The 56,295-nt window shown below is 69.4% G+C and carries 56 protein-coding genes (1 of these 56 only partly in view); 29 read left to right on the top strand and 27 right to left on the bottom strand.

All coding sequences use genetic code 11. The features are described from left to right. On the top strand, positions 1-1,622 hold a 1,622-nt coding region (locus QSK26_RS38225), incomplete at its 5' end, for a TnsB C-terminal domain-containing protein (RefSeq protein WP_285780246.1). After that, positions 1,613-2,635 (top strand): ATP-binding protein, encoded by a 1,023-nt coding sequence (locus tag QSK26_RS38230; protein WP_285780247.1) that lies wholly within the window; start codon positions 1,613-1,615, stop codon positions 2,633-2,635. The genes QSK26_RS38225 and QSK26_RS38230, both read left to right, overlap by 10 nt. A 348-nt stretch (positions 2,636-2,983) precedes the next feature. On the opposite strand, the gene QSK26_RS38235 is transcribed toward QSK26_RS38230, so the two are convergent. The 3 genes from QSK26_RS38235 to QSK26_RS38245 all read right to left on the bottom strand — a co-directional run bounded on the left by QSK26_RS38235 (position 2,984) and on the right by QSK26_RS38245 (position 5,262). Further along, positions 2,984-3,229: a hypothetical protein gene (locus QSK26_RS38235; protein ID WP_285780248.1), complete on the bottom strand. Its 246-nt coding sequence runs from the start codon at positions 3,227-3,229 to the stop codon at positions 2,984-2,986. Between the two features lie 534 nt (positions 3,230-3,763). Further along, complete coding sequence (locus tag QSK26_RS38240) at positions 3,764-4,660, bottom strand: CU044_5270 family protein (RefSeq protein WP_285780249.1); 897 nt, start codon at positions 4,658-4,660, stop codon at positions 3,764-3,766. A gap of 2 nt (positions 4,661-4,662) precedes the next feature. Further along, positions 4,663-5,262 (bottom strand): RNA polymerase sigma factor, encoded by a 600-nt coding sequence (locus tag QSK26_RS38245; RefSeq protein ID WP_285780250.1) that lies wholly within the window; start codon positions 5,260-5,262, stop codon positions 4,663-4,665. Positions 5,263-5,433: 171 nt separating this feature from the next. Between QSK26_RS38245 and QSK26_RS38250 the strand changes: the two genes are divergently transcribed. Continuing rightward, positions 5,434-6,546, top strand: a complete 1,113-nt coding sequence (locus QSK26_RS38250; protein ID WP_285780251.1) for a winged helix DNA-binding domain-containing protein — start codon at positions 5,434-5,436, stop codon at positions 6,544-6,546. A gap of 173 nt (positions 6,547-6,719) precedes the next feature. Here QSK26_RS38250 and QSK26_RS38255 read toward each other — a convergent pair whose 3' ends face one another. After that, positions 6,720-8,093 (bottom strand): glycoside hydrolase family protein, encoded by a 1,374-nt coding sequence (locus QSK26_RS38255; RefSeq protein ID WP_285780252.1) that lies wholly within the window; start codon positions 8,091-8,093, stop codon positions 6,720-6,722. Here QSK26_RS38255 and QSK26_RS38260 point away from each other — a divergent pair. Next, positions 8,087-9,244 carry an aminopeptidase P family protein gene (locus QSK26_RS38260; protein WP_285780253.1) on the top strand — a complete coding sequence of 386 codons (1,158 nt, stop codon included), beginning with the start codon at positions 8,087-8,089 and terminating at the stop codon, positions 9,242-9,244. The two genes, QSK26_RS38255 and QSK26_RS38260, sit on opposite strands and share 7 nt — an antisense overlap. Positions 9,245-9,311: 67 nt before the next feature. Here the strand turns inward: QSK26_RS38260 and QSK26_RS38265 are convergent, their stop codons facing one another. Continuing rightward, positions 9,312-10,379 carry an LLM class flavin-dependent oxidoreductase gene (locus QSK26_RS38265; protein ID WP_285780254.1) on the bottom strand — a complete coding sequence of 356 codons (1,068 nt, stop codon included), beginning with the start codon at positions 10,377-10,379 and terminating at the stop codon, positions 9,312-9,314. 676 nt (positions 10,380-11,055) lie between these two features. On the opposite strand from QSK26_RS38265, the gene QSK26_RS38270 reads away from it, so the two are divergent. From QSK26_RS38270 to QSK26_RS38285, 4 genes are all read left to right on the top strand, one after another. Then, on the top strand, positions 11,056-11,199 hold the full coding sequence (locus tag QSK26_RS38270) for a hypothetical protein (RefSeq protein ID WP_285780255.1): 144 nt from the start codon (positions 11,056-11,058) through the stop codon (positions 11,197-11,199). A gap of 137 nt (positions 11,200-11,336) precedes the next feature. Further along, positions 11,337-12,290, top strand: coding sequence for a helix-turn-helix transcriptional regulator (locus tag QSK26_RS38275; RefSeq protein WP_285780256.1), 954 nt, complete (start codon positions 11,337-11,339; stop codon positions 12,288-12,290). A 66-nt stretch (positions 12,291-12,356) separates the two neighbouring features. Then, entirely contained in the window at positions 12,357-12,845 is a 489-nt protein-coding gene (locus QSK26_RS38280; protein WP_285780257.1) for a VOC family protein, read from the top strand. 987 nt (positions 12,846-13,832) lie between these two features. Beyond that, positions 13,833-14,537, top strand: a complete 705-nt coding sequence (locus tag QSK26_RS38285; RefSeq protein ID WP_285780258.1) for a ricin-type beta-trefoil lectin domain protein — start codon at positions 13,833-13,835, stop codon at positions 14,535-14,537. 433 nt (positions 14,538-14,970) lie between these two features. On the opposite strand, the gene QSK26_RS38290 is transcribed toward QSK26_RS38285, so the two are convergent. Further along, a complete protein-coding gene (locus QSK26_RS38290; RefSeq protein WP_352244475.1) occupies positions 14,971-16,002 on the bottom strand; it encodes an NADP-dependent oxidoreductase in 1,032 nt (343 codons plus the stop codon). 90 nt (positions 16,003-16,092) lie between these two features. Here QSK26_RS38290 and QSK26_RS38295 point away from each other — a divergent pair, with 90 nt between their 5' ends. After that, entirely contained in the window at positions 16,093-16,482 is a 390-nt protein-coding gene (locus tag QSK26_RS38295; RefSeq protein WP_285780259.1) for a MarR family winged helix-turn-helix transcriptional regulator, read from the top strand. Positions 16,483-16,557: 75 nt separating this feature from the next. On the opposite strand, the gene QSK26_RS38300 is transcribed toward QSK26_RS38295, so the two are convergent. The 3 genes from QSK26_RS38300 to QSK26_RS38310 form a co-directional block, all read right to left on the bottom strand. Further along, a complete protein-coding gene (locus QSK26_RS38300; protein WP_285780260.1) occupies positions 16,558-17,121 on the bottom strand; it encodes a dihydrofolate reductase family protein in 564 nt (187 codons plus the stop codon). 565 nt (positions 17,122-17,686) lie between these two features. After that, positions 17,687-18,280: a DUF2087 domain-containing protein gene (locus QSK26_RS38305; RefSeq protein ID WP_285780261.1), complete on the bottom strand. Its 594-nt coding sequence runs from the start codon at positions 18,278-18,280 to the stop codon at positions 17,687-17,689. 2 nt (positions 18,281-18,282) lie between these two features. Next, positions 18,283-18,921, bottom strand: coding sequence for a TetR/AcrR family transcriptional regulator (locus tag QSK26_RS38310; RefSeq protein WP_285780262.1), 639 nt, complete (start codon positions 18,919-18,921; stop codon positions 18,283-18,285). Positions 18,922-18,994: 73 nt separating this feature from the next. Here QSK26_RS38310 and QSK26_RS38315 point away from each other — a divergent pair, with 73 nt between their 5' ends. Beyond that, positions 18,995-19,522 (top strand): DinB family protein, encoded by a 528-nt coding sequence (locus QSK26_RS38315; protein WP_285780263.1) that lies wholly within the window; start codon positions 18,995-18,997, stop codon positions 19,520-19,522. A 134-nt stretch (positions 19,523-19,656) separates the two neighbouring features. Here the strand turns inward: QSK26_RS38315 and QSK26_RS38320 are convergent, their stop codons facing one another. Beyond that, positions 19,657-20,949 carry a hypothetical protein gene (locus QSK26_RS38320; RefSeq protein WP_285780264.1) on the bottom strand — a complete coding sequence of 431 codons (1,293 nt, stop codon included), beginning with the start codon at positions 20,947-20,949 and terminating at the stop codon, positions 19,657-19,659. 163 nt (positions 20,950-21,112) lie between these two features. Here QSK26_RS38320 and QSK26_RS38325 point away from each other — a divergent pair, with 163 nt between their 5' ends. Then, positions 21,113-21,331, top strand: coding sequence for a hypothetical protein (locus QSK26_RS38325; protein WP_285780265.1), 219 nt, complete (start codon positions 21,113-21,115; stop codon positions 21,329-21,331). 204 nt (positions 21,332-21,535) lie between these two features. Continuing rightward, the gene (locus tag QSK26_RS38330; RefSeq protein WP_285780266.1) at positions 21,536-21,745 is read left to right on the top strand and encodes a hypothetical protein; all 210 of its coding nucleotides are present in this window, start codon (positions 21,536-21,538) and stop codon (positions 21,743-21,745) included. Here the strand turns inward: QSK26_RS38330 and QSK26_RS38335 are convergent. Next, on the bottom strand, positions 21,722-22,258 hold the full coding sequence (locus tag QSK26_RS38335) for a Tn3 family transposase (protein WP_285780267.1): 537 nt from the start codon (positions 22,256-22,258) through the stop codon (positions 21,722-21,724). The two genes, QSK26_RS38330 and QSK26_RS38335, sit on opposite strands and share 24 nt — an antisense overlap. A gap of 199 nt (positions 22,259-22,457) precedes the next feature. Then, the gene (locus QSK26_RS38340; RefSeq protein WP_285780268.1) at positions 22,458-23,678 is read right to left on the bottom strand and encodes an alpha/beta hydrolase family protein; all 1,221 of its coding nucleotides are present in this window, start codon (positions 23,676-23,678) and stop codon (positions 22,458-22,460) included. Positions 23,679-23,842: 164 nt separating this feature from the next. Between QSK26_RS38340 and QSK26_RS38345 the strand changes: the two genes are divergently transcribed. Together QSK26_RS38345 and QSK26_RS38350 are read left to right on the top strand one after the other, a co-directional pair. Next, the gene (locus tag QSK26_RS38345; RefSeq protein ID WP_285780269.1) at positions 23,843-25,114 is read left to right on the top strand and encodes a sensor histidine kinase; all 1,272 of its coding nucleotides are present in this window, start codon (positions 23,843-23,845) and stop codon (positions 25,112-25,114) included. Beyond that, a complete protein-coding gene (locus tag QSK26_RS38350; RefSeq protein ID WP_285780270.1) occupies positions 25,111-25,806 on the top strand; it encodes a response regulator in 696 nt (231 codons plus the stop codon). The genes QSK26_RS38345 and QSK26_RS38350 overlap by 4 nt, the downstream gene beginning before the upstream one ends. A gap of 464 nt (positions 25,807-26,270) precedes the next feature. On the opposite strand, the gene QSK26_RS38355 is transcribed toward QSK26_RS38350, so the two are convergent. From QSK26_RS38355 to QSK26_RS38390, 8 genes are all read right to left on the bottom strand, one after another. Further along, a complete protein-coding gene (locus QSK26_RS38355; RefSeq protein ID WP_285780271.1) occupies positions 26,271-26,486 on the bottom strand; it encodes a dihydrofolate reductase family protein in 216 nt (71 codons plus the stop codon). Between the two features lie 326 nt (positions 26,487-26,812). Further along, positions 26,813-27,079 carry a Tn3 family transposase gene (locus QSK26_RS38360; RefSeq protein WP_285780272.1) on the bottom strand — a complete coding sequence of 89 codons (267 nt, stop codon included), beginning with the start codon at positions 27,077-27,079 and terminating at the stop codon, positions 26,813-26,815. A 21-nt stretch (positions 27,080-27,100) separates the two neighbouring features. Continuing rightward, on the bottom strand, positions 27,101-27,904 hold the full coding sequence (locus QSK26_RS38365; RefSeq protein ID WP_285780273.1) for an amino acid ABC transporter permease: 804 nt from the start codon (positions 27,902-27,904) through the stop codon (positions 27,101-27,103). Further along, a complete protein-coding gene (locus QSK26_RS38370) occupies positions 27,901-28,569 on the bottom strand; it encodes an amino acid ABC transporter permease (protein ID WP_285780274.1) in 669 nt (222 codons plus the stop codon). Before QSK26_RS38370 ends, QSK26_RS38365 begins: the two co-directional genes overlap by 4 nt. Positions 28,570-28,573: 4 nt before the next feature. Continuing rightward, the gene (locus QSK26_RS38375; protein WP_285780275.1) at positions 28,574-29,410 is read right to left on the bottom strand and encodes a glutamate ABC transporter substrate-binding protein; all 837 of its coding nucleotides are present in this window, start codon (positions 29,408-29,410) and stop codon (positions 28,574-28,576) included. Between the two features lie 13 nt (positions 29,411-29,423). Continuing rightward, positions 29,424-30,167: an amino acid ABC transporter ATP-binding protein gene (locus tag QSK26_RS38380; protein ID WP_285780276.1), complete on the bottom strand. Its 744-nt coding sequence runs from the start codon at positions 30,165-30,167 to the stop codon at positions 29,424-29,426. A 108-nt stretch (positions 30,168-30,275) separates the two neighbouring features. Then, positions 30,276-31,106, bottom strand: coding sequence for a glutamate ABC transporter substrate-binding protein (locus tag QSK26_RS38385; protein WP_285780277.1), 831 nt, complete (start codon positions 31,104-31,106; stop codon positions 30,276-30,278). Further along, the gene (locus tag QSK26_RS38390) at positions 31,103-31,789 is read right to left on the bottom strand and encodes a response regulator (protein WP_285780278.1); all 687 of its coding nucleotides are present in this window, start codon (positions 31,787-31,789) and stop codon (positions 31,103-31,105) included. Before QSK26_RS38390 ends, QSK26_RS38385 begins: the two co-directional genes overlap by 4 nt. A gap of 148 nt (positions 31,790-31,937) precedes the next feature. On the opposite strand from QSK26_RS38390, the gene QSK26_RS38395 reads away from it, so the two are divergent. The 4 genes from QSK26_RS38395 (at position 31,938) to QSK26_RS38410 (ending at position 36,805) form a co-directional block, all read left to right on the top strand. Then, a complete protein-coding gene (locus QSK26_RS38395) occupies positions 31,938-34,787 on the top strand; it encodes a hybrid sensor histidine kinase/response regulator (protein WP_285780279.1) in 2,850 nt (949 codons plus the stop codon). 102 nt (positions 34,788-34,889) lie between these two features. Then, positions 34,890-35,606: a hypothetical protein gene (locus QSK26_RS38400; RefSeq protein WP_285780280.1), complete on the top strand. Its 717-nt coding sequence runs from the start codon at positions 34,890-34,892 to the stop codon at positions 35,604-35,606. Continuing rightward, positions 35,606-36,484, top strand: a complete 879-nt coding sequence (locus tag QSK26_RS38405; protein WP_285780281.1) for a WXG100-like domain-containing protein — start codon at positions 35,606-35,608, stop codon at positions 36,482-36,484. Before QSK26_RS38400 ends, QSK26_RS38405 begins: the two co-directional genes overlap by 1 nt. Positions 36,485-36,496: 12 nt before the next feature. Then, entirely contained in the window at positions 36,497-36,805 is a 309-nt protein-coding gene (locus QSK26_RS38410; RefSeq protein ID WP_285780282.1) for a YbaB/EbfC family nucleoid-associated protein, read from the top strand. A 545-nt stretch (positions 36,806-37,350) separates the two neighbouring features. Here the strand turns inward: QSK26_RS38410 and QSK26_RS38420 are convergent. Next, positions 37,351-37,722 (bottom strand): peptidase inhibitor family I36 protein, encoded by a 372-nt coding sequence (locus tag QSK26_RS38420; protein WP_285780284.1) that lies wholly within the window; start codon positions 37,720-37,722, stop codon positions 37,351-37,353. A gap of 592 nt (positions 37,723-38,314) precedes the next feature. On the opposite strand from QSK26_RS38420, the gene QSK26_RS38425 reads away from it, so the two are divergent. The 7 genes from QSK26_RS38425 to QSK26_RS38455 all read left to right on the top strand — a co-directional run bounded on the left by QSK26_RS38425 (position 38,315) and on the right by QSK26_RS38455 (position 48,804). Beyond that, positions 38,315-38,458 carry a hypothetical protein gene (locus tag QSK26_RS38425; protein WP_285780285.1) on the top strand — a complete coding sequence of 48 codons (144 nt, stop codon included), beginning with the start codon at positions 38,315-38,317 and terminating at the stop codon, positions 38,456-38,458. 108 nt (positions 38,459-38,566) lie between these two features. After that, entirely contained in the window at positions 38,567-39,715 is a 1,149-nt protein-coding gene (locus QSK26_RS38430; protein ID WP_285780286.1) for a lantibiotic dehydratase, read from the top strand. A 483-nt stretch (positions 39,716-40,198) separates the two neighbouring features. Next, a complete protein-coding gene (locus tag QSK26_RS38435; protein WP_352244477.1) occupies positions 40,199-40,624 on the top strand; it encodes a hypothetical protein in 426 nt (141 codons plus the stop codon). Beyond that, positions 40,621-41,217: a TauD/TfdA family dioxygenase gene (locus QSK26_RS38440; protein ID WP_285780287.1), complete on the top strand. Its 597-nt coding sequence runs from the start codon at positions 40,621-40,623 to the stop codon at positions 41,215-41,217. The genes QSK26_RS38435 and QSK26_RS38440 overlap by 4 nt, the downstream gene beginning before the upstream one ends. A 697-nt stretch (positions 41,218-41,914) precedes the next feature. Beyond that, complete coding sequence (locus QSK26_RS38445) at positions 41,915-42,919, top strand: multicopper oxidase domain-containing protein (RefSeq protein WP_285780288.1); 1,005 nt, start codon at positions 41,915-41,917, stop codon at positions 42,917-42,919. A 225-nt stretch (positions 42,920-43,144) separates the two neighbouring features. Next, positions 43,145-47,086: a ThuA domain-containing protein gene (locus QSK26_RS38450; protein WP_285780289.1), complete on the top strand. Its 3,942-nt coding sequence runs from the start codon at positions 43,145-43,147 to the stop codon at positions 47,084-47,086. An 83-nt stretch (positions 47,087-47,169) separates the two neighbouring features. After that, on the top strand, positions 47,170-48,804 hold the full coding sequence (locus tag QSK26_RS38455) for an OmpL47-type beta-barrel domain-containing protein (protein WP_285780290.1): 1,635 nt from the start codon (positions 47,170-47,172) through the stop codon (positions 48,802-48,804). A gap of 171 nt (positions 48,805-48,975) precedes the next feature. On the opposite strand, the gene QSK26_RS38460 is transcribed toward QSK26_RS38455, so the two are convergent. The 3 genes from QSK26_RS38460 to QSK26_RS38470 form a co-directional block, all read right to left on the bottom strand. Then, positions 48,976-49,293 carry a winged helix-turn-helix domain-containing protein gene (locus QSK26_RS38460; RefSeq protein ID WP_285780291.1) on the bottom strand — a complete coding sequence of 106 codons (318 nt, stop codon included), beginning with the start codon at positions 49,291-49,293 and terminating at the stop codon, positions 48,976-48,978. Beyond that, the gene (locus QSK26_RS38465; protein ID WP_285780292.1) at positions 49,293-49,667 is read right to left on the bottom strand and encodes a hypothetical protein; all 375 of its coding nucleotides are present in this window, start codon (positions 49,665-49,667) and stop codon (positions 49,293-49,295) included. The genes QSK26_RS38460 and QSK26_RS38465 overlap by 1 nt, the downstream gene beginning before the upstream one ends. A 235-nt stretch (positions 49,668-49,902) precedes the next feature. Beyond that, positions 49,903-50,256, bottom strand: coding sequence for a MerR family transcriptional regulator (locus QSK26_RS38470; protein WP_285780293.1), 354 nt, complete (start codon positions 50,254-50,256; stop codon positions 49,903-49,905). Between the two features lie 66 nt (positions 50,257-50,322). On the opposite strand from QSK26_RS38470, the gene QSK26_RS38475 reads away from it, so the two are divergent. Beyond that, a complete protein-coding gene (locus QSK26_RS38475; protein ID WP_285780294.1) occupies positions 50,323-51,183 on the top strand; it encodes an NmrA family NAD(P)-binding protein in 861 nt (286 codons plus the stop codon). Positions 51,184-51,265: 82 nt separating this feature from the next. Here QSK26_RS38475 and QSK26_RS38480 read toward each other — a convergent pair whose 3' ends face one another. Then, positions 51,266-52,012, bottom strand: a complete 747-nt coding sequence (locus QSK26_RS38480; protein ID WP_285780295.1) for a TetR/AcrR family transcriptional regulator — start codon at positions 52,010-52,012, stop codon at positions 51,266-51,268. 104 nt (positions 52,013-52,116) lie between these two features. On the opposite strand from QSK26_RS38480, the gene QSK26_RS38485 reads away from it, so the two are divergent. Next, positions 52,117-53,115: a zinc-dependent alcohol dehydrogenase family protein gene (locus QSK26_RS38485; RefSeq protein WP_285780296.1), complete on the top strand. Its 999-nt coding sequence runs from the start codon at positions 52,117-52,119 to the stop codon at positions 53,113-53,115. Between the two features lie 71 nt (positions 53,116-53,186). Here QSK26_RS38485 and QSK26_RS38490 read toward each other — a convergent pair whose 3' ends face one another. Together QSK26_RS38490 and QSK26_RS38495 are read right to left on the bottom strand one after the other, a co-directional pair. Next, positions 53,187-54,347, bottom strand: a complete 1,161-nt coding sequence (locus QSK26_RS38490) for a sensor histidine kinase (RefSeq protein WP_285780297.1) — start codon at positions 54,345-54,347, stop codon at positions 53,187-53,189. Beyond that, positions 54,344-54,997, bottom strand: coding sequence for a response regulator transcription factor (locus tag QSK26_RS38495; RefSeq protein WP_285780298.1), 654 nt, complete (start codon positions 54,995-54,997; stop codon positions 54,344-54,346). The genes QSK26_RS38490 and QSK26_RS38495 overlap by 4 nt, the downstream gene beginning before the upstream one ends. 116 nt (positions 54,998-55,113) lie before the next feature. Here QSK26_RS38495 and QSK26_RS38500 point away from each other — a divergent pair, with 116 nt between their 5' ends. After that, positions 55,114-56,262, top strand: a complete 1,149-nt coding sequence (locus QSK26_RS38500) for a serine hydrolase domain-containing protein (RefSeq protein WP_285780299.1) — start codon at positions 55,114-55,116, stop codon at positions 56,260-56,262. Between the two features lie 17 nt (positions 56,263-56,279). Next, a protein-coding gene (locus QSK26_RS38505; RefSeq protein ID WP_285780300.1) for a serine hydrolase domain-containing protein crosses the window boundary here: on the top strand, positions 56,280-56,295 show its 5' end (the start). The gene runs 1,169 nt beyond the window's last position; only the first 16 of its 1,185 coding nucleotides appear in the window; it begins with the start codon at positions 56,280-56,282; its stop codon lies beyond the right edge, outside the window.

Consider the following 56,295-nt stretch of genomic DNA (forward strand, 5'->3'; position numbering starts at 1 on the left):
AACACCAACGCCACCGCGTCGGCCTTGAACTCGGGTGGGTAGTTCTTCATCACCATCAGGAACATCTCTTCCCCTGGACCTCAAGATCCAGTCTTCGAGGTGTCCTCGTTCAAGGGGGAATGCCCCAGTCCACCAGGACCGCGAGCTACTTCTATTGGAAGGTCGGCCAGATGCTCGCCGACCAGTCCGATGTCCCGATGCCCTCCCGCGCGACGTTCTACCGGATCTTCGACCGGCTCTCCCGCGGGCGGCACACCACCGGTTCCGCCCGCACTCGCCGGTCGCTGGCCAGCCGTCCGGACGGGCCGTTCAGCCAGCTCACCGCCGCCCGGCCTGGTGAACTGATGGAGATCGATTCCACCCCGCTGGACGTGCTGGTAGTCCTGGATGACGGGGTGGCCGGACGGGTGGAGCTGACGGGCATGGTCGACCTGGCCACCCGCACGGTCACCGCAGGAGTGCTGCGACCCGCCACCAAGTCGGTGGACGCGGCACTGCTGCTGGCACGGACCGTGACGCCGGAGCCGATGCGTCCCGGCTGGGCTCAAGCGCTGTCCATGGCTCGTTCAGTGCTGCCCTATCAGCGGCTGCTGGAGCTGGACCAGCGCTTGGAACACGCGGCCGCTCGGCCGGTCATCGTTCCGGAGACCATCGTCTGCGACCAGGGTAAGGCGTTCTTGTCGGCGAACTTCCGCACCGCGTGTCGGATGCTCGGAATCAATCTGCAGCCCGCCCACCCACGCACCGGGACCGACAAGCCGCACATCGAGCGGACCTTGGGGTCGGTGGCTACGTTGTTCGCCCAGTTCGTTTCCGGCTACACAGGGCGTTCGGCTGAGTATCGCGGCCGCGCGGTCGGCGAAGAGTCCCTCTGGCCACTATCCCAGCTGCAGGAGCTGCTGGATGAGTGGCTGATCGCCAAGTGGCAGAACCGGCCCCACGACGGCCTGCGCCATCCCTTGACCCCTGGACTGTCCGCGACCCCGAACGAAAAGTACGCCGCGTTGGTCGAGGTCGCTGGGTGCGTCCCGGTCGCGCTGTCCGGTGAGGACTACATCGAGCTACTCCCTGCGGTCTGGCGGGCGATCAATGCATACGGCGTGAAGATCAACCATCGGATCTACGACGACGAGGCACTCACCGCGTTGCGCCACCAGCCCTCCGGCGTCGCCGCTCGGAAGAATCTGTGGGAGGTGCACTACGACCCCTACGACGTGAGCAGGGTCTGGGTTCGTAACCACCACGATGGCGGCTGGATCACTGCCTTCTGGCGGCACCTGCACAGCAGCGCCGCCCCGTTCGGCGACATGGCCTGGGACCACGCCCGCCAGATCCTGGCCCGCCGAGGCCAAGACCGGCCCACGGAGGAGCAGATCGTCGAAGTCGTGAACCAGTTGCTCACCCGTGCTGGTGAAGGACCCGACCGCACCGACACCGCCAAAGATCGCAAGGTCAGGGCCCGGACCCGGGCCACGGCCGAACCTTCCTGGCCACGCCCCGAACCGCCACCAGCGCGGGACTCCTCACCGCCCGACCCTTCGGAGGATGACGACGAACCGCTGGCCGAGGTCATTCCACTCGGCGTCTTCGACGCGCACGAGGAGGCCAAGCGGTGGTGGTGACTAATCTCCCCCAACTACTCGACGCTCGAACCGAAGACCGTCGCGATCCCACAACGACCCTCACCGGATGGCGTCGTTTCGTCGACGATCGTCCTGCCAGCTTCGACCTGCTGCCAGAGGAGCAGGCACGCGTACTGAGCGATGGCGAACGCTTTTCCTACGACGACGCGCGCATCAACTACCACTCCGAACTGGCCGTCGTGGCCACCTCCACCGTTCGTGAGGTCGCCAAGCAGGGGCGCCTGCTGGCTCTGTTGAACCGGCGGGAAACCAGCGCCCGCCGCGGAATGATCGTCTCCGGCGCGTGGACCACGGGCAAGAGCACCGCGATCAAGCAGTTGGGCCGCACTCACGAACTCATGGTCCGCGATCGCTATCCCGGCCAGCGGGACCGCATCCCCGTCGTCTATGTGACCACACCGCCGAAAGGCTCCCCGCGCAAGCTGGCCATGGAGTTCGCTCGCTTCCTCGGCCTGCCCTCTGTCAAGCGCTCGGCCAACACTACCGACATCGCCGACGCCGTCTGCCAGATCCTCATCGAAGCCCGCTGCGAGCTGGTCCTGGTCGATGAGATCCACAACCTCAACCTCGCCACCATCGCCGGCGAAGACATGTCTGACCACCTGAAGTACTTCACCGAGCACCTGCCCGCCACATTCGTCTACGCCGGCATCAACGTCGAACACTCTGGCCTGTTCACCGGAGTGCGGGGCAAGCAGATCGCTGGCCGCTGTGTCCTGATCAACACCCGGCCCTTCCCCTACCAAGCTGAATGGAAAAGCCTGGTCGCCACCATGGAAGGCGAGCTCCGCCTCCACCGGCATCAGCCGGGCACCTTGCTCGAACTCGCCAAGTATCTCCACCGCCGCACCGGAGGGATGATCGGCAGCCTGTCGCACCTGATCCGCGCCGGAGCGATCACTGCCATCCTGGAAGGTCAGGAGGCCGTCACCCGTAAGCTCCTCGACGAAATCCCCGTTGACCACGCCGCCGAGTCCGAAGGCCAAGGGTGATCGCCCATGCGTTACCCCGCCTACTTCCTTGCCCCGCAGCGATTGCCGCTGGTCATCCCGCCCTACCACCGCGAGACGACCCTCTCCTACATCGAACGCCTTGCAGACCTGAACAGGCTCCAGCCTGAGGCGTTGCGCCGCTACGTGTCCGCCAACGAGCGGTCGATTTACCCCACATCACCGCAACGACTGGCCGCCGTGGCCGGCTACCCCGAAGCCATCCTGCGCAGAGCACTTCCATGCCTGGGACGTCTCTCTCCCGGCGAACCCTTCCGGCACACGCGGCGGCCGTGCCGACAGTGTCAACTTGCTCGCGGCGCACAGGGATGGATCGTGTGCTGGATGCGCTCAGAAGAGGTCGTCTGCCTGCGCCATCAACGATGGTTGCGGAGCGGCGGCTACCCAGGCCAGCAGCCCACGCTGACCCAGCATCCGGCCGTCCTGCGAGCCAACGTTCAGCACCGGCGACTGGTGCGCCGCTATGGGTCCGGTGACGTTCGCCTGGCTTTCGAACTTGCTGAAGGAATCGTCCACGATTGGCGTCGTGATCACATGTTGGCGCACGACTTCGAGCGGCACATGGAGGTCTTTCACGGCGGGAGCTGGCGCCTTGCCCCGGACCACCCCACCGTCATGGCATCCGAATATCCGCAGATCATCGCGCTCACACGATTGATCGCAACGCCCTATTGGCGGCATCTCGCCCTGGACCAGCGGACCCGGGACCGGTTCTTCGCTGAGTTCATCCGCACCGTCGCCCCCACCTACAGGTGGGATCCCCACTGCTGGGTCCCCCGCTGGGATCCTGTGATCAAGTGGATCCAAGACGAGATGGATATCGCCCTCGATCCTCAAGTGGGCCGCCAACGCCACTCGCACCAGTGGGAATGGACCTATCACCGGCGGCGCACCACCCGAGCACGACGCGGACCACCTTTACACAAGCGATTCCATGATCACGCACCAGATCCGATGAGATGCAAGCGCGTATCCGGTCGATGCGCGCCATCTTCAGTGAGACACCAAGCAATCGGTGTCTCACTGAAGATGGCGCCTCCCAGGTCAGAGCCCACCCCATGCGCCAACTTCAATGAGACAGGACATCTGCGGGGAGAACAGAGGCGCTCTTCACCTGGGCGGGAGCCGGTCCGTCCATTCAGCGTCGATCGTCACCATGCCGTTCTGGGTATGAGCCACTCCGCCTGTGAGCGGAGCCCAAACGGAGGTTTCGCGGATCCGCCCGGTGTCCGGGTCGACGACCAGGGTGCCCTTGCCGGAAGCCACCGGGATCTGCAGGTGTCGCCCGCCGTCGGTCTCGCCGAGGTCGACGACGCCCGGTCGTGAGGCGAGCGCTCGGTAGGCGGCGGCACGGACCTGGGGCGAGACCGGCGCCTCACTGATCAGCGAGAGCAGCGCCCGCATGGCGGCGCCGTCCTGTTCGGCGGCTGTGATCGGTTCTCCGCTGGGGCGGACACCGCTTGCGGGGACGGCCGCCCGGAGCCGGGTGTACAGGGCGTCCTCGTCAGCGGGCAGCGACCGTAGCTCCTCGAAGGTCATGCGCAACGGCCCCACCGCGAAAGGCTGGGACTCTGACGGCCACTCGAAGAGCTTGCCCCCTCCTTTCAGCCCCTTGCCTTTGATCCAGAAATGACCGTCGCGCCGGTACCAGTACTCCTGGGTCGGTGCCCCCTTCCTGGTGATGGTGATGTGCCAGTACGTCCCGGTGCCCTCAGGGGTGCGCTCCGCGGTGTCGGCGGCGACGAGCAGGACGTCCCGCGAACTCGTGATCGGCGGCCGGGAGTCGCCGAAACGGCCCGGCACGACCACGAGTGCGGCGGTGATGGCCGCGGCGACCGCCGGGATCAGGACCCACCGCGCCCGCCGCCAGGGGACGCGCCGGCGCGCTGTGAGCGACGGGGCACCGGCGGCCCGTTCCAGCAGGGCCGCGCGGGCGGCCGTGTAGGCGGCGGGCGAGGGAGCGTCGGGCTGGGGGCGGACAGCGTGCAGCATCTCGATGTCGTCCATGGTCAACCGTCCTTTCCGATCATTGTCAGCGCGGCGCCGTTCAGCGAGGCGCGCAGGGTCTTGCGGGCCCGGTGCAGCCGGGTGCGGACGGCGGCGCCGGTGATGCCGAGCGCCTCGGCCGCCTCCTCCGAACTCAGCCCGCCCCATGCGACGAGCAGGAGCACCTCCCGGTGCGAGCTGGGCAGCTTCGCGAGCGCCGCTATGAGGGGCGCCCGATGCGCTTGGGCGTCGACACGGCCTGCGACCTGGTCGGCGTGGCCGTCGTCGGCCTGCGCGACAGGCGTCCGGGAAAGCGCCCGATACCACCTGGCCTCCGCCCGGTGATGCCGGGCGATCAGGTTGGCGACGATCCCGTACAGCCAGGGCCGGGCATCCTCTCGGGACACGTCGTAGCGGTCGCGTCGGTCGAAGGCGACCAGGAATGTCTCTGCGGCCACGTCGTCGGCCAGGCTCGGCCCCAACCGCTGTGCGGCGAACCCGTGGATCTGTATGTAGTAACGGTCGAAGACTGCGGCGAAGCGTTCCGGGTCTCGCCAGGATTGCTCAATGATCGCCGCGTCGCTGCCCTCCTGGACCGGAAGGGTCCGGGTCACTGCGGCCATATCCAGATCTTTCGTGTCATCGTCTGCCTTCCGTAGCTTGAACTGTCGCCCTCCTTCGCCGATGGGCGGACAAGCGTTTCACCGCGCCCATCCCGGCGCACCAGCAGGCGATCACATCGGCCGGATTGTCGGTGGCGAAGGCTACGCTGGCGGAACAGGAGGCGATCACCAGTGGAACTCACCCCCCAGCAGGCGCTCGGCCTCCGGATGTCGAGCCTGCTGCTGCGAGCGTCGCCCGGCTGCGCCGGCCAAGCGACAGGCGTGGCCGCGGTGGTGACCTGGCTCGGAGCGATGCAGGCGCAAGACCTGGCCAGCGGTCTGTGGTCGTTCGGCGCGCGACTGCCCGAATACACCGCCGCCGACGTCACCGCCGCGCTGGAGCGGCGTGAGGCGCTGCGTACGTGGCCGATGCGCGGCACCATCCATTTCGTCCCGTCCCGCGATGCCCGCTGGATGCTCGAACTGATGGGCGTCCGGATGCTGAACGGCGCGGCGCGGCGGCGCGAACAACTCGGCCTCTCGGAGGAGACCGTCGCCGAGGCCATGGAGGTGCTGGGCGCGGCTCTGGCCGGCGGCGGGCGGCTGAGCCGGTCGGAGTGCCTGGCCGTGCTCGCCGACAAGGGCATCGACACCAGCGGTCAGCGTGGCTACCACCTGCTGTGGTACGCCAGCCAGCGGGGCCAGTTGTGCCTCGCCCCCAACATCGGCAAGGAGCAGAGCTTCGTGCTGCTCGACGAGTGGGTCCCCGACCCGCACCGGCCAGAGCGCGACGAGGCGCTCGGCACCATCGCCCTGCGTTACTTCCGCGGCCACGGGCCGACCACCCGGCACGACTTCGCAGGCTGGACCGGCCTGACCGCTGCCGACGCCAAACGCGGCATCGCCGTGGCCGGCGACGCTCTGGCCCGCGTGACCGTCGACGGGGTGGAGACGTACCTCGACGCCGCGCTCCTCGACACCGCCCCGCCACCGCCCGGCGACGACGAGATGCTCGTACTGCCGGGGTTCGACGAATACCTGCTGGGCTACAAGGACCGTTCGCTCATGGTCGCCGACGAGCACAAGGCGGCCATCATCCCCGGCAACAACGGGGTCTTCCAGTCCACCGTGGTCCGCGCCGGCCGCGTCGTGGCCACCTGGAAACGTACTCTCGCGAAGAGCCTGGTGCGGATCGCCGTTCAGCCGCTCGTACCACTCCATGGAAGCGACCGGGCGAAGGTTGAGCAGGCGTTCGAGCACTACGCGCGGTTCGTGGAACGCACCCCGGAGGTGCGCTGGCCGTGACCGGTCGCGGGTTCAGGCAGCGCCGGCGCTGCGCCGCCGTATCACCCGCGCCCAAGCCGTGCCCACCTGAGATGGAGGCCCTGCTTCCCAGAACCGCAGCCGCCGGTAGGGCCGCCGGCGTCGAACGGCGGCGGCCCCCGCCTCACCTCACGCTTGCGTGACGCCCGTGTGGGTCACGACAGCACGAGCTGGGTGACCGACGGACCTGGGAGGGTCACGGTTATGGTGCCGTTCACCACCGGCTTGGCGCCGAGTGGGGCCGGGGTGGCGTAGCTCACGGTCTGGCCGTCCTTCTGGTGGCCCTTCGCCGTGGTCACCTCGGAGCCGACGGAGATCACGGCTTGGCGCTCGGTCGTGCCCTTGTTGACGATCACGACCACCTTCGGGTTGTTCGAAGCGAACACTTCCACCCCTTCGAGGGTGGTCGACGACTTCACCAGCGTCGATCCGAAGTGGGCCAGCGACGTGCCCTGCTGGCCGGTGTAGAAGCCGAGGCCCTGGTAGACGGGCATCCGCTCGTTCATGCCGGCGCCGTTCGGGTTGGGCTGGTCGTAGAGCAGGCCCAGTGCGCCGTTCTTGTCGCCGTAGGCGAACCCCCACGCGCCCGCCCGCGCCAGGTGGCCGAACACGCTCGCGGCCCACCAGATGGCGGTGTTGCGGTACTGCACCGCCTCCGACCCGATGTTGTCACAGCCAGCCGGGGAGGGATGCACGCCCCAGTCGGAGTTCGTCTCGCCGATCTGGACGCCGATCCGCGCCGCCCGGGCGGGTGCCAACTCCTGGATGAGCGCGCGGACCGCCGTGACGTCGGCGCCCCACTCGGGTGTGGCGGCGAGCAGCGCGGAGTCACAGACCGCGAACTCGCCCGCGCCGTACTTGTGGAAGTCGACGAAGTCGGTACGGCTGCCGCTGCCGACCAGGAAGTCGCGGATGTAGTCCATGTTGGGGTTGGAGACCGCCGGGCCGCCGACGGAGATGGCGGGGTCGACCGCCTTCATCGCGTCGTGGACGGCGTTGAACTTCGCGGAGTAGGTCGCCGCGTCCATCCGCGGGTCGGGCTCGTTGCCGACGACCCAACGGGTGACCTTGCGGGCCCCGCTGTTGAAATGGCGGACCAGGTTGGCCGCGTCCACCGGGTCCTCCGGCACGATGATCATCGGCTCGGCGCCCAGGGCCCGGATCGACGACACCCAGTCGTCACCGGAGACAGTCCGGTCCGCCCCGGCGCCCCCGGCCACGATGTCGCTGGTGGGATCGCCGGGGACGGTGTAGACGAGTTGCATCCGCGCGGAGCCGTACAGGCCGGTGAGCATGGCGCGGTGCTGCGGATCGTTGGTGATGTAGTGCTGATAGCCATAGCCGGTGATGTCGGCGCTGAAGGTGCTGCGCGGAACCGTTCGCAAGGCGGTGCCGAAGTCGATCGTGACGTCGGCCGCCGCCGCCTGTGCGGTGCTCGGCGGCTGGGTCCCGGCCAGCACGGCAAGGGCCACCGCGACTCCGATGACGGGTCGTACCACCCTGCCGAAGAAGCCGATCTGATGTGCCACAACGCATCCCTTCCATAGATCGAAACCACGGCGATCATGGCAGGGTTCCTGACGCGAATCGTTGCGTCCATGTAGCCAGCACCGGTCCATCGTCCGACGCGCGTACGGCCTCGCACGACTCGGACTTTCCGCAGAAGCTGCTGGAGTTCATACGGGCCGGGTGGCTGGACCGTCCGATCGAGGTACGGCCCCAGCCGGCAGTGACCCATTACGCGCGACGCCGCGCGGCGCTGTCTGGCGCCTTCCCCGGAGAAACGCTCATCATCCCCACCGGGCCGACCAAGGTACGCGCCAACGACACGTTCTACCGCTTTCGCCCGGGAAGCGACTTCGCCTACCTCACCGGCGATCACGATCCGGACGGCGTACTGATCCTGTGGCCGAGCGGCGACGGCCACGACGCCCTCCTGTACACCAGGCAGCGCTGCTCGCGGGAGACTGACGAGTTCTTCCGTGACAGGGATGGCGAACTGTGGGTCGGCCGCCGTCATACTCTGGCGGAGAAAACGACCGAACTGGGCATCGACACGACCCCGCTCGCCGAACTCGACACCGTCCTGGCCCGCTGCGCGCAGGGCCGCACCCGCGTGCTGCGCGGCCTGGACCTCCGGGTCGACGCGGCCGTGCCCGCCACAGGCACCCGCGACCGTGAGCTCGCGGCGGCGATCTCCGAACTGAAGCTCGTCAAAGACGAGTGGGAGATCGCCCAGCTGCAGGACGCGGTCGACGCCACCGTCCGCGGCTTCGAAGTGGAGAACAACCACCTCTACACCGCCGACGTGACCCGAACCCTGCCCGTCTCGGGAACATTCTCCCCGCTCCAGCGCGAGGTCTACGACATCGTCTACGCCTCCCAGCAGGCCGGTATGGAGGCCGTCAAACCAGGCGTGAGCTTCGCCGACGTTCACCTCACCTGCATGCGTGCGCTCGCCGAGGGCCTGGTGGACCTGGGCGTGCTGCGGATAAGCGCCGACGAGGCGATGGATCCCGCCTCCATGCTCTACCGGCGCTGGACGCTCCACACCTTCGGCCACATGCTCGGCATCGACATGCACGACTGCGCCGCAGCCCGCCCAGAGCGCTACCGCGAGGGCGAACTCAGCGAGGAGATCGACACGCTGTGCGCAACGCTGAACTCGCACCAAACCTGACCGAACACACCGTCCGCTCACTCACATCAAGCCCAGCTTGATGTCGGTGGACCGCGGGCGGGTCCGCTCAGATGAGGAGTTTCGCTAGCTGGGCCATCTCGGTGGGTGGGTCGATCACCGGCTGGATGAGCAGTTCGTCGATGCCGGCCTGTTCCAGGGTGGTGATGCGGGCGCGGAGGTCGTTGCGGGTGCCGACCAAGGCCAGGGTGTTCATCAGTGAGGGCAGGACCAGGTCCCGGTCCTCCGGTGCGATGCGTCCGAGGTAATTGGGGTAGAGCTTGATGTGCCGGTCGGATGCGGTGGCGGTGGTGCCGCGCCGGTCGAGGAGTCGCCGCACCGCCTCGCGTTCCTCGGGGCCGAGTTGCTCGGCGAAAGCGTGTGCGTCGGCGGCGGTGTCGGCGGCGAAGGCCAGCAGCGACAGGACGAGGTGGCCGGTCGCGTCCCTGGCCGCGTCGCCGTGGGGGTCCTCGTCCTCGCCGAGTACGTGCAGCGCGGTGACCACGTAGGAGTCCATGCGGGAGCCGGGGTCGCGTGGTGTGTCGTGAGCGGCGTGGCGGCGGGCATCGTGCAGTGCTCGCCACGCGGCGGGGTCCAGCAGGCCGAAGGAGATCAGGCCGGTGCCGCGGCGGCCGGCGACGGCGGCCGCCTTCGATCCCGGCAGCGCGGCCACGACGAACTCGATCGGGTCGGCCGTGTTCGCGTGCGCCTCGGTGTGCAGGAATCGGACGTCGCGGACTCGGTCCCCTTCGTGGTACTCGATCGTGCGTCCGGCACACAGGTCCTGCAGTGCGGCGGTGAAGTTCTCCATCGTGGCTGCCGTGGTCGGCCGCATGCCCAGCGTGCGCCGGGCGGTGTTCCCGGTGCCAACCCCGCAGATGATCCGGCCTGGCGCCAGGGCGTTGAGGCTGGCGAACGCGCTCGCGGCGGCCGGGGCCGAGCGCAACGCCGGTGAGGTCACGCCGATGCCGAGCCTGATTCGGCTGGTGGCCTTCGCACACAGTCCCAGGGCGACGAAGGGGTCGCCGTGAACCATCGGGGTGTCGTTGAGCCAGAAACTGTGCAGGCCCAACTCCTCAGCCTGTACGGCGAGGTCCTCCACGCCGGGATGTGCGGTGACCACGACGCCTGCACGCATCAAAACCTCCAAGGCGCAAAGAATCGAACGTCCCCAGCTTGACACCAGACGGCGGCAATCTGCGTCAGCGGTGGCGTTGGCCCCCGCCTGCGGTGCGGGGGCAGCGCCCAACCCGCCGCCGCGGCGTCGGCCGGCTGCTACAAGGTCCATGAGCAGACCAGGGAGAACGAGTACTGGAACGAAAATGTGCAGATCGGCAACCACATCTGTCGCAACGGCCGGTGGATATCCCTTCAGGACTACCACCGCGACAACCAGATCCAGGATGCGAAGAACGCCGTCAAGAAGCTCCCTGCCACTATTTGGTGGTAGATCTCAGGCCGGTGGTCCATGGTCTCCCGACCACAGGACCACCGGCCCGGTACACGTAACGTTCCGAACTGACCTCGCAGCGGGCGGTTGGACGACCTGCAGATATCGGTGCTCGCCGCGGTCCCGGTGTGCCGCACGGCGGCGATGGCTTCGCGGAGCGGCACCACTCTGAGGTGAAAAGGCAAGTAAATCCCATTCGCCGCGGCGGCGATTTTGTTTCCCCAGGCAACCGGGTGCACAACAAACGCCAGGCGTATTAAACAGGTAGGCATTCAGATGTCAATAGGGTTGACGCCCGACCTGGTGGATACGAATGGCCGCCGTCCGTGACGGGTGTCTCAGCCCCTTCGCGAAAGGTGAACAGATGCGCCGCAGAATCGCCCTGGCCCTCCTGACCGCGCTCACGTCGGTTGGCGTCTCCGTAGTGATCACCCAAGCCGCGACTCCGGCCGGCGCGGAAGTGGCCGCCGGGGAGCCCTGGCACATCGCCGGGGAGCCCTGGCACTGAGCCGTACCACCGACCTGGGGAGCACCGCCGCAGTGGTGCTCCCCAGGTAGACACTCTTCTTCGGGTCGCGGACGACCTGTTGGCCTGGGTTCGTCACGCCGGTCGTAGCGCGCCGGCATCCTGGCATTCTTGGTGACATGTCCGGCACCTCGGCACGACTGCTGAACCTGCTGTCCCTGCTCCAGGCTCCGCGCGACTGGCCGGGCAGCGAACTCGCGGCGCGTCTGGGGGTCAGCCAGCGCACCATCCGCCGCGACGTCGAGCGGCTGCGCGACCTCGGCTATCCGGTACACGCGACGATGGGCGGCGAGGGCGGCTATCGCCTGGTGGCGGGCACCGCGATGCCGCCGCTGCTGCTCGATGACGAGGAGGCCGTGGCCATCGCCGTCGGCCTGCGTACGGTGGCCAGGCACCCCGTCGCGGGCATCGACCAGGCGTCGGTCCGCGCGATGGCCAAGCTCCAGCAGGTGTTGCCGTCCCGGCTGCGGCACCGGGTCGGCGCGCTGCACGCCGCGACCGAGGCTCCCCCTCCTTTCTCCGGGCCGGACATCGACCCGGAGATCCTCACCGCGATCGCCGGGGCCGCGGCCGGCCACGAGCAGCTGCGCTTCGCCTACGAGGCGGGCGACGGCACCGCGAGCAGGCGGCTGGTAGAGCCGTACCGCCTGGTCACCGTGGGCAGACGCTGGTACCTGGTGGCCTTCGACAACGACAAGGACGACTGGCGGATCTTTCGCGTGGACCGCGTGAGCGAGCCCCGCCCGACCGGAGTACGCGTGCGGCCGAGGACGCCGCCCGCCGAGGACGCCGCAGCCTTCGTCACGGCCAGGCTGTACTCGACGGCTCCCACCTTCCGCGCCGTCGCCACCTTGCACGCCCCGGCCGAGCAGGTGGCGGCCCGCCTCGGCGACGCCGCGGGCGAGTTGGAGCCGATCGACGCTGACACCTGCCGCCTGTCCGGGCAGAGCGACACCCTGGAGTGGCTGGCATTCCGGCTGGTCATGCTGGGGTGCGAGTTCGAGGTGCACGAGCCGCCCGAGCTGATCGACTACCTGCGCGAGATGGCGGCCAGGACGCTTCGTGCCGTGTAGGTCAGAAACTGACCTACACGCGGCCTAGTGTCGGTGGCACATTCCGGCACTCAAGGAGGCACCCAGATGTCTGTCAAGGCGATCCCCGAGGGCTACACGACCGTCACGCCGTGGATCATCTCCCGCGACACGGCCGCGGTCATCGACTACATCCGAAAGGCGTTCGGCGCCGAGGAACTGGGCCGAGTGATCGACGCACGCGGGGTGATCGAACACGCGGAGGTCCGCATCGGCGACGCGATCGTGATGCTGTTCGACGGCGACCCGAGTTGGCCCGCGACGCCCGCGTTCCTCCGGCTGTACGTCGAGGACGCCCGCGCAGTGCACCGCCAGGCGGTCGAAGCGGGAGGCGTCTCCGTCTCGGAGGTCACCCACCTGGCGTTCGGCGACCTGGTCGGACGGGTGCGCGACCCGTTCGGCAACGTGTGGTGGATCCAGACCCGCATCGAGGATGTGACGCCCGAGGAGATGGAGCGACGCTTCGGCGACCCGGAGTTCACCGCGGCGATGGAGTACATGCAGCGCCCCGAGACCGAGATCTTCCCCCGCAGCTGACCCCGAGCGACCTGGAGGTACGCCGCACCGCTGTGGTCCACAATCTCACCTGGCTCCCCCTCCAGCGCTGTCGATCCCCGCTCGAGAGGAGTGCGGGGGACAGCGGCGGCCATACAGGCAGGCGTTGTCGCCGGTAGGACGTAGCGGTGGTCGTCTGGGTGTGCGCCGAGCTTGAGTTTGGGCGAGCCGACAGGAGTCGGTGCCCGTCTCGATCAGGGTGGCATTGAAGGTGAGCCGGTCGACGACGACGGCGCAGAGACGCGGTTCGGTGAACGTCTAGGTCCAGATCAGCGGGCCTGTTGGCGTGCGAGGACCGAACGCCAGAGCAGATACCCGAGTGCCCAGCATGACCAGAGCACGGCCGTGCCCACCAACATCCCCATGCCGATTCAGCAGCACAGGTTCGGACACGCGGGCGGCCACCCCCGTGCTCACGCGACCCTCTGCCGAGCCGGTTCCTCACCGTGTACGGCACCTCCGGCAACTCCGGCCGCTGGTGGCCGCGCACCGGCTGGGAGGCACTCGGCTTTCAGCCTGATCAGCATCCTGGTCCGGGGCCGCTCACCGACCGCTGGGCCGGTGGCGATTTCGCCGAGCATGGACTTCCCTTGTAGCCGGCGAGTGGCCTCGACGTCTACGAGGCGCCTGTGTGGCGCCGGAGGTGGCGTACGAAGGTTTCGATGTCCGCCCTGCTGGCTCGCCGGAGCCAGACGAGGCGGATCATATCCCAGGCAACATGTGCGGCCCGGGGACCGCGTCACCCCGGCCGGACCGAAGCTCGGCTACGTGCGGGCCTATCGGCAAGCCATGAACAAGCCCGAGTTTCCGCTGCCCAGCATCGTGCCGCAACCCGGCTGACTACCCATCAGGACACCACGCTTCCCCTGCCCCAATTTCGGACACTGTGATTTACTTCACTTGACTCATGAATGCCCGGGCATTTAGCTTCAAAAGACGTCTAACCGCTCGCTAGAGGAGAATTCTCTAATGAAACTCAGTTCACTATCCGGTATACGAAAATTAAGTTGGGCGGCGGCGATAATCGCCGCCGCCCTTACGGTAGCAACCGTATCGCCACCGGCGCTCGCCGCCCCCCAGCCGCACGCGGCCGGCACACCATCCTCATCGAATAACAAGGTCGCCGAGGCCCCGGCATCGGCACCGACTCGTCCGGCGTCGCTCGGCCCCCTCAAGCAGAGCCAACTGGAGGTACCAGGCGCCGCGAACCCTATTAACTGGGTAAGGATCACCAATAGGTTCTCCGGGCGCGTCCACGCGTCCCAGTGCTTGGACGTGGACATCAACGCCGGCGGGGCCAACGGCAGCAAGGTGCAGGTCTGGCAGTGCAACGGGTCACAGCAGCAGCTGTGGTTCTGGTGGCTCGACGGCTATCTGGAGAGCGCCCGTTTCCGCGGCAAGTGCCTGGACGCCGACCTCATCGGCGGCGGGGCCAACGGCACTAGATTGCAGCTCTGGAGCTGCAACGGTTCCTCACAGCAAGTGTTCTGGATGTATGCGAACGACCTTGCAATCTACAACGAGCGCTTTTACGGCGGGGGCAATACGGTCGCGGACCGGAACGCCACCATTCCCGGCAACGGTGCGCAGGTTCAGCTGTGGCAGAAGAACTTCCAGTCACAGCAGTGGTGGTCCGTCACTTGTGCCGGCAACACGTGCGCACGCCCTGACTAGCCTGCGTGACCTTCGAGGCGTTCCCGGGCATCGACCGGGAACGCCTTTCTGGGGCTACCCGCGCCCATGCAACTCACAGTGGAAGTCTTGGCTGGTTCTGCACCGCAACCGCGCGGGCGGGCGACCTTCTGCACGCGCATCACGTGAGATGCCCCGCACCACAGACATAGGACACCTCCCCTGACATATGCACTGGCATGACCCGAGAGCGCTGATCGCCTGGCCTGCCGTACCGACGGGGGCAATTAGACGAAGGGACGCTCGCAGGATGGGGCGCTCGTGGACGCGTCCCTCAAGCCGGTCCCCGCCCGCGGTGTCGAGCCGCCAGACAGCCAGTGCGCCTGTCGCCCCGGTGGCGGCCAGAAGCGGCGTAGCCGGGCGGCCACCTCGCGTCCTGTCTTGCCTCGGGCTCCGGTCACCGGCACCGTGCGGGTCAGGCCTGCTCTTGGAGCCGGACGACGGCCTTGCCGATCGTGGGCGCTCCGCTGCGCAGCAGGCCCAGCAGGGCTTCGGGCATCCGTTCGATGCCGTCCAGTACCGTCTGCCGGTGGACGATCTCGCCCGAGCGTACCCAGGAACCCACCTCGGCGCGGAAGGCGGGCATCTGGTCCTGGTGGTCGGTGACCAGGAAGCCGCGCGCGGTCGCCCGCTTGGTGACCAGCTGGTAGAGGTTCCGCAGGCCGTGTGGCTCCCGGCCGTCGTACTGGCTGGCCATCCCGCACAGGGCTAGCCGGGCGCCAACCCGGAGACGGTCGATCGCGGCCTCCAACTGGGCGCCGCCGACGTTGTCGAAGACCACGTCGATGCCGTCCGGGGCGGCCTGTGCAAGGTGCTCACCAGCCGCACCGTCGCGATAGTCGAAGGCGGTGTCGAAACCGAGGTCGTCGACCAGATGGCGCACCTTGGCGGACGATCCCGCGCTGCCGATCACCTGCTTGGCTCCCCGCAGCCGGGCGATCTGACCGGCGATGCTCCCGACCGCCCCGGCCGCTCCCGTGACGAACACCGTGTCGCCGGATCGCACCGACGCCACTTGGGTGATGCCCAGCCATGCGGTCAGGCCCGTCACGCCGAGCACGCCGAGATAGGTTTCGGCGGGCAAATCGTCGGTGTCGATTGGTACGACCCCGGCCGCCTCGATCACGGTGGCCTCGCGCAGGCCCAGGAAGTGCTCAACCACCTGGCCCGGCTTGACACCGTCCGCACGAGACTCGACGACCACGCCGACCGCTCCCCCTTCCAGGGGCGCGCTCAGCGGGAATGGCGGGATGTAAGACGGGCGGTCGTCCATCCGGCCACGCATGTACGGGTCCACCGACAGATGCGTGTTACGAACCAGGACCTGACCGGGCCGCAACTCGGGAATCTGGGTTTCGACCAGCGCGAAGTCGTCGGCCGACACCTGCCCTTGCGGCCGTCGCGCCAGGTGCCACTCCCGGGCCCGTCCCTTGCTGGTGACCATCATCGGAATATCTCCCGCAGATACTTGATCCAATTAAGCATCTACGTTGGCACATATACTTGAGCCCATCAAGTTCTTGGTAGGATCGGCCCCATGGCTGTACCTTCGGGGCCCGTCGCCGCGTCGACCGATGCCGAACGGGCGATGTTCGACTTCGTCGATGCCTACGACCGCGCATACGAAACCGCCGCCCTGAAGCAGGGGCTAAGCGTGGCGCAGGCTTGTGTGCTCGGGCGGCTCACCCGGCAGATCGGGATGCGGGAACTGGCCGACGAACTCAGCTGCGACGCGTCCAATATCACCCAGATCATCCGCAGGCTCGAGGCGCGCGATCTCGTACACCGTCGGCCTCACCCCGACGACGGCCGCTCCCGGCAGATCGTCCGGACCCCCATTGGAGCCGCCCTCTACGCCGCCTTCGAGGAGTCCAGCGCCGCCGGCCGCGGCACGCCGGCCCTGCTGGGCCGGCCCGGGCCGGAGTGAAGGTCTCGGTCGCGTCGTGCACAAGACCCTGGCCGAAGCCCAGCGAGACCCCTCGCCAGAACAAAACCAGCTACCTCAGCGCGCCACGCGGTAGCGGAGGTAGACGACTCTTGAGCTGAAGGCGCGGGTCTCGACGAGGTCGAGATCCACCCGGCGCTCGTGCTGGGGAAAGAACGGAACGCCGCCGCCAACCAGCACCGGGCAGACCCTGGCCCGGTACTCGTCGATCAGATTCAACGCGGCCGCCTCGGCGGCCAGAGTCGCGCCGCCGATCGCGATGTCGCCCTCCCCCGGCTCGGCTCGCAGCCGCTCGATCTCCTCCGCCAGGCCGCCGGAGGCCAGGCGGGCATTGCCCCGTACCGCCGACAGCGTGGTGGAGAACACCACCTTCGGGAGCGCCTTCCAGAGCGCGGCGAATTCGCGCGTCGAGTAGTCGAGCGACGGGTTCTGGTCGGTGGTCTCCCAGTACAGCATGGTCTCGTACAGCCGTCGTCCCAGCAGGTGGACGCCGGCCCCGCGCACCTCGTCGGTGGCGAGGTTGAAGACCTCCTCGTCGGGTGGGGTCCAGTCGAAGGAGCCGTCCAGCCCGACGACGTAGCCGTCCAGCGACACGGCCATCGAATAGGTCACGCTGCGCATCAGAAGCCCTCCTCTGTGACGGGTTCGACAGTACGACCGCCCGCCGCCGCAGAACTCGGGGTGTCGGTAGGACTCGCGATTGAGTTCGCCCAGGTCAGCGGTGGTCCTACTGATCGGTGGGGAGATGGCTGACGGCGTCTTCGAGGTCGGCGTGGGTAGGCAAGGCCCTGGTTTTGATTCTGGGTTTCACCATCGGATGGTGCGCTCTCGCGGGAGAGGCGCAACCACTGGAAGCAGAGGCGTGGTGTTCCTTGCTCGCTGGCCCGCAGACAAGGCGATGATCCACGCCCGTGACCGGATACGGGAGCTTACCCGCCGGTCGCGGCTGTGGATGTCGGTCGAGGCGGTCGTGCAGGAGGTGAAGGCCTTGCCCCGGCCGGGCGGGGCCATTCCTCTTGGCGGTAGGCCACGCGAACCAAGTGGCTCCGTGCCTCCTCCAGTTGGCTGGTCCGTCCACACTCTGGCCCTCTGAAAGGTGCTTGTCCCAACAGGCTCACGCCTGCCACCAGTTGCCGGTGGGGAGGTCCAACCGGCCGCAAGTTGCGTCCAACACGCGCACCATCCGTCAGACGCGCTCGTAGGTGGTGCCGGACTCGTTCCTGCGCAACAGACCCTCGTCCACGAGGGCACGGCGCAGGCTCACCCAGTCGTCGAACCATTCGCCGCAGATCGCGTTGACCTTGGCCTCGGAGTAAGTCACGCCGGGCTCGAACGAGTCCTTCACAACGGCCAGAACACGGCTGCGTACCTCCGCCTTGCCCGGAATGAACGTGAGCCGACCACGGCGGAAGTAGGAGCCCGCCCCGTCTCCACTGCCCCGACCATAGACCCTGATTTCGGCCTGGACTGCGAGCCGGAAAGTGTCGTCGAGCAGCGTGTACGTGCGCTTTTCGCTGTCGAAGGCGGCGATCCGGCCGTCCGTCAGCTTCTGCAGCGCCGCGGCAGCGGCCGGTGGGCGGAGCTTGGTCAGTTCGGCGACCTCCGTCACGGAGGTCGCGCCGAGGGCGAGGGCCGCGTAGGCGGCGCGCCGGTCGGTCTGGGCGAGGAGACCGACCAAGTCGCGGCAGGAGGGTGAATGGTCCTCGGTGGGGGCTGTGTTCATGGTGTCCATTCCGGTTGTCGAGCCCTTGGACTTGCCTCTGATCGTCTCTCTGAACACGGTCATTCCTCTCGTACGGCATAACCCAGGACTCGCTCACCAAGCAGGCTCTCCACGATGTCCAGCAGTTCGAGGACGGCCTCGGCGATCGCGTCGGGACGCTCGCCCGCCACGGTTCGCCTGCCGATCTCGGTCATGACCAGTGCGTGCAGGCAGCCGATGTGCCAGGCGACCGCGCGCGGCAGCGGATCGTACTCGGATGCGTCGGTCTCCTCGGCGAGCACAACCGTCAGCGCGTCTGTCATCTGGCGGCCGAGGTCCTCCAGTCGGGCGGACAGCGTGGGCGCGGCTCGCATCATCTCCAGTACGCTTCCGAATCCGGCGCTCAGCCCGACGTGGCGCTCGCGGCCGCGCACCTCCTCCCGAAGGCGCGCCAGCACCGCGCCCGCCGCGGACTCCCCAGGCCGACGCTGCCGCACGATGTCGGCCAGTCGCTGCGGGGATGCCTCCTCCTGCGGCAGGACAAGATCCTCCTTGGACTCGAAGTAGTTGTAGACGGTGTTGACCGACACCTCGGCGGCCGCCGCGACCTCGGCGATCGTCACGTTCTCGAAGCCGCGCTCCACGAACAGGCCGATGGCCACCTCGGAGATACGCTGCCGAGTTTGCCGCTTCTTGCGCTCCCGCAGTCCTTCCTGCACAAGAGGAGTCTACTGCAAAACTTAAGCCGACTGCATCTTTGCAATGGGCTACAGGTTCCGTCACAATCAACCGATGCATGTATCCCGATGTGAGCTGCTGCGCTGGCAGTTCGACTTGACCTGGTCGCTGTTCGATTACCACCTGGAGCGGATGGAGCCTGCGGACTTCCTGTGGGAGCCCGCTTCCCGCTGCTGGACTGTGCGCCCGGACATCGAGGGGACCTGGGTGCCCGACTGGGCGGAGATCGAGCCCGACCCCGTCCCGGTTCCCACGATCGGTTGGGTGAGCTGGCATATCGGCTGGTGGTGGAGCGTGACCATCGATCACGCTCAGGACCGGACACCGCGGGAGAGGGCCGAGATCGCCTGGCCAGGTGATGGAAGGACCGCCATCGAGTGGTTGCGCAGCCTCCGCGAGGACTGGTTGGCGGTGCTGGATCGCCTCACCGACGCCGACTTGGACGCTACGGCCCCCGCCCTCCCATGGCCAAGGGACTCTAAGCACACCGTCGCCCATATGGTCGCCTGGGTGAATTCCGAGCTGATGAAGAACGTCACTGAGATTGGTCAGCTTCGGCTGTTGCGGGCCGCTTCGGGGTGAGGTGCGCGATTCGGGGACCGAAACAGGCGCGAGTCTGGTCGGCGGCTCTCGTCAGGACTGCGCAAGTGATCATTGGGTGGCCCTCCTCAGCGCGCGGGGCAGGCGGGCGTGGAGGTGCTTGATTGCGGCAGGACCTAGGCCCGTCGGCCCGGCAAGCGGCCGAAGGGGTGGCCGCGCTCACCGCGCTCGCCGCCGAACTGGGCCTGACGTATCGCCTGGACCAGGCCCGCCCGGTCAACATCTTCGACGCGCACCGCCTGCTGCATGCGGCCATCGACCACGGCCCCGGCGATCAGGCTGCTGCGCGCCTGCACGGGCGAGGGGGCGGTACGGGCGTGCCACCGCGTCTCGGGTGCACCTGCGTGGTTACGGGCGCGACCTCGCCGCAGCGTCCCGGACCGCGTGGTCCGGGCCCGTCTCCGCCAGCTCATCCAGCACCTCCAGCGCCTCCGCGGTGCCGATCCGGGCGATGGCCTCGACCGCCTTGACCCCGCGGGCCCTGGTACCCGCGCTACCCAGCCGGGGATCAGGGCGGCCAGGTCGCGGGCCGTCCGGCCGTCGCCGAGCCGTCCCAGCGCGGGCAGTGCCCAGGCGTCGCCGTGCAGGAACAGCGCCCAGCCCAGGTCGGCCAGCGAGCGCCGGTCGCAGGCGTCGCGGACCGCGTCCAGTCGCTCGTCCGGCTTCCCTGCCAGCGCGACGAGCCTCCTGGTCGCGGCGGCGGGCAAAGCCCGGCTGCCGCCCAGGAGCAGCACCTGCGGCAGGGCATCGGGATCGGCGTACGCGGGCAGCCGGGGCGCCCGGCCCGGCTCGGTCAGCACCGCAGGGAGGTCCTCGCCGGGCGCGTCCGGGATTCGCGGCGCCGGGTCCGGCCCGGGCAGCTCGGGATGCGCCTTGAGGTGCATGCGGAGCAGCCCGGCGGCGAGGAGCGCCGATGACGAGTCGCTCGCGGCCACCGTGGACAGCACCCGTACCGCCCGTACGGGGAAGCGCTCCATCGCTGCAAGCAGGTGCTCACGCGCGAACTCCCGCTCGGACCGCTCCAGCAGCAGCTTGAACGCCTCGTCGCTCGGAAGCAGGGAGATCAGCTCGACAAACCGCTTCCGCCACGGCTTGTAGATCCTGATCCGGTCCCAGGCGTCGACCAGGACCGGGGCGATCACCGGGCCCACGCCGTCGGCCATCGTGGCGCGCACCCCGAACGTGAACGCGTCGAAGTCGGACTCCTCCAGCCTCCAGCCGAGCAGTTCGAGGTGCCGCAGCGTGCCCACCGACGCCCACAGCCGTTCGCGGTAGAAGGCGTTCGAGCCCCACTCGGCTGTTGGTGGGTCGGCGCAGCGCTCGTCCACCCAGTCGTGCCGGGTGGGCACCAGGTAGGAGACGACGAGCCGCCGGGAGCGGGTGCCGCGGTGCGCGGCCAGCCGTTCCACCGCCCGCCGGTGAAGGTTCGCGCCGTCTCGTTCCCGTTCTGCGCGCGGTCGACGATCGATGCGATCGCCGCCGCCCCGGCAGGGTCGTCAGCGCCGCTGAGGTACGCCCGCGCGTGCGCGACCAGGGCCGGGTCGTCACAGCCGCCGACAGCACCGCCTCGATGTGACCGCGGTGCTCCTCGGCCAGCTTCGCCGCCACGTCCGCGGCGCCGGGGTCGACGGTGTCACTGGGCGCGACCTCGCCCAGCGCCCGGTCGAAGACGCCCGGTTCCGCGGGGAGCGCGCCGCCCCGCCGGGGGTGCAGATCTCGGCGCAGGGGCTCGGAGAGGACCAGGACGTCCTCGGCCGGGGGAAAGCGATCGTCCATGGCGGATCACCGTAGCGGAACCGGGCGACACTCCCCCGCGTCGGCAGATACCGCAGGTCGCGCTCCACCTCGCGGACGGTCCGGGCTGGCTCGCGGGCGAACGGAACGGCGCGGTCGCCGCGGAAGCGGGTGAACGGGGCGGCGACCGACAAGAGAAGCCGTTAAGAATTCTGTGATGAGCCGCGCCGCGCCCACGACGCAGAGCAACTGCTGGCCTCCATGGAGCTGACCAGGCAGGAGCGCGAACGCGTACGGGACTTCCGTCGGCTGCTCGCGCTGGGCTGGTTCCTCATGCTCGGCCCGGACAGGCCGTTCGCCACCCGCAATCCCGCAGGGACCTTGGAACGGCAGGCCCGGCGGGTCCTTCACCTGCTCGCCTGCCCCCGAGCCGGCGGCGCACCCTCCCTACAAATAGAGCCCTTCCGGTGATGGCCTGCCAGGAGTCCCAGACCCCAGCCCCGGTAGCCAGCTCACGGCGCGCTGATCGTCACAGCTCCGGGTCGTCGGCGGCGGTGGGGTCGCGCAGGTCCCGCAACCGGCCGGGCAGTTCCGGCCGGTTGAACGGGTACGTCCCGTGGAAGTTGATGTGTTCCCAGTGCGGCGAGCCCTGATCTCCGGGCCGATCTTCATGCCGCCGGCGGCGAGGTTCTTCACCGCGGCGTCGATGCACAGGCTGTTCCAGAAAATGATCGCGTTCAAACCGAAGCCGAGCGCGCCGAGTTGGCCTTCCCTCCCGCGTTCATAACCCCTGCGCAGTTGGCCGTGGTGGGCGAAGAACACTGCCCGCGCCAGGCCGTTGCGGCCCTCCCCGACGTTCAGTTGGGCACCCACCATCCTGCGGTGGTCCTCCAGGTGGGCGACGTGCAGCAGGTGCATCGACTTGAAGGTCACCAACAAGGTCGAGGGGTTCAACGGATTCTCAAGCCGGCTGAGGTTCGGCAACGACGGAACCGAGGGCTGGGAGATCAGCGCGGAAGACGTCGCGCAGCTGTCGCCCTACCTGACCGCATCACCGTGCCGAACTGTCAGTGCCCACCACTATGGTGCCACCCGATCCGCTACCACCCCAGCAGCGTCAGACGACCACCGCGGGGGAAGGTCTCCTCTCCGCGAACAACAGGCACCTGGCATTGCGCATCGTTCAGGTACAGCTCTTCTGCTCAACCGCGCAAACCTTGACCTCTGGATATCTCGCCGACGCCCGGTCGAGCAGCGGCTGCGATGTGCCGCGCAGGTGCAGGTCGAGGAAGGCAGCCACGTATGCGCGGGTGATCTCCATCGACCGGGCGGCGGGCAGCGTGGCGCCGGTGTCCAGGGCCGCTTGCTCGCCCAGCAGGGAGATGTCGGTGAAGGAGGCGTGTTCGGCGCCGGCGACCACGAGCCAGCGCTTCCACCCGGTGAGGTGCTGCCAGGCGGCCCCCCAAGAGGCGGCCTCCTGGCTGCCCGGGGTGCGCGTGGTTTGCGCGCCGAGCAGGAGGAAGGGCTTGCTCAGCCCGCTCGCCGGGACGGGCACGATGGCCAGGCCGTCCATGTTCATGCCTGCCTTGATACGGAAGTCTTTCAGCAGGGCTGCGACCGAGCCGGCGCCGCCTGCTGAGTGGCCGGCCATGGCGACCTTGTCAGGGTCGGTGAGCCGCGCCCCCTTCCACTTGGGGGTCGGGCCGGTCAGCTGGTCGAGGACGAAAGAGACGTCGTCGGCGCGGGTGGCGCCCACCTTGTCCCAGAAGGTTTGGTCGTGTGGCTGGACTTGGCAGGCCGTGCAGGGGACCACCCGACCGCCGGGAAAGACAGTGGCGCTGTTCTCGTGCGTATGGCTGATGGCGGCCACGACGTAGCCCCTGCTGGCCAGGTCCTCAGCGAGGCCGGTAAGCGAGCTGCGGGTCTTCTCGAAGCCGGGCGAAAGCACGACCAGCGGCAGCGTGCGCGCCTCGCCCGCCACCGGGGCGTCGCTGAAGGCATGGGTGCGCGTGCGGGCGAGCAGGTCGGCCGGGACACCGGTGATGCCGGCGTCCTTCAAGGTGAGCTCCGACTCCTTGGCGCTCATGTACGGCGCCGCCTGCCCGGCCGCCTTCCTGGCGGGGTACCACAGCGAGACCATGAGCTGTCTGGACGTCGAACCGGCATCCCAGGGATCGGGGCGCGAGGTGTCGGTGAGGTGCAGCGAGGTGGTGCCGACCGGCTGCGAGCCGGTCGGGGCCGGGAGCGAGAGCGCGACGTCACGCGCCGTCTTGGGCGGCTCGGCGGGGGCGTCCGGAGAGGGATTGCGTGACGAGCCGTCCACAGCGGCGCTCCCGATCGCGGGAGCGGACGCCGGCGCGCACGAGGTGATCGCCATGACGAGCAGACCGGCCGCGATGGCCATATGACGCATGAATTTCGCCTTTCGAAGATGTACGGCGACGACGTTAGGCGCGAGCGGTGCCGTGCCGCGTCGGCCGTCGTGCCGATCTTCGCGGCCGGGTCATCATTGCGATGTAGTCACGCAGGCCGACGCGGCTCTCGTGGGACGTGCTGGACAATGCCTAGGTGGTAGCAAGATGGCTGGCTCTCGTACGCCCCGGCCAGCGGCCCGACCGGTGGCGTCCTCGGCTGTCCAAGCGGGCGCTCCTGGCCGACCTGGTGGTGGCACTTGTCCTGACCGCCCTGGCGGTGACGGCGACCGCCTCCGCCCCCGAGGGTGCGCATCGGGTCCCGCTAGCCGAGTCCTTGCGGCTGCAACCCGTGATCGCCTCGCCGGCCGACGAGGCGCGCCCTGTCGCGCCCACGCAGGAACCGTCGCAGGGCCCGCCCGTACTGCTGGTGATCGCGACTGCCCTGCCGCTGGCGGCGCGGCGGCTGAGCCCGCTCGGCGCCTTCTGGGTGGTGCTGCCCGCCGCCCTGGCCACGCACGACGACGCGACCTGGATCACCGTGCTGAGCTGTGCCATCGCGGCCTACAGCGCGATGACGCACAGCCGGCACCTGAGCGTGGCGACGGGCGGGCTCGCGGTGGCGGCCGTGCTGGCGGGCGTGGCCTTCCACGACTCTGTCGCCAGCCTGCCGAACTGGCTGGGCCCGTTCACCGTCCTGTTGAGCGCCGGGGTGGTGGCCGGTGCGGTCCGCCTGTGGCGCCGGCGGCTGGACGAAGCCGGCCGCGCCCAGGAGGAGGCCACGCGCCGGGCCGTGGAGCTGGAGCGCTCCCGGATCGCGCGCGAGCTGCACGACATCGTCACCCACAACGTGAACGTGATGGTGATCCAGGCCGGAGCCGCACGCAAGGTGATGGACACAGCGCCGCAACGGTCGAAGCAGGCCATGCTCACGGTCGAGGCCAGCGGCCGGGCGGCCATGGCGGAACTGCGTCACGTCATGGGCCTGCTGGCCGGTCCGGGCAGCGGTCCTGCGCAGATCTCGAACGACGGCCTGCAGCCGCAGCCGGGGCTCGACCAGTTGGACACGCTGATGGAGCGGGTGCGCGCGGCCGGGGTGCGGATCCGGACGGACGTGGCGCAGCCGCCCGGCCCGCTGCCGCCAGGGGTGGAGATGGCCGCCTACCGGGTGGTGCAGGAGGCACTGACCAACACCATGAAGCACGCGAACGGCGCAACGGCGTCCGTCGCGATCCGCTACCCCGGACAGTGGATGGAGATCGAGATCGCCGACACCGGCGGAACACGCGCGCCTCGGGCAGGAGATGGGCAGGGCCGGGGACTGGCCGGACTACGGGAAAGACTGGCCATCTACGGCGGCAGCCTGCAGGCCGGGCCCGCGGGCGATGGCTACCTGGTCGCGGCGCGCCTGCCGTGGAGCACGACGTGAGCCGGTCGCTGCGCGTGGTCATCGCCGACGACCAGGCGCTGGTACGCAGCGGGTTCGGCATGATCCTCACCGCCGACGGCATCGAGGTGGCGGCCGAGGCGGCCAACGGCGCGCAAGCCGTCGCCGCCGTCCAGCGGACCGCCCCCGACGTGGTCCTGATGGACATCCGCATGCCCGAGATGGACGGCATCGAGGCCACCCGCCGGATCGTCGCGGCCGACACCCGCGGAACGCGCGTCCTCATCCTGACCACCTACGACCTCGACCAGTACGTCTACGCCGCCCTCACCGCGGGCGCCAGCGGCTTCCTGCTCAAGGACGTCACCCCCGAGCAACTTGTGGCGGCGGTCCGGGTGGTGCGCGCAGGCACCGCCCTGCTCGCCCCCGCCATCACCCGCCGCCTGGTCGAGCGCTTCACCCGCCCCGACGAAGCGATCCACCGCGACCTGTCCGATCTGACACCCCGCGAGCTGGAGGTGCTGCGCCTGATGGCCACCGGGCTGAGCAACGCCGAACTGGCCGAACGGCTGATCCTCAGCCCCGCCACGGTGAAGACCCACGTCGCGCGCATCCTGGCCAAGCTGGATCTCCGCGACCGCGTCCAGGCAGTGGTACTCGCCTACGAGAGCGGACTGGTCACCCCACACTCGACCGGCCATTCGGCGGATGACCAAGCACTCGACCACGCCTGATGGCAGGCGTGGAGGGTTGCGGGATAACTGAGTATCATAGCTTGGGGGCGAGCTGGGCCTCCGCCGCCTGGCGCGGGAGCTTCGTTCGCGCCGCCGAGGTGTGCGGCCTGTACGTCGAGGACCTGGACCTGCGGCTGGACGACGAGCACCTACGCATCCACGGCAAGGGCGGCAGCGTGGGCCACGTGCTGCTCGACGACCGCGGCTATGTCACCCTGCTCAAGCTGTACCTGGCTCGCGCCGGCTACACCGCAGGGCCGTTGTTCCGGGCCAGTATCAACGACGCCGGCGGGCCGCTGTCCTACGACGCCGCCCACCACCGCTGGCAGAGCTACTGTGCCGCTGCCGGTGTCGAGATCGACATCCACCAGCTGCGCCACGCCCACCGCAGCCGGAGGCCCGATCTTGTGTCACCGTCGGAGTGGACTTCTTCGCGTACCCGCTCGCGTACCCGCTCAGATCGGTCAACGGCGCACCCGATAGCGCAGGTGAAGTACCCGGTTGCCCTGAATCACCACGTCAGGATCCTCCAACAGGTGCTGCGCGTCGACCGACCCGAAGTAGCGCTTGCCGGACCCGAACGCCACGGGTACGACGTCCATGCGCACCTCGTCGACCAGACCCGCGGCAAGCACCTGGCCACCGACGTTCGCCAGCGGCGACCTCGACCAAGCGGTCACCCGCAAGCTCCTGCGCCTTGGCCACGGCTGCCTCGACGCCGTCGACGAAGTGAAACGGCGCCTCGGGGTCCCAGCCCTCGGGCTCCGGCCGGTGTGACACGACGACCACGTGGTCGATCCCGCCCGGCGGCTTCCCATCCCAGCCGTCCGTCATTTCGAAGACGTGGCGGCCGACGATCGTGACTCCGATCTGGTCCCAGTACGTCCGGGTGTAGTCGTAGGACGTCTGCGACACCTTCAGCTCGCCGCTCTCGTCCAACGGGACGTCACCGCAGGACAACCAGTCGAACAGCGGTCCGGGCTGGTCATTCTCGTCCGCGACGACGTTACGCAGTCGGCAGGTCGGTGAGGTCCAGGCTCCGGTCGGTGCGCAGTTGGATCTCACCGTAGGGGGTCATGTCGGTGTGGAACAGCGGCGTGAGCCCGCGCCGGTCGGCGTCGGTCAGGACGTTCTCCCACTCGGGTAGGGCGAGGGTGTCCTGGATCATCAGCGTGTTGATCAGACCGAGAGCCGACTGGAGAATGTGCAGGCGCTCCGCTCGTCCGCTCGTGACGTACCGGGCGTGGCCGCGCCGTTGAGGCCGGCCCGGCACGTCACGGGCGAGTTCGGTGGGTCATGTGGAGGTCCGGCCGTGCAACCAGTGGGCGAACTTGTCCAGGGAGACGTTGATGGCGATGAAGATGGCGGCGATGACGATGGCCGCGGGGATCACGTTGGAGAAGTTGGCCGCGATGCCGTTCAGCCCGCGGTCGACGAGTTCGTCGTAGCCGACGATGAGCCCGAGCGCGGAGTCCTTCAGCAGGACGACGAACTGGCTGATCACCGCCGGCATCATCGCCTTGAGCGACTGCGGGAGCAGCACCAGGCGCATCACCTGGTTCTTGCGCATGCCTACGGCGTAGGCGGCCTCGGACTGGCCCCTGGGCAGGCTCTGCACGCCCGCCCTGATGATCTCCGCGATCACCGACCCGTTGTAGAAGGTCAGGCCGAAGACGACGGCGGTGAAGGCGGAGATGTTGGTCCCGGTGAGGGCGTACGAACCGAAGAACGCGAAGAAGATGAGCAGCAGGAGCGGCACCGCGCGGAAGAACTCCACCACGGTCGCCGCGGGCACCCTGATCCACCGGTGCTCCGACATCCGCGCCGTCGCGAACACCAGCCCGAAGATCCCGGCCAGCACCACACCGGCCAGCGCGGCGCCGAGGGTGCCGGCCAGCCCGGGCAGAATGAAGGTGGTCCAGACGTCGGCCCGCAGGAACGGCGTCCACTTGTCGGCCGCCCACTGCCCCTTCTCGTCGAAGCGCACGTAGACCACGTAGGCCACGGCCAGCAGGCCCAGCGCGATGACGCCGGTCAGGACCCGGTTGCGGCGGATGCCGCGCGGCCCCGGCACCTCGTAGAGGTTGGCGTAACTCATCGGGCCACCACCAGGCGCCGGGAGAGCCGGCCGAACGCCAGGCCCATGGGCAGGCAGAGCAGCACGAAGCCGAGGGCGAAGCCGAAGAAGATCTGGATCACCTGGTCGCCGTGGGTCTCGATCAGCTCGCGCATCCGCACCGAAGCCTCGGCGACGCCGACCACGAGCGCGATCGTGGTGTTCTTCGTCAGCGCGATCAGGATGCTGCCGAGCGGCGCGATCACCGCGCGGAACGCCTGCGGCAGAATGATCAGCCGCAGTGTCCCGAGGAACCCGAGCCCGAGGGAGCGGGCGGCCTCGGCCTGGCCGACCGGCACGGTGTTGATGCCCGAGCGCAGGGCCTCGCAGACGAAGGCCGAGGTGTAGGCGGTCAGGCCGATCACCGCGAGCCAGAAGTTGTTGGTCGCCAGGTCGTCCGACAGCTCGACGCCCAGGTTGGCGCCCACCCCCAGGCCGGTGAACAGCAGGACCAGCGTGAGCGGGGTGTTGCGGGCCACGCTCACGTAGGTGCCGGCCGCGGAACGCAGAACCGGGAAGGGGGAGACCCGCATGGCCGTCAGCGCCGTACCGAGGAGCAGTGACCCGACGGCGCTGACCACGGCCAGCCGCACGGTCATCCAGAAGGCCACCAGGATGGTGTCACCTTCCAGCAGCAGGGCTTCCATCCGGTCAGTACCTTTCGAGCTGCGGGGCCTGGGCCACGCTGAACCCGCTCGCGCCCACGCTGGCCTGCAGCGCCTTCTGCCAGCTACCGTCGGAGAACATCTTGGCCAGCGCGTCGTTGACGGCCTGGCGGCCCTTGGAGTCGTCCTTCTTCAGGCCGACGCCGTACTTCTCGGTGCTGAACGGCTTGCCGACGACCTTGAGCTTGCCGCCGTGCTGGGCGGCGTAGCCGGCCAGGATGACGTTGTCGGTGGTGAGGGCGTCGAGCTGGCCGCCGAGCACCCGGTCGACGCAGGCGGAGTAGGTGCGCTCCTCCTGCAGCTGGACCTCCTTGGCGTAGCTTTCCTTGACCTTCTGCGCGGGCGTGGAACCGGCCACGGAGCACAGCTTCTTGCCGTTGAGCTGCTCAGGTCCGGTCAGCGCGGTGTCGTCGGCCTTGACGAGCAGGTCCTGCCCGGCCACGAAGTACGGCCCCGCGAACGACACCTTCTCCTTGCGCGCGTCGGTGATCGAGTAGGTGGCCACCACCATGTCGACCTGTCCCTGCTGCAGGAAGGCCTCGCGGTTGGCGGAGACCGTCTCCTTGAACGTGATGTCCTTGGCCTCGACGCCGAGCTCCTTGGCGACGTACTTGGCGACCTCGATGTCGAATCCGGCGAAGCTTCCGTCGGGGGTGCGCAGGCCGAGCCCCGGCTGGTCGGCCTTGACCCCGATCACGAGCTTCTTGTCGCCCTGGGCCTTGTCGACGACGGAGGCGTACTCCTGCGCCCCTCCCCCGCAGGCGGTCACGGTGAGCGCGAGCGCGGTGAGGGCGGACAGGACGAGAACGGGTCTGGTGAGCATGGGGGGCTCCCTCTCAGTGGCTGAGGATCTTGGCAAGGAAGGACTTGGCGCGCTCGCTGCGCGGAGTCCCGAAGAAGTCGTCGGGGGTGCTCTGCTCGACGATCTCGCCGTCGGCCATGAACACCACCCGGTCGGCCGCCCTGCGGGCGAAACCCATCTCGTGGGTGACGACGACCATGGTCATGCCGTCGCGGGCCAGGCCGGTCATGACCTCCAACACCTCGTTGACCATCTCGGGGTCGAGGGCCGAGGTCGGCTCGTCGAACAGGATCGCCTTGGGGTCCATGGCCAGCGCGCGGGCGATGGCCACGCGCTGCTGCTGGCCGCCGGAGAGCTGCGCCGGGTACTTGTCCGCCTGGGCGCCGATCCCGACCCGGTCGAGCAGCTCACGCCCCCGCTTCTCGGCCTCGTCCCTGGGCTTCTTGAGCACGTGGACCTGACCGAGCACGACGTTCTCCAACACCCTCTTGTGGGCGAAGAGGTTGAACGACTGGAAGACCATGCCCACCTCGGCGCGCAGCCTGGCCAGCTGACGCCCCTCTTCGGGCAGCGGGGTTCCGTCGATGGTGATCGTGCCGGAGTCGATGGTCTCCAGCCGGTTGATCGCCCGGCACAAGGTGGACTTACCGGCTCCGGAAGGGCCGATGACCACCACGACCTCGCCGCGCTTCACGTCGAGGTCGACATCCCTGAGCACGTGGTGGTCGCCGAAGCGTTTGTTGACCTTGTCGAGGACGAGTAGTCCCTGCTCGGTCATGGTGCACTCTCCTTCCGTCCGTCCGCGTTGGCGCAACCGTAGGAGTCGCGTGTGGCGGGGAAGGAGTTGTGCGCCTTCTGCTCAGTTACATGATCTGTTAACGCGCGCTCAGCGCCGGGGTCTGGCCCTGTCGGCCACCGCGCCGGACGCGCCGATGGTGTTCATGAACACGCTGTCCCACTGGCCGTCGCGGAGAAAACGCGAGATCAGCGCGTTGAGGTGCGCGACGAACGCCGTGTCGCCCCTGCGCACGCCGATGCCGTACGGCTCGCTGCCGAAAGGCTTGCCCACGAGTTTCAACCTGTCGGGATGCTGGGACAGCAAGCCGCGCAGAATCGGGTCGTCGGTGCTGATCGCGTCGATCGCGCGCGACTGGAGCGCGGGCAGGCAGTCGCTGTAGATGTCGACGATCGTCAGCTTCGCCTTGGGCACCAGATGTCTGAGCCGGTCGCCCGAGGTGGAGCCGGTGGCGGTGCACACCCGCTTGCCGTTCAGGTCGGTCATCTCGTCGATGGCCTTGTTGTCGGCTCTGACCAGGATGTCCTGGTCGGCGTAGTAGTACGGCTCGGTGAAGGAGACCCGTCTCCGGCGCTCCGGAGTGATCGAGTAGGTGGCCAGGACGATGTCGACGACTCCGCGGGCCAGGAAGTCCTCGCGCTGGCGCGGCCTGGTCTCCACGAAACGGATGCCCCGCTCACTGCCCGTCAGGTCCTTGGCCACCAGCCTGGCGATCTCCGCGTCGAAGCCGGTGATCCTTCCGGTGGCCGGGTCCTTGAAGCCGAACAGGGGATGGTCGAACTTGATGCCGACGGTGAGCACGCCACGCTGCTGGATGCGGGCCATGGCCGTACCCTCGGGGAACGCGCCCGCGTCGGCGGCCCCGCAGCCGGTGACGGCGAGGCAGGCGACGACGGCCAGGACAGCTCTGACCAGCCTCACCGCACGCGATACCGGTGCTGGGGGCGGCCCTTGGGGCCGTACCTCAGGTGGGCCTCCACCTGTCCCCGCTCGCTGAGGTGCTCCAGGTAGCGGCGCGCGGTCGCCCTGCTGATGCCCACGCTGTGGGCCAGCTCCAGCGCCGAGAGGTCCTCGGCCGAGGCGGCGAGCGCGTCGATCACCCTCCGCTCGGTCTCGGAGGAGATGCTCGGGGGCCTGGATCCGCGTTCGGTGTGCAGCGCGCGGAAAAGCTGGTCGATCTCCTGCTGCTCGGTGAACCTGGCCTGCGCGGCGAGCCGCTCGGCCGTGGCCGCGTAGCGCACCAGCGTCTCCTCGACCACACCCACCTTCGTGGGCTTGACCAGGTAGTACAGCGCTCCCCGCTGAATGGCCGCGCTCACCGCCGCCGACTCCCGCCTGGCCGAGATCACGATCACGTCCGTGGGCGGGCGGTCCGGGCGGCGCAGCCGGTGGGCGACCTCCAGGCCGGGCAGATCGGGCAGGTGGAGGTCCAGGAGCACGAGTTGGGGAGAGAACTTCTGGGCGGCGGCGAGCGCGCCGTGACCGGTGTGCGCGACGCCGACGACCTTGAACCCGTCGACTCGCTTCACCTGAGCCTTCAACGTCGCTGTGACGACGGGGTCGTCGTCCACGATGAGTACGGTGATGTCCCCCGGTCCAGGCATCGCCACTCCCCGATCTACTGTGAACGCTGGGCGGATTCTAGACCTACCGGGCGCAAAGAGGTCCGGTTTTGCTTGTTTTGCTCAACTCAAGGGCGCTCTGAGCGACAAGTCCTCTTACTGTGGTGCCGTACGTCGAGGAGGGAGCCCGGTGGGGAACGGTCGCGGTTGGCTGCTCGCGGTGACGGCGCCCTGGATCCTGCTGGGGCTGCTGCCGCTCGCGCTGCTGACCTCCTCCAGCATCTCGCTGTCCGACCAGACCATCAGTGACGAGGTGGGCGGCCGGGTCAAGACCACCGCCGACGTGAGCAAGGTCGTGGTCCAGCAGCAGATGGACTCCCTCAAACAACTCCTCGCGGCCTTCGCCCAGCGGCCCGGGGTGCGCGAAACGGTCACCGCGGGAGAGCCGGCCGTCCGCGAGGCGCTGCCCGGCTACCGCAGGGAGCTGGCGGACATGCGCGTCGGCATCAGCGGTGTGATCGTCGTCAGCGCCGAGGGCGACATGATCGGCGCCGAGCCGAGCAGCGGTCTCCCCCAGGACGTCACCGGAACCGACTGGTATCCCGCGGTGCGCAACCAGCACAGGGTGTACGTCTCACAGGCCTACACCCCGCCGGTCATGGCCGCCTCCAGGGCCGTCGCCGTGGCCGCGCCCATCATGAGCGAGGACGGCGGGCGCCTGCTCGGCGTCCTGGCCGCCGTCTACAGCCTCACCGCGATCCAGAACTTCGCCACCGAGGCGGCCAACGCCCAGGACATCAGGCTGCTCATCACCGATCAGGCCGGCGTACTCGTGGCCGACCAGCACGCCCAGCCCGACACCCTCGTCTCACTGCGTGAGGATCCGCGCATCGACACCGCGCTGGCCGGCCGTGACGTGTTCTCTCCCGCCCACCGGGGCTTCGACGGGCTGGTGCTGTCGGCCTCGCGCCCCATCCCGGGCATCGGCTGGACCGTGACGGCGGAGGTGCCCAGGGCCGAAGCCCTGGCCTCGGCCGAGCGGCTGAAGACGAGCATCCTGTCCGTCGCGGCCCTGCTGACGGTGCTGATCCTGTCCGGGCTCGGCCTGCAACTCCACACCACCAGGGGGCGGCGCAGGGCCCAGCAGGCGCTGGCCGGATACGCCGCCGCCCTGGCCACGGCCAGGGACGAGGCGGTAGGCGCGTCGGTCGCCAAGTCGGAGTTCCTGGCCAAGATCAGCCATGAGATCCGTACCCCGATCAACGGGGTGCTGGGCATGAACGCGCTGATGCTCGGCACCCGGCTCGACGACGAGCAGCGCCACTACGCGACCACGGCGCACGCGTCGGCGCAGGACGTGATCAGGCTGCTCGACGACTTCCTCGACCTGTCCAGGATCGAGGCGGGTCATCTGGCCGTCGAGCAGGAGATCATCGACCTGCCCCGGCTGTGCGACGAGGTGGTGGCGCCCTTCGCGCCGCACGCGCACCAGCAGGGGCTCTGGCTCACGCTGCGCCTGGCCGACGACATCCCGCAGCAGGTGGTCGGCGACTCTGCGCGCCTGCGCCAGGTGCTCACCAACGTGGTCGGCAACGCGCTGAAGTTCACCCTCCAGGGCGGCGTCGACCTGAAGGTCACCCTCGACGAGGGCGGCGAGTACGACCGGGTCACGCTCCGCTTCACCGTGACCGACACCGGCGTGGGGGTGCCGCCGGCCGACAGGGAACGCGTGTTCGGGATCTTCCGCCAGGTCGACTCGCCCATCACCCGCAGGACCGGCGGCAGCGGCCTGGGCCTGGCCATCAGCCGCCAGCTCACCGAGCTGATGGGCGGCAGGATCGGGCTCGACAGCGTCGAGGGGGTCGGCAGCAAGTTCTGGGTCACTCTCCCCGTCGACGTGCGTAGCTGGTCGGCGCCCGCGGCCGAGGAACTGAGCGGCAAGCGGGTGCTGGTGGCCGGCGGTCCCATGGAACGCCGCACGCCGACCGGCCGGATCCTGGCGGACGCCGGGCTGGCCGTGGAGGAGGCTGCCGACACCTCCGCGGTGCTGGCCGCCCTGCGCGGCGCCGCCCTGGCCGATCGGCCCTTCGACCTGGCCGTGGTGGACCTCGACCTGGCGGCGCCGGACCCCGGCCGCTCGCTCGCCGACGTGATCCTCACCGATCCGTTGCTCCACGCCACGGCCGTGGTGGTGATCGTGACACCGGGACGCTCCGGGTACCCCTGGCCCACGGAGGTCGAGCGGACCGTCCAGTCGGTCACCAGGCCGGTGAGCCGGCGGCGGTTGCTCGCGGCGGTGCAGAACGCCGCGCGCGCGGCGGAGCCGTACGACTCGCACAGCGTCGCCGGTCCCGCGCCCGGTCCCGGCGCGCGCATCCTGATCGCCGAGGACGACGCGGTCAGCCGGGAACTGGCCATGATCGTGCTGCGCAGGGCCGGCCACCAGATCGACGTCGTGGAGGACGGGCGGCAGGCCGTACGCGCCGTCCTGCTCGGCGACTACGACCTGGTCTTCATGGACTGCCAGTTGCCCGTGCTGGACGGCCTCGCCGCCACGGCCGAGATCAGAGGCGAGGGGTCGCGCACACCGATCATCGCGATGACCGCGGCGGCGATGCCCGGCGACCGGGTCCGCTGCCTGGAGGCGGGCATGGAGGACCATCTCACCAAGCCGGTCGACTGGTCGTACGTGCTCGCCCAGATCCCCGTGTGGACCGCGGGATCGAGCCTGCCGCCCGAGCTGGCGGGCCTGGACGCCGACGACCTCGCCGACATCGCGCGGGCCTTCCTCGACACGGCGGGCGACACCCTCGACCGGATGGAACGGGCCACCCGCACCGGCGAACTGGACCAGGTGGCGGCGCTGGCCCACCGGCTCAAAGGCAGTTGCGCGACCGTGGGGGCCAGGGCGGCGGCGGAACTCTGCGCGGAGCTGGAAGGGTTCGCGGCCGAGGGGGCGGCCAGGCTCGACCTGATCGGCGAACTCGCCGAGGAGGTCGACGTGGCGTCGCGAGGGATCATTCGTTTTTCTTCCCCGTAATGTGACTTTTCCTCGCCGAAATCAACGGCCGCGAAACTGTTTGATTGCTGACGTCTTTCAGCAAGGTTAAGGTCTGATGTTCTTCAAGGGGGTAGTTGCGTTATGGACGATACGACGGGTACACCCAGCCCCACGGCCGGCTCCACCCCGTCGCCGACCGAGTCCTCCTCGCCGAGCGCTCCTCCCACGGGCAGCCCGACCCCCGACCCGCCCACGGGCAGCCCGACCCCTGACCCGCCCACGCGGCCCCCGACCGAGCCGCCGACCACCCAGCCCCCCACGACACAGCCCCCGACGACACAGCCGGCCACGCCGGGCTTTCCCACGGACACCCCGCCGCCGCCCGCCGAATCGCCAAGCGGCAGGCCGCCGACGCCGTCCGCCGCACCGAGCCCTTACTGGCCTCCTGTCGTCCCCGCCCCGGCCCCGCCCCCCGCCCTCGAAGGGGGGCCGGGCTCGGGTGACCGCGTCTATCTCAACTGGGAGTCGATCCGCGAGCTGGCCACGCTCTTCGACAGGCTGGGCGATGACGTCGTGGCCTTGCAGGTGCGGGCGACCAGCCTGGCCTCCACCAGTGAGCTGGGCTTGGAGGACGAACAGGGCACCGAGTTCGCCCGCTGGTACCGCACGAACTACACCTCGCTGACCGGGGACATGACAGGGCTCGCCGAGAGCAACTTCGCGATGGTCGGCCGGCTGGGGGATTTCGAGAAGGCCTGGCAGTATCTGGAACAGGAGATCATCAAAAGCATGCCGACGTTCGCCGACGTCTCCGAGCCGCCGATCCCACCGGTGCCGGCGCGCAGGACGGGCGCCTGATGTTCGACCCCTTCCAGGTGCTGGCCACCTTCGCGAACGTCCACGTTCCCGAGGCCGACGTCTCCGAGCTGCGGGCCAGAGCCCGGGACCTGCGCAGGATGGCCGACTCGATCGACGCCCTGGTGACCACGACGGCGAGGGGGGTGTCGGACGTCCTCAGGGCCAACGACAGCAGGGCGGTCGAGAGGTTCGCGGAGGTGTGGCCGAAGGAGCTCGCCCCGCGCTACGCGATGCTCCAGCAGGGGCTGCGCGACATCGCCGACGCCTGCGACCAGTATGCGGACGTGGTGGAGAAACACCGGGAGAACCTGTGGATCATCGGTACGCAGCTCGCCGCGATGCTCTTCACCATGATGTTCGGCTACATCTACCCGGCGGCCGGGGCCTGGGCCAAGGCCAGGTTCGAGAGCCTGGTCTCGCAGGCCGCTCTTCAGAACACGCTGTTCAGGAAGATCGCCCATTCGATCCTGAGCTTCACCGTCGGCGGCCGTGCCGTGGGCAGCTACTTCGTGCGCGAAGGGCTCGACGCGTTCGCGGACTCCGCGGTGTGGGCCGTTGGCAAGACCGCGGTCCACATGACGAGCTCGGCGGCCTCGGGCCAGCCCATGGAGAACCCGCTCTGGTACGGGTTCAAGCACTTCTGGGCGGAGATGGCCTACAACGGCGGCAGCAAGGCCATGAGTGACGTGCGCAAGTTCCTCCCCCAGCACCAGGTCCTCGACACCACGCTCGGGAGCGGCCCCATGGGCAAGTTCGTCCGCAGAACCACGTCAGCCGCCCTCGTCTACCCGTTGATCGCCACTGGCGAGCTGACCTGGCAGGGTGCCATGAGGACCGCCATGGCGCACGCACCGCGCGCCTTCATCCTTCGTCGATAGGAGTGCCCACATATGAACACCCTCCCGACCGGCGACCCGGAGTTCGACCGGGCGATGGCCGAGTTCAGGGCGCAGAACACCCGCCTGGACGAGGCCGGACAACGCTTCGAGCAGCTCAGAGGCCGAGGTAAGGACGCGAGCGGGCACGTCACGGCGGAGGTGCTGCCCAGCGGCAGCCTGGTCGCCCTCACCTTCGACCCGCGCGCCCTCAGGCTCAGTGCGGCGGACCTGGCCGAAGCCGTCCTGGCCGCCACGAGGGCGGCCGAGGAGGACGCCGGAGCACAGGCCGAGGAGATCGTCACGTTCATGCACGGGGGGTGAGCACCGGCCGTGTGCTCCGGAGCCGCGGGGAACAGTCCTGCTCGAACGCGCCGGCCGAGAACGGTCCCCGGCCGGCCGCGCGGGCTCTCCTCGACTTCCACCGGGACACTTTGTCGCACAAGTGTTCCGGGCTCACCGAGGAACAGCTCAAGACTGCGGCCGCTCACCCTTCTGGGCATAGTCCGGCACATGGCCGAGTTGGAGCGCTGGCTGCGCTCGCTGTTCACCGGAAAGCCGGAGAACGACCCGTACAGCACCGAGGAAGACCCGGACGCCGCATTCTCGACATCGTGACCGCGGACGCCAAGGCCGACCTGGAGCTGGTCCGCCAGGAAATCGAGGCCGTGCCGCTTCGTGACATCGGCGAGTCCTACTTCGAGAGCGGGACCTCGAACAACGCCTGGCCGGCGCCCGGCATGCGGCCCAGTCTCCGCCGGCCGACGCTGACCAGCCGAGCGCCCAGCGCTCCGCTGACGCCGGTCGGGAGCCGGCGTCAGGGAGTCCTCAGTGGAGTTCTCGGGCGCTGCGGCGGGAGAGCGGGGACGCTACTCCTGGTTGCAGGATCCTGACCTGGCCGAGCGGGCGGCGAAGCCGAAGTTCGGGACGACTCCTCCGGCGGACACCTCACGGTTCGAGCCCTGGAAACCGGGGCTCGAGTAGAAGCACCAGGGCTCCCCAGTGTTGTTGATCGCGCTGCGGACCGGCGGTGCGAGGTTGGCCTCGTCGCGGATGATGATCTTACGGCTGCCGGTGCCGCCGGGTTCGGTGAAGGCGCAGACCGCAATGATCAATGGACAGATGAAGTTGGCCGGGGCCGCGACCGGGGCCGCAGTCGCGGCGGCGGGTGTGGGCAGGGCCAGTCCCGTGCCCGCGGTCGCGGCGGCTGCCGCGACCGCCGCCCAGCGGATGCGTTTCATGTTCCACTCCTTTGTGGCTGCCTGGGGGTTGACGCAGTCGACCCGATTAATAACACAGAGTAGTCACTGGTGACAGGCAGTGAACAAGGCTGTGGCCGTGGCGACAGCGGGGGCTGCCCGGCCCGTGGGGAGCCGAGCGCAGGGATCAGCGATGCGAAGGAGGAGCCGCCCGACGCCGGCGCCGCCGCCCGGCGAGGTTGGCGAGCGCGGACCGCCGGCAGGGGGCGTCGCGCGGACCTGACCCAGCCGATGCCAGGGTGGTTGAGCGGCACGTCCAGGTCGCCGGCCCGACAGGGGGAACCCGGGGGCGCGCCTGGCGCCGCCGATACGGGTCGAGAACCGCCGTGACTGGCTCCAGCCACCCGGCGCGCGCCAGGCGGTCTTTCCAAACTACGGAGAGCCGCACCGCTCTGGCCGAGATCGGTTTCTGTACAGGGGCAGCGCACATCCAACGACTACTACCTGTTATCAGAGAGCTACTTTCTGTGACCGAGATCGTCGATGTATCAAAAGGGAGACGAGCTCTCATGAGCTGTCGGACGCCCCCGGGATCGCCAGTCGGACGTTCCCACGGAGGAAAGGAAGAAGCGACGTGCATGACAACGACGCAGTGCTGAAGCTGGACGTCGAGACGCTGGAGGTGAGTGGTGAGGTCGCCTACGGCAGCCTGACGGCGGGACACGGAGTCCACGAACTGGCCTCCTCCGGCGAATATGGCTGGAGCCACATGGTGTGAGCGTTCGGGCCGTGACCGGGCGCACGCCCGCAGGCCCGACACGAGGGGGACCCGGCCGTTCGTTGAGAGTGGTGCGGGTTTCCCGCACGACGGGGACAGGGCGGCAGGGTGGCGCAGGAAGATGGCGAGAACGGCAACCTCCTCGGCGCGGGCGAGCAGGTTCCGGCCGCGTGCGGCGTGTCATGGTGGGTTCATGCGGACGTTGTCGTCCGGGTGGCCGGCCTGCCGATGCGGTCGTTGGAGGGCTTGCGCGCCGAGCGTACCTGGCAGCAGATAGGGCGGCTGCGCGAGGGGCAGGCTTATTGGCGGGGCGAATCTCGGCGGCTGGCGGACATGTTGGAGGCGCATATCGGCACTGTCGAGCCGGGCCGGCGGCGCGGCCTGCTGGTGGCGTTGCGGCGGGCGGTGTTCGGCGGGCGGGCGCTGCGCGGGCGGATCGATCCGGCGCAGCTGGGCGCGGTGCTGCCGGCGGGGCTGGACATGGAACTGGCGGCCTGGCAGGACGGGCAGGCGCGGCTGGCGCGTGAGGCCGAGCGGCTGTCCGCGGTGCCGGCGGCCGAGATCGGCGGCTGCGGGCAGGCGGTGCCTGGCTGGATGGCCGAGGCCGGGGTTCGGCACGGGCTCTGGCATGCCAGCCCGGTGCTGGCCGGTGAGCTGGACAAATGGCTGGCCGCAGCGCCTGGGACGATGGCCGAGCGCAAGGTGGTGTCGCGGCTGGCCCGGTACCTGTCCCGGGTGGTGGTCAAAACCAGTCCGTTCACCACATTCACCGCCTGGGGTCTGGGCCGCTTAACGGCGGCCCCGCCGTCGGCCCACTCCCCTGCGTCCGCCGGGATCGTGCAGGTGGACGCGTGGTTCACCCAGCGGTGCGCGTGGGCGATGGCGGCCCGCGACGATCTGGGCCCGCGGCTGCCGCTGCGCCTGAACTCCAGTGCGACGGACGGACCTGACGCCGTGGTGTTCCTGGGCGCCGCAGCCGGCGAGCCGGTGCACGAGATCCGGCTCACCCCGATGCTGCGCGCCTGCTTGCGGGCGGTCCGGACCCGCCCGTCACGACACTGTCCTGACGGAGCAGGTGCCGGCAGGCGATCGGGAGGCGTGGCAGCCGGTCTGCGCCGAGTTGAACGCGCTGCGGCCGTGGGCGGGCCTCATCGAGGCGCACCTGCCGCTGCGGCTGGCCACCTCCGCCTGGGCGGCACAGGCGCTGGGGTCCGCCGGCAGCCTGCCCTACCTGCGGTTCTATCGCCTGCTGAGTGAAGCCGCGGTGCCGGAGCCGGCCGGGTTCCTGCAGGCCGATCCCGCTCGGCCCTCTGCCGCAAGCGCCGTTGCTTCCCTTCGCAGGCTGGCGCTGCTGCGCCACAGCGCCCGCCACCTGCTGTACGGGCGGTCTGCAGCCCCGCCGCCGCGCCCGGACCCGATGCCGCCCACCCCGTACCGGCCGGCCGAATGGGGCTGCTCCCAGGCCAACCAGTGGCAGGCGATGACGCGCCCTGCACACCACCTTGACCAGCTCGAACGCCTACCGGCCTGCCCTGCCCGAACACGTCTGGCGCCACCCGGCCGCAGCCGCGGCCCGGGCCGCCGGGACCGGCCCGCTGCCGATCGTCTACACCCGGCTCGCCCACCTGGCCGCCAACCGGCTCGGCATCGGCCCCCGCCAGGAACACCACATCGCCGCCCTGGCCCGAACCGCCCTGGCCGACCGCTACACCGCCAGCAAAGAGGCGCTGGCGCGGCGGCTTGCGCACCGTGCTGGAGGCCGCCGACGGCGCCGGCGGGCCGAAGGCGCTGATCCGGGACTGGGCCGCGCTGCTGCACCGCTACTCAGCCCGCGCCACCGAACTGATCGCATCCGGCCGGCTGCCGATCTCCGACGCCGACACCCCCGCCCCTCGGGGCTTGCTCCGCTCGGATTCCCTGATCGATGGGCTGGCCGCCAACCGGCATGTCCGGCAGTTCCGGAACACCGTCGAATACCAGCGCTACCGCCTGCTGCTCAACTACACCTACGGTCTGCTGACCCGGCTGCGCGTCAAGCCCGTCGAACGTGGCCTGCTGTGCCATCTGGCCGCCGCCACCGTCGAGAACGCCTTCGACGTCGAGTTCGCCGCCCGCTTCCGCGACTTCCTCGACCATCCGCACGAGCTGGAAGGCAGCCACCGATGACCGCGTCGACGCCCACCACTTTCACCACCGGCAGGCCACGTTGGCAGCAGCACCGCCCAGGCCCGTTCGGCCTGTTGCTGACCGGCGACGGCACCATCGGCCTGGACGACCTGCCGCCCGCCGCCCTGCTGCAACTGGTCGCCCAGGAGCATCTGCTCATTCTGCGCGGCCTGCCCACGGTTCTCACCTGTGAGGAGTTCGAGGAGTTCGGCTGCGCTCTGGGGGAGCCCATCCTGTGGTCCGACCGGCCGGCCTTCTTCGTCCAAGCCCAGCCTGACCCCGACAGTTACATCTTCGAGACCGGCTTCATGCCCATCCACTGGGACGGCGTCTCCGCCGAGGAACAAACCCCCGACCTGCAGATCTTCCAGTGCGTGCAGGCCGTCGAGGCCGAGGTTGGCGGGGCGACACTGTTCTGCGACACCCGACAACCGCACCCTGCTGCACACCCGCCAGCCCTATCCCCCCGGCACGCCACGCCTGCTACACCGCATCACCACCCGGCACACGACCAGGCGCGAGTGAACGGAGCCTGCGCTGTCACAGAGGAAGCCGGAGCACACCGGCGCGCGGCACGGACTTCGGCAGGATGAGCCTGCCCATCGCGCAGTAACGCCCCCGCCGGCATCCTGTGAGCCGTGATGGCCACTTCCGGCGCAATCCCCGGCCCTTTTGCGTGAGCTTCGACATAAGCCCTGAATCGCTGCGCAACGGGAGCGGAGCGGCTGGGCGCCGTGTTCGGCCCCTGGGAGTCCTCGGCATCCCCACGCTATCCGCCCGAAGGCCGGGGCGCATGGGTCGCAGCCGGTAAGCACGCCAGGTGGCGGGGTGCGGCGGGGGCGAGCCGATGGCCGGCACAGGCAGTGACGGGCCGTCAGCAGGAGGGCCGCGGAGAGGCGGCGGCAGGACGGCGGCGGGTGGCCGAGTCGGTGCGGGCATGGGCGGATTCACCATGCGGATTCACCATGCGGATCGCCGGGAGGGGCGGCGACAGGGGTTATGGGACGGGGGGCGCGGACGTGGGGGATGCGGCGAAATTTGATCTTAAGGTCACCGTAACAGCCGCATCCACCTTTGGCCAGATACAAGCGGAAGTTCTGACACCTCCAGCGCTACTTATTGACATTTCGCCGAAAATGTCGCGTACTTCGATCGAATGTCGATCTCACTACCCCCCACAGCATCACCGATCACGACGCGACCGGTCCAGGCCAAGACCCACGTCGCGCGAAAGCAGTGTCCCGAGCACCCGCAAGTCACCCTCACGCAAGCGTCACCGATTGGGGAACCATGACCGAGGTAGGCAGAGGCACGGCGAAAAGCCTGCTCTCCCGGCGTGCCTTCACCACGTCCGCGGCGGCTGCCGCGCTGGCACCATTGGTCACAGCGAATCAGACCGCGGCATCGACCCAGGCCGGCACGACCATGGGCGCGGTCCGCCGCATCACCCTGTACGCCGAGCGGCTGGAGGACGGCCAGTTGGGCTACGGCCTGGAGCCCGGCAAGGCCACGATTCCCGGGCCGCTCATCGAGATGGTCGAAGGCGACACGCTTGAGATCGAGATGGTCAACAACCTGGACGTGACGGCGAGCCTGCACGTCCACGGGGTGGACTACGACGTGGCCAGCGACGGTACGAGGCTGAACGACAGCGTGGTCGAGCCCGGTGGCCGGCGCACCTACATCTGGCGCACCCACGCGCAGGGCAGGCGCGGGGGCGGCGCCGGCATCGAGCCCGGCAGCGCGGGCTACTGGCACTACCACGACCACGTGGTGGGGACCGATCACGGCACGGGCGGCATCCGGCAGGGGCTGTACGGCCCGCTGGTGGTCCGGCGGAAGAAGGACGTCAGGCCGGACAAGACGTTCACCGTCGTCTTCAACGACATGATGATCAACAATCGCCCCGCGCACCAGGCGCCGGAGTTCGTCGCCAAGGTCGGCGAGCGGGTGGAGTGGATCGTGATCACCCACGGCGAGTTCTACCACACGTTCCACATCCACGGGCACCGCTGGGCCGACAACCGCACCGGCATGCTGGAGAGCCTCGAGGACCCGAGCCGGATCATCGACACCAAGATCACCGGGCCCGCCGAGTCGTTCGGCTTCCAGCTGATCGCGGGCGAGCGCGTCGGCCCGGGGGCGTGGATGTACCACTGCCACGTCCAGAGCCACTCCGACATGGGGATGGCCGGCATCTTCACGGTGACGGACGCGGACGGGAACGTGCCGGGTCAACCGGGCGGCGGTCACTCGGGCGGCGGTCACGCAGGCGGTGACCACGCGGGCCACTGACGGCCGCGCACGGCCGGCCCGCCCCCGGCCGCCCCCGAGACCGGACCCGGTCGCCCCATGCCGTACGAGCACGGCCCCACGCAGACCTCGACACCCCGGACCGCGGCCGACCCCCGAACTCGTCCGCAAACGGTCCCGAACCACCCTCGATCCCAAGGAGCAATGATGGGTCGAACAGGCCATTTACCGCCCCGCCCACCCGCCTGGCGACGTGTACTGATCACGATGTCGAGTGCCGTCCTGGTGCTCGGACTGGCGACCCCGACCGCCGTGCCGGCCCAGGCACAGGCGCGGCTACAGGCACAGGCCCCCGCCGCCGCCAAGAAGCCCGCCGTCAACGTGCTGGTCTTCAGCGGTCAGGCCGCGCAGCAGGACGACCCGGTGCGGGCGGCCGCGACGGCGATCAGGGAACTGAGCAAGAAGAACGGGTTCTCCGTCGAGGAGGCCCAGGATCCGGCGGTCTTCACCGCCGACAACCTGGCGCGGTTCCGCGGCGTGGTGTTCCTGTCCGCCAACGGCGTGAGCCTGGACGAATCGCAGCTAGCCGCCTTCCAGGCGTACATCAGGGGCGGCGGCGGGTTCGTCGGCATCCGCGACGCCGCCCGCGCGCAGGTGGACTCGGCCTGGTTCACCGAACTGATCGGCACCCGCCCCGTCGGCGCCCTCCCCATCGCGGAGAAGGTGACGGAGGCCGCGGCGAGCGCGGAGAACCCGCCGAACGAGACCAAGGACAAGGTTTTCGACGGGGACAACGACACCAAGTGGCTGGCCCGGACGCCGACCGGGTGGGTGCAGGGCAAGCTGGAGAAGCCCGTCGCGGTGGCGCACTACGCGCTGACGTCGGCCAACGACTCCGCCGGCCGGGACCCGAAGGACTGGACCCTCCAGGGCTCGCAGAACGGGACGACCTGGACGGATCTCGACAAGCGCAGCGGGGAGACCTTCCCCCAGCGGTTCCAGAGCAAGGAATACAAGTTCGAGAACACCACGGCGTACCAGTACTACCGGCTCAACATCACCGCGAACAGCGGTGAGCCCCTGACCCAGCTCGCCGAGCTGCGGCTGTTCGGGCCCGACTCCGCGCCTCCCCCCGCGGCGAAGGAGCAGAAGGCCGTCGTGGACATCCTCGACCGCCGGCATCCGGCGAACGAGGGACTTCCGCTCACCCTGTCGCGGACCGACAAGTGGCTGAGCTGGAACCCCAACCCGGTGGGCAAGGTCCACACGATCGCGCAGGTCGAGGAGTGGACCTACAACCCGAGCATGAACGGCAACGGCCCGTTCCATCCGGTCTCCTGGTGCCGTGACTACGACGGCGGCCGGTCCTTCTACACCGGCATGGGCGGCACCGCGGCGAGCTACACCAGCGACAAGCAGTTCCGCACACACCTCGCCGGCGCCATCCGGTGGGCAACCGGCATCGTCCGGGGCGACTGCCAGGCGACCATCGCGGCCAACTACACCACGGAACGGCTGACCACGCCGAACACGCAGGGCCAGCTCAACCAGATCGGCGAGCCGCACGGCCTGACCATCGCGCCGAACGGCAAGGTGTTCTACATCGGCAAGGCGGCATGCGCCACCGGCCCGATCCCCGACTGGAACGACCCGAAGGTGGGCCTCGGCTGCGGCACCATCCACCAGTGGGACCCAAGGACCAAGCAGGTCAAGCTGCTGACCACGCTGCCCGTCATGGGCAACCGCGGCAGCGGCGACGAGCTGGTCAAGAACGAGGAGGGCCTGGTCGGCATCACCCTCGACCCGGACTTCGCGGAGAACGGCTGGATCTACGCGTACTGGATGCCGCACGCGTCGATCGACCGGGACAGGCGCATCGGCAAGCGGACGATCTCCCGGTTCGACTACGACTCGCGGACCCAGACGATCGACCAGAGCAGCCGCAAGGACCTCCTGCAGTGGGACACCCAGATCCACAGCTGCTGCCACGCGGGCGGAGGCATGACCTTCGACGAGGCCGGCAACCTCTACATCGGCACCGGTGACAGCAACTCCTCCGGCGGATCCGGCGGTTACTCCGGGAACAACTGGACCCAGGACTACAAGGGCACCTCGTTCCAGGACGCCCGCCGTACCTCCGGCAACACCAACGACCTCAACGGCAAGATCCTCCGCATCCATCCGGAGCCCGACGGCACCTACACGATCCCCGAGGGCAACCTGTTCACCGGCGAGGAAGAGGGCGGCGGCAAGACCCGCGCGGAGATCTGGGTGATGGGCGTCCGCAACATCGCGCGGCTGGAGTGGGACAAGAAGAACGACTGGATCACGGCCGGCTGGGTCGGTCCGGACGCCGGCGGCCCGAGCGAGACGTGGGGACCGGCGAAGTACGAGACCGTGACGGTTCTCACCTCCGCCGGCAACCAGGGCTGGCCGTACTGCATGGGCGACAATCAGCCCTACCGCGACCGCAGCAACAGCAACGCCACCCAGCCCGCCGAGTGGTACGACTGCGACAACCTGAAGAACACCTCGCCGCGCAACACCGGCCTCGTCGACATCCCGCCGGCGCGCGACAACATGATCTGGTACTCGCCGCAGGGCGGCGGCCCGGTCTACCCGAAGCGGCAGGACGGCAGCGGTCTCCCGACGTACAAGCAGGGCGAGGAGACCTTCACCATGCCCTACCTCAAGGGCGGCGGCCAGGCGGTCATGTCGGGCCCGACCTACCACCGCTCCCAGACCGACACCGACAGCGGGGTCGCGTGGCCGGAGTACTGGGACAACAAGTGGTTCATCGGTGACCAGTCCAACGGCAACAACCGCATCGCCGTGACCGTGAACCCGGAGACCGCCCGGGACGCGGGCCGGCCGGCGTTCGCCGAGGACCTGCGGAACATCATCCCGGCCGGCGGCGGCGCCAACCAGCTCCAGTCGTGGATGGACGCGAAGTTCGGTCCCGACGGCGCGCTCTACATGCTCGACTACGGCAGCGGCTTCTTCAGCCTGCACGCCAACCAGAAGCTGGTCCGCGTCACCTACAAGGGCGGCCCGGCGACGCCGAACCCGGACGCCGCCGTGGCGCGTCCCGCCCGGCAGAACGCCGAGCCGAAAACGATGACGTTCTCCAGTGCCAAGGCCGGCGGCGTGGCGTGGGAGTGGGACTTCGGCGACGGCAGCGCGCCGTCGACGGAGGCCGCCCCGACGCACACCTACGCCGGCTTCGGCACCTACGAGGCGACGCTGAAGGTCACCTACGCCGACGGCGAGCAGGCCACCGGGAAGATCGCTGTCACGGTCGGCTGCGCCGCGCCCGACGCCCGGCCGACGGTGCAACTGCTCGACGCCTTCACCGGCGTGCGCAACAAGGCGGCCGGCGGCGGCTGCACGATCAACGACCTGATCGACGACGAGCGCGAGTGGAAGAACCGCAACCAGTTCGTCCAGCACCTCGACACCGTCGTGAGGCAGCTCCTCAAGGACGGCGTCATCAGCGCCCAGGAGGCGGAGGCGCTGCGCACCGCCGGCGCCAAGTCGGAGGTCGGGAGGGTGAACGGGTACCAGCCCATCTTCGACGGCACGGCGTCGTCGCTGCTGGGCTGGAGCCAGGCCCCGTCCGGGCGGTTCGCCCTCCAGCCGGACGGCACGATCCGCAGCTCCGGCGGTCTGGGCATGCTGTGGTACTCCGACAAGGCGTACGCGGACTTCTCGGTCCGGCTGCAGTTCCGGGACAGCTCGCCCGACCCGCATCGCGCCAACAGCGGCGTCTTCGTCCGGTTCCCGGACCCGAGGACCCCGCTGGAGCAGCGTCCCGCCGGAAGCTGCGGCACGGTCGGCTCGGCGCGCACGTCACCCGCGTGGGTCGCGATCTTCTGTGGCCACGAGATCCAGATCTACGACGGCGACACGGGCGAGCCGCAGAAGACGGGCTCCGTCTACAACTTCTCGCCCAACGGCCTGAACCGGGCCGGGGTGACCCCGAAGGGCCAGTGGAACGACTACGAGATCCGGGCGGTCGGCCAGCACTACACGATCATCCGCAACGGCACGGTGATCAGCGAGTTCGACAACACGACGGGCAAGGCGTCGTCCCGCGCCGGTGACCCGCCCACGGACCTGCGCCAGTTCATCAGCGGGTTCATCGGGCTGCAGAACCACGGCAACAACGACGTGATCGACTTCCGCAACATCCGCGTGCGCGAACTCTAGGACGGTACACCGGCCGGGTGCCGGGCCGGGGAGCGTTCCCCGTGCCCGGCACTCCACCCCAGCTCGGAAAGGTGCATCGACACATGCATGTCGGATCTCTCCCCTCCCTCGTGATCAGAGCCTTACGGCGGGCGTCCGGAGCGGTGACGGCGCCGCGCCTCGCCGTGGTGCTGCTCGCCGTGGCGCTTCCCGCGCTCTTCCTGTCGTCGTTCCAGGCCGCCGCGCAGCCCCGTACGCAGCTCACCGCCGCGCAGGCGGCGGACCAGGTGCTCACCTGGACCGCCGACAACAGCATGACCGCGTACAAATCGGTGCCGGAATCGGCCACGGCGGGTCCCGCCACCATCGTCTTCGAGAACAGCGCGGCCACCGGCAACACCACCGGCATGACGCACACGCTGACGTTCGACACCTCCACCCCCGGCTACAACCACGACGTCACCCTCAACATCATCGCCAGCCCCTTCGACGCCAACGGCGGCCGGCACATCGCCCAGGTGAACCTCACCCCCGGCAAGTACCGCTACTACTGCGCGATCCCCGGCCACGGCCAGATGACCGGCGAACTCGTCGTCACCGAAGGCGGGGGCGAGGACACGACCGCACCGCAGGTCTCCGCGCAGGTGGCGGGCGACCAGGACGCGGACGGCAACTACGTGGGCGCGGCGACGGTCACGGTCTCGGCGAGCGACACCGAGTCCGGAGTGGACACCGTGGAGTACGCGCTCGACGGCGGGGAGTTCGCGGCCTACTCGGCCCCGGTGTCGGTCAACCAGGTGGGGGCGCACACGGTGACCTTCCGGGCCACCGACAAGGCGGGCAACACCTCGCCGGTGGACTCGGTGGAGTTCACGGTGGTGGCTCCGCAGGAGGAGGACACCACTCCGCCCGAGGTCACCGGGGAGGTGACCGGTGACCAGGACGCGGACGGCAACTACGTGGGCACGGCGACGGTCACGGTCACGGCGAGCGACACCGGCTCCGGGGTCGACACCGTGGAGTACTCGCTCGACGGCCAGCCGTTCGCGACGTACACGCAGCCGCTGTCGGTCAACCAGCCCGGCGCGCACACGGTGACCTTCCGGGCCACCGACAAGGCGGGCAACACCTCGCCCGTGGACTCGGTGGAGTTCACGGTGGCGGCCTCGCAGGAGGAGGACACCACTCCCCCGCAGGTCTCGGCGCAGCTGTCGGGCGAGCAGGACTCGGCGGGCAACTACGTCGGCTCGGCGACCGTGATGATCTCGGTGAGCGACACGGAGTCGGGGGTCGCCACGGTGGAGTACTCGCTCGACGGCGGGCCCTACACCGAGTACCCGTCCCCCGTGTCGGTCACCCAGGCGGGCGCGCACACCCTGTCGTACCGGGCCACCGACAAGGCCGGGAACACCTCGCCGGTGGCGACGCTGAGGTTCACCGTGGTGGCTCCGGAGGACGACACCACGCTGCCGCAGGTGTCGGCCGCGCTCACCGGCACCCAGGACTGGGCCTGGAACTACGTCGGCTCGGCGACGGTGAAGCTGACGGCGAGCGACGTCGGCTCCGGGCTGGACACCGTGGAGTACTCGCTCGACGGCCAGCCGTTCGCGACGTACACGCAGCCGCTGTCGGTCAACCAGCCCGGCGCGCACACCCTGTCGTACCGGGCCACCGACAAGGCCGGGAACATGGCGGTGGGCACGGCCAAGTTCATGATCGTGGAAGCCGGCGGCGAGTAGCGCCCGCCGCCGGGCAGGGGCGACGGCCGCCCCGAGAGGCGACTGCGTCAGCCCGTGATTCGTCAGCCGGTGAGCGGCCCCCGTCCAAAGACGGGGGCCGCTCACGCGTCACGCCGCCCAGAAGGCGGCGACGGCCCGGGCCCGGCCGACGGCCCGGCCGGTCTACAGGCCCTAGTCGGTGGTGGGCTGGCCGGCGGTGTCGCGGGCGAGGGCGACGATCTGCTCCAGGGCCGCCGCATGCCGTTGGAAGGCCAGTCGTCCCTGCGGGGTGAGTTGCACGTACATCCGGCGCGCCCGCTTGTCCTGGTCCTTGCGGACGAGGACGTATCCGGCGGCGGCCAGTGCGGAGACCTGCTTGGACAGCGCCGAGTCGCTGGTGCCGACCGAGTCTCTGAGAAAGCCGAAGTCCACCCACTCGGCCGGCACCAGCAGCGCCACGACCGACAGACGCGCCGGGACGTGCAGGAACTCGTCGAAGAGCGGATCCATCAGAGGGCCCCGCCGCCGTGCTGGACGATCGACTTCATGATGGAGCGGTTCACGGGCGTGGCCGCGACGTACGCCACGGCCGCCACGAACGCGCCTGCGGCGGCCTGTGACAGCAGCCCCTGAGGTGGCAGGTCGAACAGCGCGAAGGCGGCGATCCGGCCGATGCCGAAGGCCACCATGATGCAGGCCAGCAGCCCGCCGTGGAACAGGGCCTCCTGGCGGGTGGCCTTCCGGCGGACCGAGGCCCGGTGCTCGCAGACGATCCCCACGCCCGCATACAGGACCATCCCGAGCGCCATGACGACGAAGTGCCAGGGCCGCGGGAGGTCAATGGCCGCGAAGGCGACGAAGATGCCGACCGCGGAGATGACCACGCGCGGAAGCGCGGAGAAGGTTCCGGGTGGCCGCCCTGGAACAGCGCGTCCTCGGCGAACACCGCCCCGATCTCGGCGGGGTCGTGGACGTCGATGCCGTGTTTCCAGGCGGCGAGAACGTCGGCGAAGTTCTTCTCGTCGCTCATGTCGCTCATCGGCCCGCGCTCTGCCCGCCGTCGACGTGCAGGAACTCCTCGGTGACCAGCGGAGCCCGCTCCAGGTAAATCACAACCCGTCAAACTTCACGGACGAAGCTCTCGCAGTCCGGGCATTCGTCGAGATACCGATGCCGGCACTCAACGGTGTGCCGCAGGAAGGTGATGGCCTGCTGTCTGCGGAGGACCTCGTCCTCGAGTGCGGCGATCTTCGCCCGTACCACGGCCTGCGCCGTCGACTTCTTCGGCGCCATGGCGGCGATGACCTCCGGCAACGACAGTCCGACGCGCCGCAGTTTCAGCACGATGCGTGCCTGTTCCAGAGCGTTGTCGTCGTAGAGGCGGTAGCCGTTGCCGTCGCGGCGCACGGCGAGCGCCCCGACGTGTTCCCAGTGGCGGAGCACGTGAGCTTCGATACCGAGTTCCGCAGCCACCTCTCCGATCGTCCTCACCACGAGAGCCTTGCCTTCATGTCGACCTGAACCCTTACCGTCTCGGTCATGCCTGAAGCTGTTCGCCCAACGATTCTGGTCACCGGCGCGGCCGGCAACCTCGGCAGTGAGGTCGTCGGCCGACTCAAGATACGCGGTGCGCGCGTGCGCTGCCTGGTGCGTGGGCACGCTGGTGTGCGCCCCGGCGCCGAGTTCGTGGTCGGCGACCTCACAGACCCCACTATCGTCCATGACGCGCTCGCGGGGGTCGACACCGTCTTCCTCATCTGGCCGCTGCTCGACGCGGCCCCGGCGCACGGCCTGATCGCGGAACTCGCCGCAGCGGCACCCCGCGTCGTCTACCTGTCCTCGACAGCCGTGGACGACCAGGCGGTTCGTCAGAGTGATCCCATCGTTCAGGTGCACGCCGACATGGAAGCCCTGCTGCACGATGCCAGCCTGCGACCGGTGGTACTGCGCAGTGACACGTTGGCCTCCAACGCCCGTGGCTGGGCGGCGCAGTTGGGAGCGGGCGACGTCGTGGCCGGTCCGGCCATGGCGCGCACGGCTGTCGTCGACGAGCGCGACGTCGCCGATGCGGCTGTTGCCTTATTGCTCGCGGACCCCGGCCGACCGGTCCGCAGCCCATACCTGCTGACGGGCCCCGAGGTGCTCAGCCGTGCCGACCAGGTCGATCGCCTCGGCGTCGCGCTCCGCCGCCGTCTGCGTTTCCAGGCGGTCCCCGCCGATCTCGCGCGCTCGCGGATGCTCGCGGACGGTCGTCCCGAGAGGCTGGTGGAAGCGCTGGTCGCCGCCTCGGCACACAGACCGGAGTCCGGCCTCATCACCGATCATGTCGAGCGCCTCACCGGCCGCCCTGCCGGCACCTTCGCGCAGTGGGCCATGGACCACGCGGCCGAGTTCAGCTGACCACGTTCAGCCAGGTGGCGCCTGGAGAGCGTCGCCACAGACAACAGGCCGTCATCTCCTCCTGCGGCACATCGTCCAGAACTCAGGTCGAGGCTTGCGGCGTCCTCGGGCGCCGCGGACGCTCCACGTCGAGCCCCAGGGATCTGAGCAGGTCGAGCAGTTCGGCGTGGTACAGCTTGGCGGGATCGCCGGTCTGCGTGCCGAGATGGCCGTAGACCTCCAGGGAGATCAGGCCGTGCATGCGGCCCCACATGCGCAGCGCCAGGGCGACGACGGCCGGAGGCAGATCGGGGAGATGCTCGCGGATGGTGTCGGCCAGGCCGGATGAGAAGTCCGACCACCGGTAGTCGGTGGATGCCTGGGTGGCCTTCGCGTACGGCCAGGCGGCGGCGGCGAGTTCGGTGAGTCCCAGGCAGGCGCGTTTGGCGGCCTCGGGGGCCGGGCCGCCGGCCGGCGCCTGGTAGCCGGCGACCGGATCGCCGTAGATGAGCCGGAAGCCTTCGGGGTTGGCCAGCGACCAGACGCGCACGGCCTGCCCCCAGGCCAGGATGCGACCGGCGATGTCGCCGGGGGCGACGGCGTCGCGTGCGGTCTCCACCTGGTCCAGCAGCGAGGTGTAGATGTCGTTGATCAACGTGGTGATCAACGCGTCCCGGGTGTCGAAGTAGCTGTAGATCGCGCTGCCGCTCATGCCCATCTCGCGGCCGATCGCCCGCAGCGAGACGGCGTCGGGGCCACCCTCACCGAGGTGTTTGAGCGCGACGGCCTTGATCTCCGCGGTGGTCTGCGCCCGCAACCGTGCCCGCCGGCCCACTGTCTGCTCTCGCACGCTTGACAGCTTACACCGCTACGTTAGAGTACGGCGCACAAAGTTTGAACGCCGTTCTGATATGGAGCGGCGGACCTTTCGGACGGCAGATGGAAGGGTTCGTGATGAGAGCCAGAACAGTCCTGTTCGACGAGCTCGGCGGTCCCGAGGTGCTCCACCTCACGGATACAGACGTCGGGGACCCCGGCCCGGGCGAGGTGCGGGTGCGCATCGACGCGTTCGGCCTCAACCGGGGCGAGGTGTTCCTGCGGACCGGCCGGTACTACTACGACGCGGTGCTGCCCGGCTCGCGTCTGGGCACCGAGGCCGCCGGCGTCGTGGAGGCCGTCGGACCCGGCGTGACCGGCTACGCCGCCGGAGACGCCGTCAGCGTCGTGGCCAAACCGAACGACGACGGCATGTCCATCCACGGCATCTACGCCGACCGGGCCATCGTGGCGGCCAAGCGGCTGATCCGCCGCCCGGCGCACATGGACGCCGTGACCGGCGCGGCCATCTGGGTGCCCGCGTTCACCTCCTACGGCGCGCTGGTCGAGGTCGGCAGGCTACGGCCCGGCGATGACGTGGTCATCACGGCCGCCTCCAGCAGCGTCGGCCTGGCCGCCGTCCAGATCGCCGCCCACCTGGGCGCCACGCCCATCGCGGTCACCCGGACCAGCGCCAAGGCCGACCGGCTGCTGGCCGCGGGCGCCGCCCATGTGATCGCCGCCGCCGACGGCGACGTGGCCGGGCAGGTGCACGCCCTCACCGCCGGCCGCGGCGCGCGACTGGTCTTCGACGGCGTCGCCGGGCCCGGCCTGCCCGACCTGGCGCAGGCCGTGGCCCCGGACGGCATGCTGATCGTCTACGGCTCACTGGACGGACGGCCCACCCCGCTGCCCATGTGGTGGCCGATCAACGTCTACGGCTACGCCATCTTCCACCTGTTCGCCGATGAGGAGCGGGTTCGCCGGGCCGAGACCTTCATCACCGACGGCCTGCGCGCCGGAGCGCTCGCCCCGGTGATCGACCGCACCTTCGACCTGGCCGACATCGTCGAAGCTCACCGCTACATGGAGTCCAACACCCAGGTCGGCAAGATCGTCGTCACCGTCCGGCACTGACCGGCCGAGAGGACATCACCACCATGCTCATCCACCGGTTCATCGACCGGCCAGGCCAGCGGCGATGGGGATCAGCGCGGTGCGCGGGCGGGCAGGCGGACGACGATGTCCAGTCCTCCGGCGGGACGTGCGGTCATGGTGGTCTCCCCGCGGTGGGCGACGGCGACGGCGCGGACGATGGACAGGCCGAGGCCGGCGCCGCCGTCGGCTCGGGTGCGGGTGCCCGTGCCGCGGACGAACGGCTCCAGCAGCCTGTCCGCTTCGTCGGAGGCGACCGTCCGGCCCGTGTTGGAGACGCGCAGGAACGCGTGCGCGCCGGCGGTGCCGGTGGTCACCGTGATGTGGCCGCCGGTGTGGTTGTACCGGATCGCGTTGTCGACCAGGTTGCCGACCATGCGTTCGAGGAGGATCGGTTCCCCGGTGGTCGCCGCGGGCCCGAGGTCGCTCCGCACGTTGATGTCCCGGCGCGCCCGCTCATCGGTGGTGCCGTCGAGGATGCCGGCCGCGATGTCGGCGAGGTCGACGGGGTGACCGGTGACGGGACCGGCCTGGCTGCGGGCGAGGGCCAGCAGGCCGTCGAGGGTACGCCGGCTGTGCGTGATCGCCGTTCGGATGTCGTCGGCCATGGCGAGGAGTTCGGCCTTGGTGGGGTCGCCGTCGAGGGTGACGTCGATGGCGGTGCGCATCGTGGTCAGCGGCGTGCGCAGTTCGTGGGCGGCGTTGGCGGCGAACATCCGCTGGCTGTCCAGCACCCGATCGCGTTCCGTGACGCCCGTCTGGATGCGGTCCAGCATCTGGTTGATCGTGGTGGCGAGAGTGGCCAGTTCGTCGGCGGGCGTGTTGACCGGGACGCGTTCCGACAGGTTCTCAGCCGACAGACGCCCGGCGGTCGCCGCGATCGTCCGGATCGGGCGCAGCACCCGCCCGGCCACCAGCCAGCCCAACACCAGCGCGATCACCATGACCACCGCGAGCGCGACCGCCGCCTGGGTCAGCAGTTCGGACAGAGTCTCGGCCCGGACCCGGCCGCCGATCTCGGCCAGTTCGGCGGGGGACGGGGGCAGCACGCGATCGGCGTTCGGGCCGACCCGCACGCCGATCACCAGCCGGTTCTTCAAGCCCTGCTGCACGAGCAGATACGTCAGCCCGCTCAGCATGATGCCCGCGACGAGGACCAGCCCGGCGTAGAGCAGCGCGAGCCGCCCCCGGGCGGTCAGGCGGACGCGGATCATCGGATCCGGTACCCGGCGCCGGTCACGGTGTCGATCAGCGGCGGGTCACCGAGCTTGCGGCGCAGGGTGCCGACGGTGATCCGGATCGCGTTGGTGAACGGGTCGGCGTGTTCGTCCCACACCTTGTCCAGGAGCATCTCGGCACTGACCACGACGCCGTCGGCGGCGAGCAACTCCTCCAGGACGCCGAACTCCTTCGGGGTCAGGTGCAGGAGCCGCCCCCCGCGTTCCGCGATCCGCCGCGCCGGGTCCACGACCACGTCGGCGGCGCGCAGCACCGGCGGGCGGGCCGGGGTACTGCGCCGCGCCAGCGCGCCGACGCGGGCGACGAGTTCGGAGAAGGCGAACGGTTTGCCCAGGTAGTCGTCCGCGCCCAGGGTGAGCCCGGCGACGCGATCCTCGACCGCGTCCGACGCGGTCAGCATGAGCACCCGTGACGTGCCGCGCCGCGCCAGGTGCCGGCACACCGCGTCCCCGTGCACGCCGGGCAGGTCGCGGTCCAGGACCACCACGTCGTACGCGGTGACCGCGCACTTGTCCAGGGCGGTCCGGCCGTCGTGCGCGACGTCGACGGCGAACCCGTGCTTGCGCAGCCCGACCATGATGTACCCGGCCAGCGGCTCTTCGTCTTCGACCAGCAGTACCCGCATCCGGTAAGTATCCCCGCGGCGACATATGGATCTTGTATGGCCCGGCGATCGCCTGGCCTTACGCGCCCGCCCGTAGACATGAGGGCCATGATCTCCACGAGGAAAGGTGACCGCGCATGAGGACGACGCGCCGGTCGATGCTCGGCCTGCGGGGAGCGGCCCCCGCCAGCGCCCCGGGGGCCCGTTCCGTTCCTGCGGACCTCGGCCCTGGCGGTGCCTATGACCGGTTCATCGCGAGCCAGGCCGCCAAGGACGAGTTCTCCGGCACCGTGCTCCTGACCCATCAGGGACGCACGGTGCTCTCCCGGTCCTTCGGCATGGCCGACAGGCGACGCTCCATCCGCAACGGCCCGGACACCCGTTTCGCGCTCGCCTCGGCGACGAAGCTGTTCACCGCCGTCGCGATCCACCAGCAGGCGCAGCGCGGCGCGATCGCGTACCACGACAAGCTGGGCGCCTATCTCGACGGATTCCCGCCCGAGACCGCGGACGTCACCGTCCACCAGTTGCTCACCCACACCTCGGGCCTGGGCAACTACCGGGAGACGCAGGAGTTCAAGGACGGAGCGCGCGCCTGGGCCGACGCGGCCGAGGTGAACGACGGCATCATGGCGATCATCCGGCGGACCCCGCCCGCCTTCACGCCGGGCACCCGCGTGCAGTACAGCAACTCCGGCTACGAACTCCTCGGCGCCATCGTGGCACGGACGTCCGGGCTGTCCTACTACGACCACGTCCGCGAGCACGTGTTCGGCCCCGCCGGGATGACCGACACGGACTGGTACACCCGGCCCCAGTGGAACGACGACCGGCGCTTCGCCCACCCGTACGCCACACAGCCGTCCGGCGAACGTGCCGACGTCATCGCCGACAAGACGTTCATCGGCACCGCGGCGGGCGACGCCTTCTCCACCGGCCCGGACCTGGACCGCTTCGCCCGCGCCCTGATGGGCGGAGAGCTCCTCGACCCAGCCCACACCCGGATCGTCCTCAGCGCGAAACAGGGGCTGCCACGCTGGGCGGACAGCCCGGACGCCCCCGCTCCCGGCGCCGCTTTCCAGGGGTACGGGCCGCTTGCCCTCCTGTTCGGCGAGCAGTGGATGTTCCTGCACAACGGCGGTTCCGCCGGTGAGGGCGCCTACGTCGAGATGTACCCGGGCACCGGCTGGGTGTCGGTGGTCCTCGGCAACTACGACGTCCGGTCCGTGGTGCCCGTCGCCGTCATGGCGCGCAGGCTCATCACCGCCCAACAGCCCACGCAGTGACCCGGAGGACAGCCACCATGACTCATCGATCGC

Source organism: Microtetraspora sp. NBRC 13810 (assembly GCF_030268685.1).
Classification (GTDB): Bacteria; Actinomycetota; Actinomycetes; order Streptosporangiales; family Streptosporangiaceae; genus BSRQ01.

What these genes read in the sequence shown, in the direction of transcription:
- QSK26_RS38240 (WP_285780249.1), bottom strand. Translation starts at nt 4,660, where the DNA reads ATGGACGACATCGAGATGCTGCACGCTGTCCGCCCCCAGCCCGACGCT.
- QSK26_RS38245 (WP_285780250.1), bottom strand. Translation starts at nt 5,262, where the DNA reads ATGGCCGCAGTGACCCGGACCCTTCCGGTCCAGGAGGGCAGCGACGCG.
- QSK26_RS38265 (WP_285780254.1), bottom strand. Translation starts at nt 10,379, where the DNA reads ATGCGTGCAGGCGTCGTGGTCACCGCACATCCCGGCGTGGAGGACCTC.
- QSK26_RS38270 (WP_285780255.1), top strand. Translation starts at nt 11,056, where the DNA reads ATGCGCCGCAGAATCGCCCTGGCCCTCCTGACCGCGCTCACGTCGGTT.
- QSK26_RS38275 (WP_285780256.1), top strand. Translation starts at nt 11,337, where the DNA reads ATGTCCGGCACCTCGGCACGACTGCTGAACCTGCTGTCCCTGCTCCAG.
- QSK26_RS38280 (WP_285780257.1), top strand. Translation starts at nt 12,357, where the DNA reads ATGTCTGTCAAGGCGATCCCCGAGGGCTACACGACCGTCACGCCGTGG.
- QSK26_RS38285 (WP_285780258.1), top strand. Translation starts at nt 13,833, where the DNA reads ATGAAACTCAGTTCACTATCCGGTATACGAAAATTAAGTTGGGCGGCG.
- QSK26_RS38290 (WP_352244475.1), bottom strand. Translation starts at nt 16,002, where the DNA reads ATGATGGTCACCAGCAAGGGACGGGCCCGGGAGTGGCACCTGGCGCGA.
- QSK26_RS38295 (WP_285780259.1), top strand. Translation starts at nt 16,093, where the DNA reads ATGGCTGTACCTTCGGGGCCCGTCGCCGCGTCGACCGATGCCGAACGG.
- QSK26_RS38300 (WP_285780260.1), bottom strand. Translation starts at nt 17,121, where the DNA reads ATGCGCAGCGTGACCTATTCGATGGCCGTGTCGCTGGACGGCTACGTC.
- QSK26_RS38315 (WP_285780263.1), top strand. Translation starts at nt 18,995, where the DNA reads ATGCATGTATCCCGATGTGAGCTGCTGCGCTGGCAGTTCGACTTGACC.
- QSK26_RS38330 (WP_285780266.1), top strand. Translation starts at nt 21,536, where the DNA reads ATGGAGCTGACCAGGCAGGAGCGCGAACGCGTACGGGACTTCCGTCGG.
- QSK26_RS38340 (WP_285780268.1), bottom strand. Translation starts at nt 23,678, where the DNA reads ATGGCCATCGCGGCCGGTCTGCTCGTCATGGCGATCACCTCGTGCGCG.
- QSK26_RS38365 (WP_285780273.1), bottom strand. Translation starts at nt 27,904, where the DNA reads ATGAGTTACGCCAACCTCTACGAGGTGCCGGGGCCGCGCGGCATCCGC.
- QSK26_RS38370 (WP_285780274.1), bottom strand. Translation starts at nt 28,569, where the DNA reads ATGGAAGCCCTGCTGCTGGAAGGTGACACCATCCTGGTGGCCTTCTGG.
- QSK26_RS38375 (WP_285780275.1), bottom strand. Translation starts at nt 29,410, where the DNA reads ATGCTCACCAGACCCGTTCTCGTCCTGTCCGCCCTCACCGCGCTCGCG.
- QSK26_RS38380 (WP_285780276.1), bottom strand. Translation starts at nt 30,167, where the DNA reads ATGACCGAGCAGGGACTACTCGTCCTCGACAAGGTCAACAAACGCTTC.
- QSK26_RS38390 (WP_285780278.1), bottom strand. Translation starts at nt 31,789, where the DNA reads ATGCCTGGACCGGGGGACATCACCGTACTCATCGTGGACGACGACCCC.
- QSK26_RS38400 (WP_285780280.1), top strand. Translation starts at nt 34,890, where the DNA reads ATGGACGATACGACGGGTACACCCAGCCCCACGGCCGGCTCCACCCCG.
- QSK26_RS38405 (WP_285780281.1), top strand. Translation starts at nt 35,606, where the DNA reads ATGTTCGACCCCTTCCAGGTGCTGGCCACCTTCGCGAACGTCCACGTT.
- QSK26_RS38410 (WP_285780282.1), top strand. Translation starts at nt 36,497, where the DNA reads ATGAACACCCTCCCGACCGGCGACCCGGAGTTCGACCGGGCGATGGCC.
- QSK26_RS38420 (WP_285780284.1), bottom strand. Translation starts at nt 37,722, where the DNA reads ATGAAACGCATCCGCTGGGCGGCGGTCGCGGCAGCCGCCGCGACCGCG.
- QSK26_RS38440 (WP_285780287.1), top strand. Translation starts at nt 40,621, where the DNA reads ATGACCGCGTCGACGCCCACCACTTTCACCACCGGCAGGCCACGTTGG.
- QSK26_RS38445 (WP_285780288.1), top strand. Translation starts at nt 41,915, where the DNA reads ATGACCGAGGTAGGCAGAGGCACGGCGAAAAGCCTGCTCTCCCGGCGT.
- QSK26_RS38450 (WP_285780289.1), top strand. Translation starts at nt 43,145, where the DNA reads ATGTCGAGTGCCGTCCTGGTGCTCGGACTGGCGACCCCGACCGCCGTG.
- QSK26_RS38455 (WP_285780290.1), top strand. Translation starts at nt 47,170, where the DNA reads ATGCATGTCGGATCTCTCCCCTCCCTCGTGATCAGAGCCTTACGGCGG.
- QSK26_RS38460 (WP_285780291.1), bottom strand. Translation starts at nt 49,293, where the DNA reads ATGGATCCGCTCTTCGACGAGTTCCTGCACGTCCCGGCGCGTCTGTCG.
- QSK26_RS38475 (WP_285780294.1), top strand. Translation starts at nt 50,323, where the DNA reads ATGCCTGAAGCTGTTCGCCCAACGATTCTGGTCACCGGCGCGGCCGGC.
- QSK26_RS38485 (WP_285780296.1), top strand. Translation starts at nt 52,117, where the DNA reads ATGAGAGCCAGAACAGTCCTGTTCGACGAGCTCGGCGGTCCCGAGGTG.
- QSK26_RS38490 (WP_285780297.1), bottom strand. Translation starts at nt 54,347, where the DNA reads ATGATCCGCGTCCGCCTGACCGCCCGGGGGCGGCTCGCGCTGCTCTAC.
- QSK26_RS38495 (WP_285780298.1), bottom strand. Translation starts at nt 54,997, where the DNA reads ATGCGGGTACTGCTGGTCGAAGACGAAGAGCCGCTGGCCGGGTACATC.
- QSK26_RS38500 (WP_285780299.1), top strand. Translation starts at nt 55,114, where the DNA reads ATGAGGACGACGCGCCGGTCGATGCTCGGCCTGCGGGGAGCGGCCCCC.